The sequence below is a fragment of the Peribacillus kribbensis DSM 17871 genome, from assembly GCF_000430765.1.
Lineage (GTDB): Bacteria > Bacillota > Bacilli > Bacillales > DSM-1321 > Paraperibacillus > Paraperibacillus kribbensis.
In genome coordinates, this window is the sequence record NZ_AUMQ01000039.1 from 1 (window position 1) to 54339 (window position 54339).

Here is a 54339-nt window from a genome sequence, read left to right on the forward strand (position 1 = left end):
AAGCATGAAGCCCCCCTCAAGATGAGATTTCCCATAGCGTCAAGCTAGTAAGATCCCTGAAAGATGATCAGGTAGATAGGTCTGAGGTGGAAGCGTGGTGACACGTGGAGCTGACAGATACTAATCGATCGAGGACTTAACCTAGTTGGTTTATGAAACGTGTACTGCCTTCTGTTATCTAGTTTTGAAGGAACGAAGTTCTTTCATTTTGTCTGGTAGTTATGGCAAAGAGGCCACACCCGTTCCCATCCCGAACACGGAAGTTAAGCTCTTTTGCGCCGATGGTAGTTGGGGGCTCTCCCCCTGTGAGAGTAGGACGCTGCCAGGCACACCGAGATCAGCTGACATTGCTGGTCTTTTTTTGTGTTCTGATTTTGGTTTAAACGAGGGATAATGTAAAGGAGCGGCTGAGTTCTTTTGAGCCCAGAGGTAAAGTTGAATAACACCAAACCATCTAGTATAAAACACAACGGACAACCTCTCAGCCCATTCGGGCTAAACCAAAAAGAAAAAGCACCCGATAAGATCTTTCGCTAACATGAGCGGGTGAGGAGTGCGATATAATAGATATTATATACATATTTAAAGTGAGAGGATGTACGGATGATGAATGCTTATAAAAGCAGGCAGGATGTGCCAAGCGAGCATACATGGGACCTAAGGGATATTTTTGGAGACATGGAGGAATGGGAAGACCAATTTAAGAAGGTGGAAGCATCGATTGATGAGATTCGGGCTTTTCAGGGGAATATCCATTCCAGCGGGGATCTATTGGCTTATTTGAAGAAAGGTGAGGAAGTTTCATCGCTGTTCCAGCCGCTTTATGCGTATTGCAGGCTGCAGCTTGACTTGGATACGAGGGATTCTGAGGCTCAGTCACTATTGGACAGAGCGTCACGGCTGAGTGTGCAATTAAGTGAAGCCCGTTCCTTTTTTATGCCGTTTTTATTGAGTCTTGAAGAGGAGACGCTTAAGAGGTTTATTTCTGAGCAGGAGAGCCTTGGCTATTTTGAAGAGAGTCTTTTGGAATCTTACCGTTATAGACAGCATGTCCTGACAGGAGAGCAGGAGGAGCTCCTGTCTAAGCTTGGAGAAGCGCTGGCTGTGCCGGGCAAGACGTTCAATATGATGAATAATGCAGACATCAAGTTCGGAGATGTCACCGATCAAGATGGAAGGAAAGTGGAATTGACGAGAGGGATGTATTCTAAATTAATGGAGGATGAAAACCGAGGGGTGAGGAAGGAAGCATACCAGGCTTATTATCAGCCATACAAGCAATTGAAAAATTCCATTGCTTCCACGCTGGCCGGAAATATTAAAAATAATGCGGTTCTTTCAAAAATAAGGAAATATCCCACATCCCTGGAGAAGGCACTTTTTGGTGATAAGGTGCCAAAGATAGTGTATGAAAATTTGATCGAATCCACAAAGAACCATATAGCACCCCTTCATTCCTACAATGCGCTGCGTAAGGAGCTCCTTGGCTTGGATACTCTTGCACCGTATGATCAGAGTGTGGATCTTGTAAAGGGAGTAAAGCGGGAAATCTCCTTTGATGAAGCTTATGAAACGATGCTGAAAGCCCTCTCTCCTCTAGGAGATGATTATATTGAAAACCTTCGTTCGTTTAAAGAGAAAAGGTATATAGATGTCTGGGAGACTCCCGGAAAACGTTCTGGTGCCTATAACTTAGGATTATATGGAGTCCATCCGTTTGTCCTGCTTAACCATCGCAATGATTTGAACAGCCTGTTCACGCTTGCTCATGAGATGGGCCATGCGATGCACAGCTATTACAGCAGTAAGCAGCAGCCGAGAATATCGGCCGGATACAGCATCTTTGTTGCCGAGGTGGCTTCTACTGTCAATGAAGTGCTGCTGATCAGGCATCTATTGAGCGAATCAAAAGAAAAAGATCTCAAGAAGTATCTTCTGAATCATTTTATTGACCAGTTTAAGGGAACCTTTTTCACCCAGGTCATGTTCGCGGAGTTCGAGAAAATCACGCATGAACTGGCAGAAGAAGGTAAACCTTTAAATGCCGAAGTTTTTAATGATATTTATGAAAAATTGACGAAAGATTATAACGGGGAATCTCTAGAAATTTGTGAGGAAGTTAAATACGGGTGGACGAGAATTCCCCATTTTTACCGTCCATTTTATGTTTATAAATATGCCACAGGGTTTGCTTCAGCTCTATACATTGCTGATCATCTTTTACATGGCGGGGAAGGGTTCCAAAAGGACTACCTGACATTCCTTCAGAGCGGCAGCTCTGATTATCCTTTGGAACTACTGAAAAAAACTGGAGTCGATTTATCGGGTCCTGATCCCATCGATAATGCCTTGAAGCAATTTAAGGAATTGGTGGAGGAGTTCTTAAAATTAAATGAATGAATACCAAAATGGAAGGGTTGATTCCCTTCTCTTTTTTTTATGAATAATTGGGCTGTAAGGGAAGAAATCTTCATATGAATAGATATAAGTACGCCGGGATTGGAGGCTGTTATGTTTATTCATATTGTTAAAAAGGGAGATACGTTATATTCAATCAGCCGACGTTATAGGGCATCCCTGGAACAATTAAGAAATGTGAATGGCCTTGAGGGAGAAGTGGTTGTCCCAGGGCAGGCTTTGCTGCTGCCTCTCTATACATATGTCGTCCAGCCGGGTGACACACTTACCAGGATTGCGAAAAAGGCTTTTGTCACGATGGAACAGCTTCGCAGGGCCAATCCAGGAATTACGTCCCAGGTACTGCAGGCTGGAAGTTCCATTTCAATTCCAGATATATCGAATTACCTTGCTGCTACGTTGGGGTTTTATGTTATAAGAAGCCCGGAGCTTGATGTGCAATTGGTTAATGACTTTGCTCCTTATTCCTCTTTAATATCTATGTTTGAATATCACATAACAGGAGCAGGAGGCATTGCGAATAACCTGAACGATAAAGCAGCGATTGAAGCCACCTGGAAAAACAGGGTGACGCCGCTTGCAACTATCACCAACTTATCTTATGGTGGATTCAGTCCGGAATTGGCGGGCACGGTTCTGAATAACCCTGCTGCAAGGAGAAATTTGGTCGATAATATCTATAATTTACTAAAACGTAAAGGGTATGGAGGAGTAAACATTGATTTTGAACGGGTAAGGGCACAGGATCGGGATCTATTCACAGGCTTCTTAAGGCAGCTGAGGGATCGGTTGAATCCTGAAAAACTGGCTTTGACCATTGCTGTTCCAGCAAAGACGAGTGAGGAAATCTCCTGGCTCAGAGGGTATGATTATGGAGGAATAGGATCCGTTGTTAATTATATGTTTATCATGGCATATGACTGGCATCATTCGGGGAGTGAACCGGGTCCGGTAGCACCGATAACAGAGGTGAGGAGGACGATCGAGTTTGCCATCCGGACGGTTCCCAGAAGGAAGATCATTATAGGCGTCCCTCTCTATGGATACAACTGGTCCATTCCTTATCGGCCGGGAACCGTTGCTTCGGCCATCTCCAACCAGGGTGCGATTGAAACAGCATTGAGGCATGAAGCGCCTATTCAGTATTCAGAAGAATATCAGTCGCCTTTTTTCAGGTATACAGATCAAGCAGGACAGACCCATGAGGTATGGTTTGAGGATGTAAGGAGCATGAGTGAAAAAATCAGGATGGTCCGGGCATATGGCCTGCAGGGAATCGGAGCCTGGCAGCTTACCCTCGGGTTTCCCCAGGGAGTATGGCTGCTTCGTAAATTCTTTAGGATTAGGAAAGTGTAAAAAAAGAGGATTGTCTTTTGCGGACAGTCCTCTTATATCATTATAAAAGTTATATTTTGGGTTTATATGCTCCTGCAGGCGTCCATTTTAATGAGATTTAATCAAACTTTCGACTTTTTTAAGGATATTCACTCCACTGTATTTGAGGGTAGAGCGATGTGCAAGGACGGCTGAGGCAAAGAGCAGGACAGCCGTCAGAAGAAACACGATTTGAATCGTAAAGATGCCCCCGACAAATCCTCCAAGGATAGGTCCGAGCATGCCTCCCAGCTGATTTGCCGTCTGGTTTAAACCAAAGGCCCGCCCTCTTGCATCCGGATCCGTCCATTTTACAATCAAGCCATTCAATGCAGGGAACACAGCACAGAAAAAGAATCCGAATATAAACCGTGCAATGGAAAAGCCCCATACATCGTTAAAGAAAATCTGGGCCAGGGAGCCGAGTCCGCCGCCTATCAACCCAATCAGGAGAATTGTTCCAAAGCCGATCTTATCCGAAAGCTTCCCCCAATACGGACCAATCAGAATGCTGGAAATCCCGGGTATGGAAAAGATCAGTCCAGCCAAAAAGGATGTATTATGAGAAGTGCCATGCAAATTCATGATATGAAGAGGCAGCACCGGTTCCAGAATCATAATGGAGCAGGCGGCACCCATAGTCAGCATCAAAACCATCATGAGCGGTTTATTTCCAGCTGCCTCTTGTATGTTCTTTTTAACAGAGCCTCTCGTCTTGCTTGGTGTAAATTTTTCTTCCCTTACAAGGAACAGGACAAGCAGGGTGGAAATGAGCACCATGCAGCCTCCAGTGGCAAAAGATAAGCGGTTGCCAACCAATTCGGAGATTCCGCCTCCAAGCAGCGGACCAATGATTCCCCCGGAAGCGGTTCCTGTAGAAATCGCTGCTAACGCATATCCAACTTTCTTCTCCGGCGTATTCGTACCGATCAAGGCGACCGCCCCGGGAATAAAGCCGGTAAGCAGTCCCTGTGATATGCGAAGGATCAGCACTTCATAAGGATTAGTAACAAAAGACATCAGAGTATAGATGATAAAAAGAAAAAAGCCTGCTCTGACAATCATCGGTTTACGGCCATACTTATCCGCAATCGTTCCCCAAAAAGGTGCGGAAACAGCGCCAGCTAAAAACGCAGCACTAAAGGTTATGCCAGACCAGATTTCAGTGTGATGATGGACGCCGATCTGCAAAAGAAAAAGCGGCAAAAACGGTATGACCATTGAAAAACTAGCAGACGTTATAAAAACACCTATCCAAAGAACCCATAAATTTCTCTTCCAAGTTTCCATCCAAGATTCACTTCCTAATTAAATATGGTCTTTATGATTCCAATAAACTTTCGGGAAATAGGAAAAATAATGCCATTTTCAATTGTAAGACTTCCCAATCAAAAGGTAAAGATATATCACCATCCTGTTTTACGTTATGAATGTTCGCTTTAAGACCATTTTTATAACTGAGTGACTATTTTTACTAACAGAATATTCAGTATGTTATACTGTCAGGGAAGTTCAAAAACGGGACTTCCTATTAGTATAGAGAGCGGAGATGAGCGAAATGACAAAGAGCGTAGCTGAGAAAGGATTTTATGGGGAATTTGGCGGCAGTTTTGTAACTGATGAATTGAAGAAAGTTCTTGGTATTTTAGATGATAATTTTGAGAAATACAAGGATGACCCCGAATATAAAAAAGAATTTTCCTATTACATGCAGGAATATATCGGACGTGAAAATCCCCTGACATATGCAGAGAATCTTACAAAGCATGCCGGGGGTGCAAAAATATACCTAAAGCGTGAAGATTTGAACCACACAGGTGCACACAAGATCAATAATGCCATTGGGCAGATCCTCCTTGCGAAAAGAATGGGAGCCAAAAGGATTATAGCTGAGACCGGAGCTGGACAGCACGGAGTAGCAACTGCTACAGCATGTGCCATAGTAGGCGGCATGGAATGCATCATTTATATGGGGAAGGTAGATACTGAACGCCAGGCCCTGAATGTCTTTCGTATGGAGCTTTTGGGCGCAAAGGTGATAGCAGTCGAGAGCGGCCAGGGCCGCCTTAAAGATGCAGTGGATGCAGCCCTGAATGACCTGGTAGAAAATTACGAGTCCACGTTTTATTTGCTGGGTTCTGCAGTGGGACCCCATCCGTTCCCCAAAATGGTGAAACACTTCCAGGCAATTATCAGCGAAGAGTCAAAACGGCAGATTCTCGATAAAGAAGGCAGGCTTCCTGCTGCAGTCGTTGCGTGTACCGGTGGAGGAAGCAACGCAATTGGTGCGTTTGCACATTATATCGATGAAGAAGTAAGGCTGATTGGCGTGGAGCCTGCGGAAGCACCTACGCTTACCAAGGGTGTGCCTGCAGTCATCCATGGTTTTAAGTGCTTGACGCTTTTAGATGGAAATGGGCAACCTCAGCCAACCTATTCTATTGCAGCCGGCCTGGATTATCCTGGAGTAGGGCCCGAGCACAGCTATCTAAAGGAAACCAATCGGGCAGAATATGTCACCGTAAGCGGACAGGAAGCCCTTGATGCCTTCCTGCTCCTTTCCAAAGTGGAGGGAATCATTCCGGCACTCGAAAGCTCCCATGCTGTGGCTCATGCCCTCAAGCTTGCAAAGGATTTGAATAAAGAGGAAAGCATCATTATTAACCTGTCTGGCCGCGGAGATAAAGATGTAGAGCAGGTATTTAAAATGATCAGCAAATAAAAGCCAGCCGCTGCATTATCGGATGCAGCGGTTTTTTTGCAAAGAAATACCTTTTTTCTGGACTATTTTATTGAATTTATGATAATAGAATGGCATAGATAATTTTTTGTCGAACAGGAGATGCAGAGGATGAAAGCCACTTTTTTAGGGACAAGCGACGCACAGGGAGTTCCAAGACTTCTTTGTACCTGCAGGGGTTGTTCTGATGGGAAAATAAACAGAACGAGATCCAGCCTTCTGCTGGAATTGGATGGGAGCAAGGTGCTTATTGATGTTTCACCTGATTTTAGAAGCCAATTTTTGCGCGAGTTAAAGGATATCCCGGATGAAATATTAATTACTCATACCCATTACGATCATGTCGGGGGATTTGGGGATCTGATCGATTTGTGTTTCTGGAATAGAAAGCTGGTCACGGTGACTTCCCCTGGCGAGGTTGTAGAGGATCTATTAGTCAAGTTTCCCTATGCCGAAGGGAAACGCTATATGAAATTTAATCGGACAAAGGAACATAAAATCAAGGACTGGAATATAACTTTTTTTAAAGTAAACCATGGGGCCAATGGTTTCTCCTATGCAATAAAACTTTCCAAAGGCGGCAGGACAGCCGTATACATGCCTGACAGCTTTAATCTGGAGGACGAGCAGCTCCAACACTTATACGGAACCGATTATCTTATTATTGGAACTTCGTACTGGGACGAACAAACTGCAATAGAAACTAGATCCGTATATTCAACGGTTGAGGCGATGGAACTGGTTCAAAAGATAAAACCAAAACAAGTCTGGTTTACCCATCTGTCGCACGATCCAGCATTCCTGGCACATGATTTGCCGGACCATATGGCATTTGCGAGCGATGGACTGACGATTGAAATGGAAGTATAGAAAACGAAAAAAAAGTATCCAGCTGAAGCCGGATACAAAAGTATAGAGAAAAATCGATTACTAATAGATTAGCAGACTTAAAAGACAATTTAATGAAAAACAGATTAAAAATAGATGAAAATTTATAGTGCTGTAAATCCGCTATTTTATTGGAGTTCAAGGGAACTGCCTTCCTCATCTTGTTTTTTAAAGCCGGATATTTCATTGTAGAAAGCGGCCTGTGTTGTATTCATGTAAGGAATGAGCCAGAGCAGGCCGATAAAGAGGGTGAAAATGCTCAGAATCCCCCACCCGATAAAGCTGAGACAAAGAAGGAAGTACCGCCATTTTTGACCGTCCATCAACTTCCGGCTGAAAGTGATGGCCTGATTGGCGGAGTATTCAGGGTGGTCCTTCAGAATAAAACCGGTCTGTGAGTATGCTAGAGATTTAATGATTCCAGGTACGATAAGGAGCAGGGACCATAGAATGGTATAAAGCCCCATTAAAAAGCTGGCCAAAATTAATTTGCCTGATACCGCCGAGTTTGAAAAAGGCTTGCTGAATAAATCGGCAATCTCGGTATGTTCCCTCCGTACAATGTTTAAATACATCCAGCTCGCTCCAATTGTTATTGGAGTGAGAAGGAGGGACAGAAGCATTTGGGAAATCCCTTTGACAATATCTTTTGCATCGCCTTCAAAAAAGCTCGCTAATATAGCCCCTGCCAAATTTGGAACCGCACTCCCTACAAGTCCTGAAAGCACAATGATTCCAATAGCAAGGCCCCAGCGTCCCCTTAAACCAAAGAGCGCTTCCTGCTTAAATTGTCTGATCTTCATGTTTAACCTCCAAATGAAATTCTACCTCTTTATCTTATCGAAATAAGTAGAAAAATGTAACTAAAATTGTAAATATTAACATTTCCCGTCCGATTTGATTAGAGAGGCTTTATAATCTGATTATTGGGTATATATATGGCGGTTAACAGTTGTTTATTCTGGGAATATGATGATTTGGCTTGTATGATAGAAAGTAGGCGTTTTCTTTATGCCTGCTTCACGGAAGGAAGTACATAAAAATTCAAAACAGAGTAAAGAGAGGTATGGCATATGAAGGTTGAAAAACAGCAGTTTGGAGAATTGAAGGGTAGAGTCATTGAGTCTTTTACCTTAAAGAATCATAACGGCATGGAGGTAACCTGCATTAATTTAGGCTGCATCATTACCAGAATCATGGTCCCAGATAGAAACGGAAATGTGGAGAATGTAGTCTTGGGCTATGAAACTTTGAATGAATATGTGAATGATGCTTCTTTTTTTGGGGCAGTTGTAGGGAGAGTGGCAGGCAGGATAAGCAAGGGAAGATTTGAATTGGACGGAAAAGAATATACGCTTGCCAAAAATGAAAATGGCAATCATCTGCATGGCGGCATGGAAGGCTTCAACCAAAAAGTATGGGACGCGGAAGTAGTAGAGGATGAAAACACAGCTGGAGTGGCATTCACATATACGAGTCCTGATGGTGAAGAGGGATATCCAGGAACCGTCAAGTTGAGGGTAACTTATCTCTTAAATGATCAAAATCAACTGATTATCCACTATACAGGAATCTCCGACCAAAGGACTCCATTAAATGTAACCAACCATTCTTATTTTAATCTAACTGGAAATATCAAGAGTGATATTTTGAATCACCGGTTAAAGCTAAAGAGCCATCAATTTTTAGAATTGGATGAGGAAATGATTCCTACCGGAAAGATGCTGGAAGTAGAAGGTACAGAGTTTGATTTTAGAGATGAAAGGGCCATCAAGACAGGGGTGGGATCTTTGCACCCTCAAAATGTGTTGGTTGGTGGAGGATATGACCATCCATTCATCCTGGATGCGAACAATGATCATGAGATCGTTTTAAGCGATCCAGAAAGCGGGCGCACTCTTATAATTGAAACAGATGAAGCGGGAGTAGTCGTCTACTCAGGGAATCAGCTGATTACTGATGTAGAAAAGGATACTAGATCAAAGAAACATCTAGGGATCTGTCTTGAAACCCAGGGGCTCCCTGATGCAGTGAACCACTCCCATTTTCCTTCATGGATTTTAGAAAAAGACACGGAGTATGTGTCAAAAACAACTTATAAATTTGGGGTTTCAGAGTAACAACAGCAAAGCAATGTATATACGTGTATATTCAAGACTGCCATGCAGCCTGGATGCTTTGACTGGAAATAGTACGAGTCAGAGTCCGGCTAGGCTCACTAATACAACCGTTGTTAGGCTTAGTGATACAACCTGCGGCAAAGATTTGGCTCGCTTATATAATGACTTGATCGTTTAGCCGATCAGGTCTTTTTTATTTGTCTTAATCATATCACTTGGAACGTTTGTTCGCAACTGATAAGCTGCATAATAATTTCGACAAATCCCCCTATCCTTCAGCTTTTTATGCATGATTTAGGAAGAATAGAGATAGATAAACTGAAAGGGCCTTTCAAAATGATAACTGGAAAAAGACCGACTGGAAAAAGTTATATCCGAATATTAAAATACACCCTGAAATAAGCGTTGAGTTTACCCAGCATGGCGTCATTAAGTTAAAAAAATTTTAAGATTAATGTTTAGAAGGAGACACAGCGGGAATAAAACCTTTAAAAAAATAAAAATGGAGGGGTAAGTATGGGTACAGCAATCGTAGAAAACACCAAATTATTTGAGTTACAATCAGATACTCCACTTCCTAAGGGTTTTTCTTTTCGAGTTAGGGACGATAGGGACGATGTGTATTGGGAAGTAGTGGAACAAATCGGGGAAACAAAATATGAATGCCAGATTGCAGGCGTTAATGGATATGGTGTAAATATTTAAAAAAGGTGTTTCTTTTTTTTTGGATATTGCTACTTATAAATGAAACATAAACCTGGAGGCCTTGAGATGGCCGCCGGGTTTTTTAGTTGTAAATCATCGGATTTTTAAATAAAAGAAAGAATGCAAGGGAGCGGGAATGGGTAGAGGAGAAAGCAGTGCAAATTTTTACAAAAAGGAGTGGAATATGTGTCTAAAGATTTTTTATCAGCCATAAAGAACAGGCGGTCTTATTATGCATTGAGCAATGAATCTCCTGTGCCGGACGATCACATTCAGGAAATCATCGAACAGGCTGTGAAGTATACTCCGTCAGCCTTTAATTCCCAGAGTGCAAGGGTGCTGTTATTGCTGGGTGAGAATCACCAAAAACTATGGAATATTACAAAGGATGTGCTGAAAGCAGTTGTACCTGATGATTCATTCGGAAAGACGGAACAAAAAATAAATGAATCCTTTAAAAGCGGATATGGCACTATTTTGTTTTTTGAGGACAAACACACGGTAAGGGAGCTTCAGGAGAAATTCGAGCTTTATGCCGAGAAATTCCCGCTCTGGTCTGAGCAGTCTTCGGGGATGCTGCAGTTCGTCATTTGGACAGCCTTGGAGCTTGAAGGTTTTGGAGCCTCGCTTCAGCATTATAATCCGTTGATCGATGAGAGGGTGAAAAAGGAGTGGGCCGTGCCGGAAGAGTGGGAGCTTGTTGCCCAGATGCCGTTTGGAAAGCCTGTTTCACAGCCAGGAGAAAAGGAATTTAAACCTATTGAAGAGAGAGTCAAGATTTTCAAATAGTTCAGCATAGTAAGGAATTAATGAGGCCGGTTGTTTCCGGCCTTTAGGGGTGAGGTGAAAGAGAATGGGGATAAAAGAAAGAATCTGGACGAACATGACAATCCCTCAGTGGGAGAGACTATTAGAGGAAGAAGAGTAAAAAACTCTTCTTCCAGCTTCTTAGATATTTGGAATGATGCATGCGGGCCTGTCGGGATATCCACAGCCGGTGATCCTTTTGTAATATCCCCATATTGAATGCTGCTTCTAAAAAAATCCTCCTTTTACACTCATAAACTGATTAAGAAAGGCAGATAAATGCCGGCCATATAAATTCTCTTGACAGAGAACAGAATGGATACATTATAAATTGTATTATCAAACGTTTAGTATATAATTATATCGACATAAAGAAAGTTGGTGTTTGTAAAGATGCCTGATGTATTAGCAGCGATGAATACATATGAAGTATTGGATAAAATAGATGAGAATATTTTTATAGCTGATTCCGAATTCCAGCTGGTATGGGTGAACAAAAAAGCGAAGAGCCTGCTGGAAGTGGTGGGCCCTTATGTCCAGATATCAGATCCGGAACACTTTATTGGGATGAATATCACTCATTTTCATTCTGAAAGGCAGAATCGGATACTGGAGGAAGGTCCCTTCCCCCATCGAGCTCAGGTTACGCTGTTTAACCGATTCAAGGCCAATATACAAGTGGACCTCATACAAAACGGGGAGGACAAGCGGGCAGGTTTTATTCTTACCTGGAATGACGTCACCGAATATGAAGAGGCCATTCAAGAAGGAAAGGAACTGCTGGATGAAATTGATACTCCAATCATAAAAACGGTGCTTGATTCTGTATCCCTTGTACCGATCATGGGGAAAATGACAGAAGAACGCATGGAAAGCATGCAAAAGAAAATCCTTTTCTATTGTCCGGAGAACCAGATTACAACCATGATCTTTGATTTCAGTTCATTTCAGCATTCTCTTGATCCATTTGAGGTAACCGGACTTGCAAATCTTGTAAGAGCATTAAAGCTGATGGGTGTGGATCCTATTTTTGTCGGGATCAATGCACGTATGGCACAATCGATGACTCAAAAGCAGCTTTGTTTTGGTGTGCCCACTTTTAATTCCTTCCGGCAGGGCATGGGGTACCTTATGGACAAGAACGGCTACAAGATTGTGAAGCTGTAAGGAAACTTAAGAGAAATAACAACTAACTGCGAATCGGCTCTTCCAGGAGCCGGTTTTTGTGAAAGCGAAGAGAAGGGAATGGTCGCGCATTGATTTATCTTGCAGCTGCCTGCGCAGTAATTCTGTTTATCATGATCTTTTATTCTGTTATTCCTACCCTTGTCATAAGAAAGCTTGAAATGGGTATTAAAAAAAGTCTTCCTGGAAGCAAAGGAATTGCCTTGACCTTTGATGATGGCCCCCATCCTGAATATACCGTGAAATTGCTGGATCTGTTAAAAAAATATAAAGTAAAAGCATCCTTTTTTGTGGTAGGAAGCAAAGCGCAAAGATATCCCAATATCATCAAAAGAATGCATGCTGAAGGGCACACGGTCGGAATCCATCATTTTAACCATATTTCAGGCTGGCTGCTTCCTCCCATCAGTCTGAAGATGCAGCTGGATATGACTGAAAAAGCCATTGAAAGAATCACGAAATCCCAGGTACGGTTTTACAGGCCGCCATGGGGGCATTTTAATCTTTTTACTTTGGTGTTAAGCAGGAAGTACTCGACGGTAATGTGGTCGGGGATTTTTGGAGATTGGAAAGTAAAGAACCACAAAACCCTGCTTCAAGAAATGAGAAAAGCGACGAAAGATGGCGCCATTTTCCTGCTTCATGATTGCGGAGAAACTTTTGGTGCCGACAGAGAAGCACCAGGATATATGCTTGAAAGCCTGGAGGTATATCTGGAGGAACAAATTGTGGCAGGTGTTCATTTTGTCACTTTGAAAGATGCCATACCAACCCAAGAGAGGATTTTATGAGTATAGATACAGTCCTTCATTATTTAAGTGCTTATGGATATCCCATCATTTTTTTATTTTTATTTTGCGGTATTGTGGGAATTCCCGCGCCGGAGGAATCCCTGCTATTCTTGATTGGGGTTTTGGTCGGCAGACATCAGCTTTCCTTCGAGATGGCCGCATTGGCCGCAAGTTCGGGGGCATTTTCTGGAATGCTGGCTGCTTATTTACTGGGAGCGTTTATCGGTCTGCCGTTTGTAAAAAAATACGGCAGGTTCGCCGGGGTTACAGCAAAACGGTGGGAGAAGGTTCAGGCCAGATATGAAAAAGGTAAAGGGAAGACCATCCTGCTCGGTTTTTATATGCCTGGAATCAGGCAAATCAGTCCGTACTTTGCGGGGATATCCAGGGTTCCTATAATAAAATTCACAGTCCTTTCACTGGCGGGGACACTGATCTGGACCCTCCCGTTTATAGCTGGCGGCTATTATTTGGGAAGAGTATTTAATATTGATCCTAAGTATGCCCCTTATTTAGGTCTCCTATTTTTAATCCTTTTTCTCTTGTATTTACTTTTTCGTTATGTGAAAAAGAAGAGAAAACATAAATGATGGAGTGTATGCCCCTTCCTGAATAACTTCTAAAAAATAGATTAAAAAATGATTAAAAGAGGAGTAAATTTAAAATTTAGTGATAAAATTGTAAGAGGGAATAATCATGAATGTTATTTCCATGAAAGTCATCCACGATTGGCATTTTGATAGAATAGGAGATGACATGAATGAAAAAAATCTTATTTTTACCCCTCTTACAAATGCAATCGGGGCATCATCATGCCGCTGATGCGATTATAGATATATTACAAAAACAGGACCAAGTCCTTATAAAAAAAATCGACATCCTGAGCTATACGAGTGCAAAATTAGAAAAGATCGTAGCAGGCGGATATTTAAAATGGATCCGGTATGCTCCCCAAACCTATAACTTCACCTATAAAACATTCTTCTGCCGCCAGCCGGGCAAAGAGCAGGGAGTAAAATGGTATCAGCATCTCTTTTTAAAGTCGATGATGCAGCTGCTGGATGAAGAAAAGCCGGATGCGATCGTCTGCACCCATGGTTTCCCGTCCTTTTTATTAAGCCAGCTGAAAATAAAAGGGAAGTGCCAGATCCCTGTGATTAATGTATATACGGATTTCTTTATCAATAAATTCTGGGGCATGGAAGGGATTGATCTTCACTTTCTTCCTACCCAGGAGGAAAAACAAAAACTGGCGAACTGCAAGATTCCTCAGAAAAAAATGATTGTAACGGGTATTCCTGTGCATGGGGATATAAAAGGATCAAAAAGAAGAAAACGTACGGTCAAGCCTAAAATCCTTGTAGCAGGAGGCAGCAGCGGTCTTGGAGGAATTTTGGCATTGTCTGATGAGTTAAAGAAATCCCGGGATACCATATACTATGTACTTTGCGGCAAGAACCGAAAACTGTACAATAAAATCCTTTCCTGGAAGCTGGACCATATAAAACCTCTGTCATACATTTCCGACAAGCAGGAAATGGACAAGCTCTACAATGAGGTGGATGCCATTATTACGAAGCCCGGCGGTGTGACCGTAAGTGAAGCCCTGCACAAAAAACTGCCTATTTTTGTCCATGCGGCCCTTCCTGGACAGGAGGAAATCAACTTAACGTATTTGCACAAAAAGGGTCTCGTCTTTCCAATTGATGCAGGCACCTCTCTAGAGTTACAGGTCCTTGGCCGCCTTAAGGATGCTGACGCAATGGACCAATGGCAGCAGGCCTTAAACACCTATCATAATGGAATGGAAATCGATCAGCGAAAACTGGCTAAACTGATCAGCCAGACCATCATGGAAACCCCGCTCAGCATTTCCAGCCTGCAGGCGGTGAAGCCGAAGGTGCTGGATGTGGCAAGAGCTTAGGTATCATTTGCAGCCTTAGAAATGAGGAAATAAGTTCCTTGCTGTTCTTAACATCGTGAAATGATGGCCGGATTAGCATGGTTATTGATACTCGCCTTAGTAATTAGCGAGTATGTTTAAGTACAAATGGTTCGGTCAACGTCCCGCAAAATGGAATCAGGCCAGTTTTATGCAGAGCCCAACACTTTGATGTGGAGGGCTCTTTTTTATGGAACAGCCGTTGAAATTTGAAGAAAGGGACTCTCTAGAGAAGAAGAATAAATTTTCTGAAAAACAATTGACAATTCCAATATCAAAGGGTATGTTTGTTTACATATAACAACTATGCATTGTTACGATTATTTTTCGTCATATAATTATTTATATAAGACGGGAGGGGAGAAAGTGATACTTCATGAATATGAGACGAGGAGCCGTGAGTTTATAGAGGCCGACCAGCTCCGGAAATTAACGGGAACCGTCAGGAGGGTATATCAACATGTGCCCTTTTACAGAGAGAGGCTGGAGTCGGGTAGTGTATGCCCGGAGGAATTTGAAAGACGCCCAGAAATGGAAGCGCTTCCTTTTACCACGAAGGAAGATTTGCGGAGTGCGTATCCGTTTGGGATGCTCGCTGTACCTCGTGAAGAGCTCATAAGGATTCATGCCTCCTCCGGGACAAGCGGAAAGCCGACAGTTGTGGGCTATACGAGAAAGGATATCGACTTATGGGCCGAAATCACGGCAAGGGCCATTGCTCTCGGAGGAGGGAAGCCGGGCAGAGTGCTGCATAATGCCTATGGGTATGGGTTGTTTACTGGCGGTCTCGGGCTTCACTATGGAAGTGAAAAACTCGGGATGGGCACGGTGCCCATTTCTGGTGGAAACACAGAAAGACAGGTCATGCTCATTGAAGATTTTAAGCCTGAGGTGATCTGTGCGACTCCTTCTTACGCCTTGAATATTGCGGAATGCATGGAGGGGATGGGAAAGGATCCCCGCGAAACTTCGCTCAAATACGGCATTTTTGGAGCGGAACCATGGTCAGAGGAAATGCGGAGAACTCTGGAGGATAAGCTTGGGATCAAGGCGTGTGATATATATGGATTGAGTGAGGTGATCGGTCCGGGGGTAGCTTCTGAATGCCATGAAGCAAGGAACGGCCTGCATATTGCTGAAGATCATTTCTTTGTGGAAGTGATCGACCCTAAGACCTTGAGGCTTGTACCAGAAGGACAGGAAGGAGAGCTGGTTTTTACAAGTCTGACCAAGGAAGCATTTCCTGTGATAAGGTACAGGACCGGAGATATTGCTTCCATAACGCGGGAAATATGCAGCTGCGGCAGGACCACCCTGAGAATGTCGAGAGTAAAGGGCAGGATCGATGACATGATCAATATGAACGGAGTTAATGTTTTTCCCTCGCAGATTGAGCACTGCCTGCTGGGAGTCCCCGAGCTCGCTCCTTATTATCAAATCCAGGTCTCCCATAAAGGAGCATTAAAATCTCTGGAGCTGCACGTGGAGCTGAATGAAGCTTTTTATTTCGAACAAGACGATGAACCTTCGCTGATACATAAAATACAATCAAGATTAAAAAGCCATTGTCTGATTACAGTGAATGTAAAAGTACACCCGCCCAAAACGATCGCCAGGTCTGAGGGTAAGGCGGTACGGTTGATTCATAAAAATAAAGAACCATTGATCACCTAGTACCAAGTTAAAGGAGGATGTCAGCATGGCAGAAACAAGCTCATTCGACTTGCTCCCTGATGAACAGAGACTAGCCCGCTTTATGGAACGAATCGAGACGGGGGAGAAGATTGAAGCCGATGACTGGATGCCTGAGGATTACAGAATGACACTGATCAAGCTGATTTCCATGCATGGAATCAGCGAAATCATGGGGGCGCTTCCGGAAAAAGAGTGGGTGCCCAAAGCCCCTTCTCTGAAAAGGAAGCTGGCCATCATGGCAAAGGTGCAGGATGAAATGGGGCACGGACAGCTGCTTCTAAGGGTAGCCGAAGACTTAATGGAGCCTCTTCTAAAGTCAAGGGAGCATATTATTCAAGATCTTTTATCAGGGAAATTGAAGTTTCATAACGTTTTCCATATGGAAGCTAAAACATGGGGAGACGCCGGGCTTATCGGCTGGCTGGTCGACGGTGCGGCCATCATTACGCAGACCAATATGCTGAATGCCTCGTACGGTCCTTATGCAAGGGCATTAAAGAGGATCTGTGCCGAAGAGGTATTCCATGCACAGCACGGTGAAGCCATCATCATGGCACTGGCCGAAGGGACAGGGAAGCAGAAGGCGATGATCCAGGATTCCATTGACCGCTGGTGGGATGCCCTCCTGATGTTCTTCGGGCCGGGAGATGCGTCGACAACCGGAACCTCCAAGCAGGACATCACTATGAAATACAAAATCAGGACCAAAACAAACGAAGAACTCCGCCAGGATTTTTTTTCAAAATACATCCCGAGGGTCCTGTCGCTGGGTTTGAAGCTGCCTGACGAAACGATGCACTTTGATAAAACAGAAGGACTGTGGAAATACCGGCAGCCTGACTGGAGCCAGTTTAAACAAATCATCAAAAATAACGGGCCAAAGTCCAGGGAAAGGTTAAGGCTGAGAGAGATTTCCTATACCTCGAATAAATGGGTGTTAGAGGCTCTTAGTGTGAGAGTTTAGCAGAAAGGGCTGGTTTTGCCAGATGGGCGGTGCGCCTTAAACTAGGTCTGGCATCAAGGAGGAAGGGGGCCGGAAAAACATGCCGGACAAGGGCTTTTATCAGGAATTTGAAGTATTCAGCAAGCGCAGTGACGCGTCGCCTTTGCAGCATCAATTTTCCCTGCTTGCACCGAATCATGAGCTTGCACTCGTCATGGCGCAGGAGAATTTTATGAGGCGTGAGCCGGTGAGTGATATCTGGGTCGTAAAACGGGAGGATATCCGGAAAATGGACCTGGAGGAGAAACAGTCGCTGAAGAGGCTGGATAATAAAGATTACCGGAATACAAAGGGATATGGCTATCTGAAAAAGAAATGGCGCGTGTATGAGCAGGAGATTCTGGATGAAAGGGAAATTCTGTCCTGGGGAGGGGAGCCGGAAAAGTGAAATACACAAAAGAAGAAGCCTTGATCCACAAAGAGTATCATTCGGCTCTCTGTGAGCTCTTGTTTCAGCTGGCAGATGATGATTTTATACTGGCTTACCGTGGTTCCGAGTGGCTTGGACTGGCACCGCATATAGAGGAAGACGTTGCGTTCTCTTCCATCAGCCAGGATATGATGGGCCACGCGGTCATCTTTTATGGGATGCTCGAAGACCTTGGGATTGGAAAGGCGAATGACCTTGCTCATGACCGTCCTGCTGAAGAAAGAAAAAATGCCATTCTTCTTGAGAGGGTGAACGGACCGGGGACGTATCTTCATGAACCGCATTACGATTGGGCATTTGCTGTAGTACGCAGCTACTTTTATACCGGCATAAAAAAAATAAAAATAGCATCCCTGAAGAATTCTTCCTATATTCCGCTGTCGCAGGCAGCAGTCAAGATTGAGATGGAGCTTTATTATCATCTGCTCCACTGGAAAACCTGGTTTACACAGCTTTTGGGGGCAGGAGGAGAAGCAAAAAAGAGGATCGAGGATGCCATGGCAGCAGTCTTTCCGGACCTTGATGGAGTTTTCTCTTTTGGAGCTGCCCGGACGATGTTTATAAGACTTGCTCTGATCACTTCAGAGGAAGAGATAAGACAAGAGTGGATTCAGATGATGAGACCCATCTTTGAGAGTCTTGGAATCAACATGCCGAATTCTTTTGGATTAGAGTCCGGCAATGGAAGGGACGGCGTTCACACGGAAGACCTTGAGGCTGCCCTGAAGACATTGACGGAAGTCTATCGGATCGATCAAACAGCAAGCTGGTGAAGGGCGGATGGAAATGAATCTGAAAGAAAAGATATTCGACGCACTTCACAAAGTGAAGGATCCGGAGATTAACACAGTCTCCATCCTGGAGCTTGGGATGCTTGAGGAAATAGAAATCTCTGAGGAAGCAGTTTCTATTAAACTCCTTCCCACCTTCATGGGCTGCCCTGCACTAGAAGTCATAGAAAGAAATGTGGCAGAGGCCGTTTTGGGGACAGCCGGGACCAGGCGGGTGGAAGTGAAGTTTATCCATCATCCCCCCTGGACCTCTGACAGGATCACAGAAAACGGCCGGCAGCGTTTAAAGGAATTCGGCATTTCCCCGCCGCCTAATCATATCAGTGAAACAGGAGAATGGGAGGCAGAATGTCCCTTTTGCGGATCCATTTATACGACGATGGAGAACCTTTTCGGCCCTGCCGCCTGCCGCAGCATCTTATACTGCAGGTCCTGCCGGAATCCCTTTGAGGCGTTGAAACCATATCCACGATGATGTAATCGATGGAAAGCCGGCACAGCCGCTGGCTTTACATACAATCTTATTTTAAAAAAGGAGGCAGTATCATGGTGAAATTGATTGCGCTTTATAAGCATCCGCAAAACAAAGAGGAATTTGATCAGCATTATTTTGAAACACATGCACCGATGACGTCAAAGATTCCCGGTCTGCGCAAAATGGTGGTTACCCGGATAACAGGAAGTCCAATGGGAGGCGAAGGGAAATATTACTTGATGTGTGAAATGTATTATGACAGCCATGATGCCTTAAAGGCAGCCATGAAATCGGATGAAGGCCGTGCTTCCGGAAAGGATGCCATGAGTTTTGCGGGAGACCTGATCACCATGATGATTGGTGAAGAGCTGAATCAGGAATAGTTTTCTTAAGGCAGACTTTTCGAAAAACAGAGGCAGACGATGTCCGCTTGAAATAGAAGGGATGGAATGGCCGATCCTGCGGTGCCGGCTGCTGAAGCATTCCATCAAGTAAAATCAGGCGGGGCAGACAGGCCCGCCCTTACAGCTCTTTGAACAGCGGATACTGATTTCTGGAAACATCCGAGAGAGGAAGAAGCAGGTATACAGGGGCATGCCAATCTAGATTAAGGGGGGGACATAACTTGTTTGAAACGGTAATCTATGAAGTGCGCCAGGGATCAGCCCATATTACAATGAACCGTCCGGAAAAACTGAATGCCTTCAATGAACAATTAAACAGGGAGCTCACGGATGCATTGCGGATGGCTTCAGGGGATAAAGCGGTGAGGACGGTTGTAATAACAGGAGCAGGAAGGGCTTTCTGCTCGGGAGAGGATCTTGAGGGAATTGGGGAGAAGATAGACCATGGCGATGTATTGCGCAGGCGCTATAATCCTATGCTTCTTGAATTGGACCGCTGTGAGAAACCAGTACTGGGTGCCATTAATGGAACAGCAGCCGGAGCCGGGATGAGTCTGGCACTCGCCTGTGATTTCCGTATAGCATCAGAAAAGGCAAGCTTTTTCGAGGCGTTCATTCATGTCGGCCTCATCCCGGATGCCGGAAATTTATATCATCTGCCCCGCATCCTCGGCCACGCTAAGGCAATGGAACTCGCAGTGCTCGGTGAAAAGGTCACTGCTTCTCAAGCGAAAGAACTCGGCCTCGTTACAGAAGTATACCCGGCAGAAAACTGGCAGCAAAAAGTGGATCTATTTGCAGGGAGGCTCGCTGCCCTGCCTACCAAGGCAGCCGGCATCATAAAAAAAAATCTGAAAGCAAGCTGGCATTCCAGCTTCGAAGAGTTTCTGGAGCTCGATGCAAAGGGACAGCGCTTGGCGGGCCTGACAGCGGACCACAAGGAAGGTGTCCAGGCATTTTTTGAAAAAAGAAAACCTCTGTTTATAGGGGAATGAAGGGCGGGCAAGGGGGTACCTTGAACGGTGAATATCAAATAAAGAAATTAGCTGCCCTATTAAAATTGCGAGCACTTCATTTACGGGTGCTCGTCTTTATGTATCGGAAGGAGGAAGGTCTAATGATGAAAGTAGTGGTCATCGGTTCGGGTGTGATGGGCAGGGGAATCGCCTATACGGCAGCTGCCGGGGGTTTTTCCACGGTCTTGGTGGATGTGGATGAAAAGCAGCTGAAAAGTGCCGAAAGGGAAATTGGCCTCCTCTTTGAAAAAGCGGCTGCAAGCGGCAGGATGGGCCATGAAGAAAGAGAAGAAGCAGGCAGGAGGCTCGTTTATTCCCATTTTCTTGTGGAGCACGTGCAGGATGCAGACCTGATCATTGAGGCAGTCCCGGAAGTGATGGAAATCAAAAGATCCATATTCGAAGTGATTGATCAGCATGCACATCATAACTGCCTTGTTGCGACAAATACCTCAACGATGAGCCCTACAGAAATAGGTTCCTTCACCAAGAGGCCGGATAAAGTGATTGCCATGCATTTTTTCAATCCAGTCCACAAAATGAAGCTGGTTGAAATTGTCCGCGGATTGGAAACCAGCGATGAAACAGCCGAAGCGGCCCAGGCGGCTGCTGTCCAGATGGGAAAGGAAACAGTCATTGTCAAGGAATTCCCGGGTTTTGTCACAAGCAGGATCAGCGCGCTTGTTGGAAATGAAGCCTTTTATATGCTCCAGGAAGGTATCGGCAGTCCGGCGGAGATTGACCGGGCCATCAAACTGGGTCTCAATTATCCGATGGGCCCCTTCGAGCTGGGTGACCTTGTCGGTCTTGATACAAGGCTCAATAACCTGAGATATCTCCATGAAAAGCTTGGGGAAAAATACAGGCCGGCCCCGCTCCTGGAGCAGTATGTAAAAGCAGGAAGGCTTGGGAGGAAAACGGGGCGGGGGGTTTATGACTACAGCCTGTCTGTTAAGAAATAATTAAAAAAGGGGGAGCACTTTTGAGGGAAGCAGTGATCATTGATGCAGTCCGAACTCCGATTGGCAGGTATAATGGCAGCCTGAAATCCATCAGGCCTGATGACCTGGGGGCAGTGGTCATTAAGGCTCTGATAGACAGGAATCCCATGGTGCCGCCGGCAGAGATAGAAGAAGTGGTGCTTGGGAACGCAAATGGGGCAGGGGAGGATAACCGGAATGTGGCCAGGATGTCTGCCCTTCTGGCCGGCCTGCCGGTAAGTACGGCTGGAACTACGATAAACAGGCTGTGCGGATCGGGGCTCGACGCAGTCAGCTATTGCGCCCGTGCCATCCTTGCGGGAGAAGGGGACATTTTTATTGCCGGTGGAACCGAAAGCATGACAAGGGCCCCTTTTGTCATGGCCAAACCAGAATCAGAATTCCCGCGGGGAAATATGGAGATGTATGATACCACGATCGGATGGCGGTTTATTAACAGCAGGCTCCAGGAAATGTACGGGACCCATTCCATGCCGGAAACAGCAGAGAATGTCACAAAAAAATATGGCATCACGAGGGAGGCCCAGGATGCATTTGCTGCTGAGAGCCAGGCAAGGGCGGAAGCGGCTGCTGCCTCTGGCCGGTTTAAGGAAGAGATGATTCCAGTATCCGTGAAGGACCGGAAAGGGAATGAATCGGTTGTGGACCGGGATGAACACCCCCGGCTGGGCACAACTGCCGAAAAGCTTGCCAGACTCAAGCCGCTCTTCAATGAAGGTACAGTCACCGCCGGAAATGCTTCTGGAGTAAATGACGGCGCGTCCGCCATTCTATTGATGAGCCGTGAAAAGGCCGAACAGCTGGGTGTGAAGCCGCTGGCGAAATATATTGTCTCAAGCGTGGCGGGTCTCGAGCCTTCCATTATGGGGATGGGGCCGGTTTATGCAGTAAGAAAAGCCATGCAGAGGGCAGGAGTTACTGTAAGCGATCTTGATTTAATCGAGCTGAATGAAGCTTTTGCAGCCCAGTGCATTGCCTGCATGAATGAGCTGGGTCTCGATTCCTCCAGAGTGAATGTCAATGGAGGTGCCATTGCCTTCGGACATCCACTGGGTGCCAGCGGGGCTAGAATCCTTACGACTCTCCTGCATGAAATGAAAAAGAGAAAAGCTAAAATCGGGCTTGCCGCAATGTGTGTAGGAGTTGGGCAGGGAATCGCTGCGATTATCGAAAACTTATCAAACTAAGGCAGCGTATGAATGGAGAACGATCAGTCCATGAAATCTATGAGTCTATGAGCTGAGAGTTCCAGACGAAAATCCACAGAAAATCCGTTTTTGCAATATAGTAACAATACTGATAATATACCTCTATAACGGTTTGAAACCGTCCGATAAAAAAGCTGAGGATGACGTGCGATTGAATACAAGATCGATGATTTTTACATTATACGGTGACTATATCTCACATTATGGAAGCAAGATTTGGATTGGCAGTTTGATTAAGCTGCTGAATGAATTCGGGCACAATGACCAGTCTGTAAGGGCGGCTATTTCCCGGATGAATAAGCAGGAATGGGTTCAGGCGGAGAAGATTGGCAACAAAAGCTATTATTCGCTGACGGAGCGGGGTCAAAAGAGAATAGAAGAAGCAGGGAAGCGGATCTTTAAGCTGAAGCCGGAGCAATGGGACGGCAAATGGAGGATTCTGATGTACAACATACCGGAAGAAATCCGAACAGTAAGAGATGAGCTTCGCAAGGAATTAATCTGGAGCGGTTTTGGCTCTATGTCCAATAGCTTTTGGATATCGGCTAACAATCTGGAAAAACAGGTCCATGATTTAATTGATAAATATGGCATACAGCCTTATGTGGACTTTTTTGTGGCCGAATATAAAGGACCCCATGAAAATAAACGGCTGGTTGAAAAAAGCTGGGATCTGGACGACATCAATGCAAGATACCAGGAATTCATCAGCCTGTACAGCCAGAAATATATCATCGATAAAAACAAGATTCAAAGAGGAAATATGTTAGATGCTGAATGCTTTGTAGAGCGGACAAAGCTGGTCCATGAATACAGGAAATTCTTGTTTGTGGATCCGGGGCTGCCGGAAGAACTGCTCCCGGAAAAATGGCTTGGGGGGCATGCAGCCTCCTTGTTCAGTGAATACTACAAAGAACTTGCTGAACCAGCCTCTCGTTTCTTTGAATCAGTTTTTAAAGAAGGCAATGAGTTGGCTGAAAAAGATGGAAACTATTGTTTTTTGGACCATCCATATATTCTATGAGCGGAAGAAGGCTGCTCCTTTTTCACATATAAGGTGTTTTTAATGAGACAGCCTTTCATTGCTCAAGGAGCTGGACTATTAGCCGGGAGCTCTTTTAGTTGTTCCTTATATTCCCTTCCTTTTTGCACATATGTATCAATGGATAGCTGAATGAGCTCAAGGTCCTTTTCTCCGAGTTCCCTTGCCGGTTTGCCTGGGGAGCCCACAACGAGGGAGCGCGGCGGGATCTTCTTTCCCGGCGGGATCAGCGTATTTGCCCCTATGATGCATTCCTCGCCGATTTCGGCACCGTCAAGTATGGTTGATCCCATTCCGATAATGCATCTTTTTCGAATGGTACAGCCATGAAGAATGGCATTATGGCCGACTGTCACTTCATCCTCAATGATTAAAGGCGATCCTTCATATAAATGGCAGGTCACATTATCCTGAATACTGCATCGCTCTCCGATCGAAATAGTATCCTCATCTCCGCGAAGAACGGCATTAAACCAGACAGAAGAATTCTTTCCGATTTTCACATCCCCTATAATATAGCAGCCAGGCGCCTGAAATACGGATTCATCCACTTCAGGCTTTTTTTCTAGAAAAGGTATGATCATGGGCCTTATCCTTTCTGAATTGTCACAATTTTAAAACTAGTATAACATTATTTCAACGAAGGGGGAATTTTTGTGAATAGGCTGTGTGAAATCCTTGGAATTAACTATCCCATCATCCAGGGAGGCATGGGGAATATCAGCAGCAGCATCCTTGCAGCAGCTGTGTCGGAAGCAGGGGGGCTCGGTACCATAGGGGCGGGCACCATGAGCATGGAGGAGGTTGAGGGACTCATTGTCCAGACAAAAGAAAGGACCAAGAAGCCATTCTCGCTGAATATTGCTTTGACTGTATCATCCTGCGCACCGGAACTCTTAAAGCTCGCGGTCAAATATAATCTGTCTGTTGTGACACTGAGTGCCGGCAATCCTTCCCCTTACATTCCCTTGCTGAAGGAAGCAGGAATAAAGGTGATTGCCGTGACAGCTTCTGTAAAGCAGGCGAAAAAGGCGGAGGAGGCAGGCGCGGATATATTGGCAGCGGAGGGATATGAAGCGGCAGGGATCAATTCAAACCTTGAGACAACTACTATGGCACTGATACCCCAAATCACATCGGCGGTGAAGGTTCCTGTTGCGGCGGCAGGAGGGGTAGCGGATGGCAGGGGGCTTGCCGCTGTTTTGGCATTAGGGGCATGCGGCGCTCAGATGGGTACCAGGTTCATAGCCACAAAGGAAGCTCCCTTCCATGAATCTTATAAGCAAAGGATTTTAGATGCTTCTGATCACGATACAATGATTGTAGGCAGATCCTTTGGCAGAATCAGAAGGCTGATGGTTTCCCCATATGCTGAACAACTGATGAGAGCAGAAAATCAGGGAGTCACCCATGAAGAGTTTTCAGATATGACATCAGAAGATCATCATAAGACAGGTGCATTGGAAGGGAATGTACAAAAAGGGTTTATGAATGGCGGGCAGATATCAGGTTTGATTTCTGACATACCAAGTGTCGCAGAGCTTCTGGATAGAATGATCACAGAAGCAAGGGAACAGCTTTTGAAGGCTCAGTTTCTGATATAGAAGGGCATAGAAATTTCCAGACAATTTGTTGACCATACGTTTAACGTGATGTTATGATTACGTTGAATAAACGGTATACATATTTTGGTGAGGAGGTTGGTTTGTTGCTTCCTGGCTTAACACCCGGTTTGTCACAGTCTATTGAGATAACAGTAACGAAAGAGATGTTTGCCGAGTTTGATGGAAAGCTTGTCCATCCTGTCTATTCCACCGCTTCCATGGTCTATCATATGGAGTGGGCGTCAAGAAAGATTCTGCTTCCTCACCTGGAGGGACACGAAGAAGGAATGGGAGGGACAGTGTCAGTCAAGCATCTTCATCCATGCCCTCTTGGGGCTGAGGTGCAGATTACTGCCGTTCTTTCTGAGGTTCAGGACAATAAGATTATTACCGAAGTCGAGGCAAGGAGCGGGGAAAAGATTTTAGGGATTGGAAGGATCGTTCAGATTGTTCTGCCGAAGGAAAGGATCCGGCAGCTGCTGTCCCGCTGAAAAATTTTTAAAACTAAATGTAAGCGCTAACATAATGCAGTGTGCTAAAGAGGGAGAGGGGCGTGTTTGAGAAAATCATAGAGCATGAGCAGGTGGTATTCTGCAATGATGAATGATCGAAGCAAGAAAAAAACGCAACAGTTTCTTTACTCATATGAAGCGGCCGAATGGGCGGTAAGAATATAATTCTATGAAAATAGAGGAAACCAGGAGGAGCCGATGGAAACTACTTTTCCGATTTTTCAAGTGCTGGACGCGAACGGAAATCTTGCTGATGAAAGCTGCAGGGAATACGTGGACGAAACACTAGTTAAGGAGTTTTACTCTGGAATGGCCAGGATCCGCATTTTTGACCGGAAGGCGGTGAGCCTTCAGCGCCAGGGAAGGATTGGGACGTACGCTCCGTTTGAAGGCCAGGAGGCTTCCCAGGTGGGAAGCGCCAAGGCGTTAAATCCTGATGACTGGATGTTTCCCACTTATAGGGACCATGGGGCTGCCATGACGTTCGGACATTCCTTGCTGAATATCCTGCTTTTCTGGAATGGAAGGAATGAAGGCTGTGTACCGCCGGAGGGAAAAAGGATTTTTCCGCCTGCTGTTCCAATTGCCACGCAGCTGCCTCATGCTGCAGGTGCGGGGTTTGCCGAAAAGAAAAAAGGAACGGAGAATGCCGTCATATGTTATTTTGGCGATGGAGCAACCTCAGAGGGAGATTTCCATGAGGGCTTGAATTTTGCTTCTGTCTTTAAATCTCCGGTTGTCTATTTCTGCCAAAATAATCAGTATGCCATTTCTGTCCCGATTCATAGACAGATGAATTCAGCCACCATTGCCCAAAAGTCGATTGCTTATGGGATGGAAGGAAAACGGGTGGACGGCAACGATGTATTTGCGGTTTACATAGAAACAAAAAAAGCTCTAGAGCGTGCAAGAAAAGGAGAGGGACCTACGCTAATCGAGGCGGTGACATGGAGATACGGTGCCCATACGACGGCGGATGATCCGTCTAAATACCGCGACCAGGAGGAAAGCACAATGAAAAGACGGGAAACAGATCCCATGCTCCGCCTTGAAAGGTGGCTGAAGAATGAAGGAATGTATGAGGAAGGCTGGGTCAGGGAAATCGAGGAAAAGGCCGCACAAGAGATAGATCGGGCCATCCTTGAAATGGAGGAATTTCCGGCCCCGGATCCCGCCGCGATCTTTGACTATGTGTTTGAAAGGCCGACATGGACCATTGAGAAGCAGAAGCAGGATTATTTTGAGCTGATCAGAGGTGGGGAATGATGAAGACCGTACAAAAATCAAAAGTCTTGACCCTTGTCGCTGCCATAAATGATGCACTGGATATTATGCTTGAAGACGATTCAGGGGTCCTTCTGCTTGGCGAGGACATCGGTAAAAACGGCGGCGTATTCAGAGCAACAGACAGCCTTCTAGAAAAGTACGGCCAGGACAGGGTGATAGATACTCCCTTGAGTGAAGCGGGATTTGTCGGAGCCGCGATCGGAATGGCGGTGAACGGCTTCCGCCCTGTCGTTGAGATTCAATTCTTAGGATTTATCTATCCGGCTTATGAACAAATCATGACCCATGCTTCAAGGCTCAGAATGAGAACAAGGGGGCATTTTACCGTCCCCATGGTGATCCGGGCCCCTTATGGAGCGGGCGTCCGGGCACCTGAAATCCATTGCGACAGTACGGAGTCACTTTTTACCCATATGCCGGGCATGAAGGTGGTCTGCCCTTCCAATCCGTATGACGCCAAAGGGCTGATGATAGCAGCCATCCAGGATCCCGATCCGGTTTTGTTCCTTGAACCGATGAGAAGCTACCGTTCACAAAGGGAAGAAGTTCCGGAAGGGAAGTATGAGGTGGAGATCGGAAGGGGGAAAAAGCTGGCAGAAGGCAAGGATGTTACCCTTATCGGCTGGGGGGCCATGATTCCGATTGTGATGAAGGCTGCAGAGGAAATGAAGGAAAAAGGGATATCGTGCGAAGTCCTGGATTTAAGGACCCTGTATCCCCTTGATAAGGACCTTGTCATGGAATCCGTTCAAAAAACGGGCCGGACCGTCATAGTCCATGAAGCACATGCAACCGGGGGGACAGGGGCAGATTTGATCTCCCTGATCAATGACGAGGCATTCCTTTATCAGAAAGCGCCGGCTGAAAGGGTGACAGGCTTTGATGCACCCGTTCCCTTTTTCGGGCTCGAAGACCATTATCTGCCTTCAACGAAACGGGTAGCAGCGGCCATTGAAAAAGTGATGAAGTTTTAGGAGGTGCAGCATGTTTGAGGTAAAACTGAATGATATCGGGGAAGGGATGACAGAAGCCGGCATCAGCTGCCTGTTTGTCAAGGCCGGGGATGAAGTCAAGGCGGATGAGCCGTTAGTGGAGATACAGACCGATAAAATGACTGCAGAAATCCCGGCCCCAAGGCCGGGAATAATAAAAAGCATCCTGATAAGCACAGGGGAGACCGTCAAAGTGGGCACCACCTTGTTCATCCTGGAGGAACAAATTCCATCGGAAAAGAGGGAGCCGCCTGAGAAAGGAGTCCCTTATCATCCTAGAATACTGGCTTCTCCCTATACAAGAAAAATAGCAAGAGACCACTCGGTGAACATTGAAGAAATCAGGGGAACAGGGCCTTCCGGCCGCATCACGGACGAGGATGTCCTGGCCTTTATTTCTTACAGTGATTCCGCAGACATTAAGTCCCTCTCAATAGGAACTATTCCGCAGGATACAGGCCAAAAACCTTTACCTGCAAGTGCTTTGCAGGAGTTGGGGCTGATTCCATTCCGCGGCCGCAGAAAACAGATTGCAAAGAATATGGTCCATTCTCTAACGGTCATTCCGCATTGTACCCATTTTGAGGAAATCGATGTAAGCGGCCTGTCAGACTTCCGTAATGAACTGAAAGCATCCGGCCAGTCCATTTCTGCCGCTAGCTTTTTCGTCAAAGCACTCTCTGTATGCCTTAAGGAATATCCAGTCTTCAATGCAATGCTTGATGAGAAACAGGAGGAAATCCGGCTGCTGAAGGAGCATCACATTGGAATCGCGGTGGATGCGCCGGAGGGCCTCATTGTGCCGGTTATCCGGAATGTGGAGCAGAAAAACATAAAAACCATACAAAAGGAAATGAAAAATCTCACAGAGCGTGCCCTATCTGAAAAATTGACCATAAAGGACATCTCAGGGGGTACCTTTACAGTAAGCAATGTAGGGCCGCTCGGCGGCAGTATCGGGGCGACACCGATCATCCAGCATCCCCAGGCTTCGCTCGTTTCGTTCCATAAAACAAAGAAGAGGCCGGTTGTTACAGATAACGATGAAATTGTGATCCGCTCTATTATGAATATGTCGATGTCCTTCGACCACAGGGTGGCAGACGGTGCAGCTGCCGTCCGCTTCACAAACCGATTTGCCGAGCTGATTGAAAATCCTAAAATGCTTCTCCTGGAGTTGATGTAATGGTAGTCGGAGAGATTGCTCACGAAAAGGAGCTTGTTATCATTGGCGGCGGCCCCGGCGGCTATCATGCTGCCATCAGGGCTTCCCAGCTGGGCATAAGGGCTGTGCTGATTGAAAAAAAGGAGCTTGGCGGGATCTGCCTGAATAAAGGCTGCATCCCCTCCAAGGTATTCTCCCATACAGGGGAACTCCTTACCTCCATAAAGACGAAAGAACAGTTTGGTATTAAAGCCGAAAAAATTGAATTTGATTTCCATAGTCTGATCCATTACAAGCAGGAAGCGGTCCAAAGGCTCCGAAGCGGAGTGGATGCCCTGTGCAGGGAAAATAAAGTAGAAATCATCAAAGGAAAGGGGTATTTCTTATCGGAGGACAGGATTGGCGTTGAACAAAAGGATTCTTATGAAGTCTTCCGTTTTAAGTCTGCCGTCATCGCCTCCGGCGGTGTCCCTGTTGAACCATCAGGCTGCCCTATCAATGATTCCCGAGTCCTGAGCCCCTGGACCATCACTAATTTGAAGACAGTGCCTGGACATCTCATAATTTTGGGCGGTGATTATATTGCCCTTGAAATGGCCATGGCCTATAAGGCGTTCGGTTCCAAAGTCAGCATGGTTTTACCTGAAGGGAAGAGGGATTTTTCCTTCGATCCAGCCATCAACCGGGAATTGACCCGTGTCTTCAAGAAAACCGGCATTTCCATTCTGAAAGGATACTCCATGCTGGGGATGGATGCAGGAAGTGAAACGATAACCATCCAGCTTAAGGGAGAAAATGAGAGCAAAAACGCAGAAGGAACTCACTTGTTTTATTCCCTTGGAACTAGGCCGAATGTAAAGAATCTGGGTTTGGAGCGCCTGGGCCTTGCATTGACGGAGGAAGGATGTATCCAGACAGATCCGGCTGGAAGGACCTCTATCCGGAATATTTATGCGGTGGGGGATGCCGTTTCGGGCCCTTCGCTGGCTGTAAAAGCCATGAAACAGGGAAAGATTGCAGCCGAAACGATTGCCGGCTTAAAGAGTGAAACTGATTTAAGGTTTATGCCTCGAATCGCCCGCACATACCCGCCGATCGCCTGTGCTGGCCTGACAGAGCCGGAAGCAATAGCGGAAGGCTACGACGCCGCAGCCGGCGAGTTTTCCCTCGCTGGAAACGGGTATGCAGAAATTCTTGGGTCAAAAGAAGGACTGGCCAAGCTAGTCTTTGACAAGAAAACAGATGTGCTTCTTGGCGTTCATCTCATCGGCCGCGGAGCCGCTGAATTGCTCTCCGGGGGCATCCAGGCACTTGAAATGGCCGCGCGCTTTGAGGATCTCCGATTCCCTCTGTATCCTCATCCCTCCCTTAATGAGGCAGTAATGGAGGCGGCTGAAGCTTTCAAGGGAGAAAGCATCCACAGCAGGCCAAAAAAATTAAAGCGTCTGTAAAAGAGGGCTCTTAGAGAGAAGAGGGAAAAATTAAATTCTTGCCATGATTAGACTGAATTGTATTGATACTTAGCTCTCATGAAGTTTTTGAGAGCTTTTTTAATGTTCTTTAATGGAAATTTTTAAAGGCATAAAACCCCTGCATCTGAAGCACAATAACTTTGTTCCACATTTCAATACAGGGGTGATTTTTAATGACCGTTATCCAAAACGTAAAAACAACAGTCGCTGGTTTAAAAAGTGCTCAGGCAAGTTTTGAAACTTTTGCGCTTTCCACTGACAATCAAGAGGCGAAAAAATTATATGAGGATGCAGCCCAGCAGACTCAGTCCATAATTGAAACAATCTCAAGCCGTGTAGAAGCAATCGAGCAGGAAGAGCCGCAATACACACAAGGGTAAATCAAAAGGAGGCTGGCATCAAGCCAGCCTCTCCATAAGGTAAAGAAGGAAGATGAAATTATGACGGTGGCATCTAATGTAAAACAGACACTGGCATCCCTAAAAGGAATTGAAGCCCAGCTTTCAGCCTTTGCGTTAAACTCAAAAGATTCAGAGGCCCAGCAGGTCTTTCATGAAGCCATGATCGAAATGGCGGAAATCAAGAATGAAATCCAAATGAGGGTATACGAAATTCAGCGGGAAGAAGAACAATATCAGTCATCATAAATGAGGTGAGGATTTGACGGTTTGGGATATCGCTCTTCGATCCGTAATATTCTTAATTGTCTTGTTTGCGGCAGCAAAATTATTAGGGAAAAAGCATATATCGCAATTATCCTTTTTCGAATATGTATCTGGGATTGTGCTTGGGGATATTGCTGGGGAAGTGATCCTGGGCGAAGATCAGTATATCATGCATGGAATCGTCGGCATTTTCATCTTTACTGCAGTTACATACCTTGCAGACTTCCTTTCCTTGAAGAGCCGAAGATTTAGGGAAATCATCGAAGGCAAATGCACCGTTTTTATAGAAAATGGAAAAATTTTAGAAGATCATTTAAAAAAAGAAAGATATTCCGTAGAAGACCTTGCCGCCCTGCTGCGTGAAAAGGATGTGTTCAATATCGCCGATGTTGAATTTGCCGTATTGGAGCCGAAGGGTAAATTAAGCGTTCTCCTTAAAAAAGAAAAACAGCCGCTTACTCCTAAGGACCTCAAGATTAAGACACCCAATGAGAAAGAACCCCAGGCGGTCATCATGGACGGGCAGGTCATTTATGAGGCACTCGGCAAAACAGGGAAAACGCTTGAATGGGTAAATAAAGAATTATCCAAACAAGGGGTGTCCCTCAACAATGTCTTTTATGCCCAGATCGACAGCTATGGAGAGATGACCATCGATCTTTATAATGATAAAACGAAAACATCCTCTCCAAATGCGAGACCCCTTCTCCTGGCAGAAATTAAAAAAACCCAGGCGGATCTGGAATCATTCTCCTTGCAGACTTCTAATAAAGCAGCAAAGAATATGTATGCTAAAAATGCGGAAAAAATGACTTCCATCCAAAAAAGACTGGAGCCCTTCCTGAAAGGATAGTGCGGGTTGAAAATAGGGAAGCAGCGCTTAAGGCTGCCCCTTATTTTATTTTCCGGCTCCGGAGCACGGTAATGAAGCCATCCAGGATTTCATGACTGACTGTAAATCCTTTCCGCTGATAAAATTCCAATGCGTTCGTGTTTCCATTGGAAACGAAGATGAAGTAATCTTCTGCTTCTTTGAAGGTCTGCAGCCATGTCATGGACAGATCAAAGAGCTTTGAACCGACTCCATACTTTCTATATCCTTCCTTAATATAGAACTGAGATAAGCAGCCGACCTGTTCCATTTTCACTGATGAGAGATCAAAAAAAGCAGCAAAATCATTGGAATAGGTTTCCTTTGGTGAAATATTGGAGTAGACATATCCGACAGGCTGATCACGGTCCTTTACTAAAACGATGTAATTATGAGAGGCAGAATCAATGGATGGAAGCATTCTTGTTTCAAAGTTCATGCTGTCAAACAGTTCGGGTCTTATCGCAGCCACAGATTTTTGAAAAGCCATAAGCTCATTGCACAGCTCCCTGCATGCTTCAGCTCTTTCGGCTGGTATAACCTCATATGTAAGGTTCATAGGTACATCTCCTTTTTGCCTTTCTTATACTTAATTCTACTAAAAAAATGAGAGTAAAGCATTTTTTTATAAGGAAACCAAATGCTGCTGCTTTAAATAAGTTTTAAATTTTTTGAAAAATGGTAAAAGGTATGTAAGAATATTAGATGTAGTTTTTATTCTAAAATAATATTTGGTAAGATTTCTGGATTTGAAGGGAGCAGGCTGCATTGGGAAACATGCATAGGAACATGGGGTATTTCTCTTTAACGATGACCGGTCTTGGATCGATTATTGGTTCAGGCTGGCTTTTTGGGGCTTGGAAGGCGGCGAAGATTGCCGGACCGGCTGCCATCTTTGCGTGGGTAATTGGGATGGTTGTCATCCTGACGATTGCCCTGACATACACAGAGCTTGGAGCCATGCTCCCGGAAGCAGGGGGGATGGTGAAGTATACACAGTATTCACACGGCTCTTTTGTCGGTTTCCTTGCTGCCTGGGCAAACTGGATTGCCATTGTTTCCGTTATCCCGGTTGAGGCGATCGCATCCGTACAGTATATGAGCTCCTGGCCCTGGGCATGGGCAGGGTGGGCGCATGGCATGGTTCATCAGGGAATCTTGACTCCTCCAGGTTTAGCGGCAGCCGCCATCTTGGTTATCATCTATTTCCTCTTAAACTTTTGGGCTGTCAGCTTATTCTCGAAAGCCAATTCACTGATTACGATTTTTAAAATTATTATTCCTGGTGCAACAATTGTGGCATTGATTACAGTGGGCTTCCACAGCGGCAATTTCTCCACTGGTTCGCATGGCATGGCGCCCTATGGGTGGTCAAGCGTTTTGACTGCGGTGGCAACCTCTGGAATTGTATTTGCCTTTAATGGGTTCCAGAGCCCGATCAATATGGCGGGAGAGGCGAAAAATCCGGGAAAATCCATCCCTATTGCCGTCATTGGTTCGGTGCTGGCTGCGACGGTCATATATGTCCTGCTGCAGATTGCCTTCATTGGGGCAGTCAGTCCAAGTGCCATCGCCAAGGGCTGGCACAGCTTGAATTTTGATTCTCCATTTGCTGATCTTGCACTGGCGCTCAATATTAACTGGCTGATGATTGTCTTATATCTAGACGCATTTGTATCTCCATCGGGGACAGGGACGACCTATACGGCAACAACCGCAAGGATGATTTTTGGGATGGAGAAGAATGGATACATGCCAAAGGCATTCGGCAGGCTTCACCCGATTTTTAAGGTCCCGCGGCCGGCCATGTTTTTCAACCTTGCCGTATGTTTCATATTTTTATTTGTGTTTAAAGGATGGGGAACACTGGCCGAGATCATTTCCGTTGCGACTCTGGTTTCCTATATCACCGGTCCGGTTACGGTCATGACCCTGAGGAAAACGGGCAGCCACTTCTACAGGCCGGCAAAGGTGAAGGGACTTCAAGTAATTGCGCCGCTTGGATTTATCTTTGCCTCCCTTGTCTTATATTGGGCAAGATGGCCGCTGACCGGACAGGTTTTATTCATCATCATCATCGGCCTTCCGATCTATTTCTATTACCAGCTAAAAAGCAAATTCAAAGGATTTATGCAAAGCTTCAAATCGGGAGTATGGATGGCTGCCTATCTTGTAACCATGATGCTGATTTCCTATCTTGGCAGCGAAAAATTCGGCGGCTTAAATTATATCCATTTCGGCTGGGATATGGTACTGATTACAGTTGTTTCCATTCTCTACTATATCTGGGCCCTGAAAAGCGGGTACAAGACTGAGTTCCTGAAAGAAGCGGAAGCGATTAACAATACGCTCCGTAAACAGGAAAAAAAGCTTAGGCACGACCAGACGGAAGTATTATAATCCAAAAAAAGGATCAGAAATCGCTTCTGATCCTTTTTTGATTATGAAACCTGTTTATCTGAAGCCCCAAGCTTAGAAGGCATGAGCCTCTCTTTTCCCATCAGGATGATGGCGATGAAGCCTAAAGAAATAGGAATTAACGTCCACGTAAAGGTCGCCGATACAGAGTCTGCCATGGCGCCGGATATTTTGTGCAGGATTCCGGCTGGGATCTTTGCTCTCATATCCGCAGAAAGCAGTGCCCTTGAATCAATATTTCCCGCGAATCCTTTTAAAGAGCCTAAAGCTTCCTTTAAATCATTCTGGAAAAGCTTGTTTTGGATACTGCCGAAGATGGTAACACCGATCGTCATGCCCAGTGTCCTGAAAAAAGTATTGGTGGATGTGGCAATTCCGCGTTTCTGCGGCTCCATTTTATGCTGGGTGGACATGCTTAAAAGGGAGAAGGAGCAGCCCATTCCAACGCCGGCAATAATCATGAATATTGTCAGGGTAGAGCGTCCCGTATCTGCATCAATGGTTCCCAGCAAACACATTCCTATGAAAAACAGAATGACCGAAACCAGCATGATGGCCCTATAGCTGAACCTCCGGACAGATAATCCTGAAAGCTGGCTTCCCGCTACGGAGCCTACCATCATCGGGATCAAAATTACTCCTGAGTTGGTTGCAGTCCCGCCATAAACCGATTGAACAAACAATGGAATGAGTACCGTCGCAATAATGAAGGCTGCTCCGTAAAAGAAGGCCACAGCCTGGGTAGCGGCAAAAAGCTGCCTTTTAAACAAACTCATGGAAATGATCGGTTCCTGTACTTTCCTCTCGATTACAAGAAAAGCAGCGAATAGAACCGCAAAAATAATAAAGAACGAAATAATCTGCGCAGAATCCCAGGCATATTTATTTCCTCCAAGCTCGAGTGCAAACATGAGGCTCACTACGGATCCTACCAATGTAACAGCCCCATACCAGTCAATCTTAAGCCTGCGGAGCTGCAGGGTTTCCTTATAAAACGGACCGATTAAAAACAGGGAGAGAATTCCCAGCGGCAGATTAATATAAAAAATCCAGCGCCAACTAATCTGATCAGTAATAAAGGCTCCCAGAAGCGGACCGATGACAGAGGAAAGGCCGAAAACTGCGCCGAACAGCCCCGTCATTTTCCCCCGTTTCTCTGGAGGGAAGATATCAAAAATAATGGTGAATGCAATTGGCATAAGAGAACCTCCGCCAATCCCCTGTATGGCTCTGTAAATGCTCAGCTGAACGATCGTCTGCGCGGTCCCGCAAAGGGCAGATCCTATCAAAAATACGGCAAGGCCCAATAAATAAAACCTCTTTCGGCCATACATATCCGACAGCTTCCCAAAAATGGGCATGCTGGCCATCGTAGCGACCAGGTAAGCCGAAGTGACCCAGATAAACTGCTCCAGGCCGCCAAGCTCCCCGACGATCGTAGGCATGGAGGCAGAAACAATGGTATTGTCCATGGCCGCCATCAGGATCCCCAGCAATAACCCGGCAACGACTAAGCCTGTTCTGCTTTCTTTTTTGCTCATAATATCCTCCTTCATAAGTGCTTTCATCAAAACAAGCGGTTAAGAGATGTCGGCTATATCTACTAATTCTTCTTTAATGTATGAGCTTACAAAGGAAGATAATCATTCTGCTGTCCTATAGCATAGATACTCAGAGCATCTTGTCTTAACTGCTAAGAAAATTATAAGGAGGGGATTGAGTGGAGTCAATTTATATTTGGTTTTTTATTCCTGATCCTGCAATATTTATAAGATAACCTAATAGAAAAATGCGAAAGCCTATAACAGCCTTCGCATTCATAATGGGGTGAATTCTCTCCTTAGCTTTTAAATCCATTTTTTGTTCTATCAGCATTTTTCTTCAATTGGTCTGCCTTTTGATACTCCCTGTGATCGACGCTGGTGTCCCAAATGCTGTATTCGATATCCCGGCTGGACTGCGGAGTGTTTTTAGAACTCATTCACATTACCTCCAAGCTAGTTGTAACGTCATTATCTGCGCTTTTATCATTTTTATTCTGGCTAATGCATAATAGAAAACAATCTCTTGTTTTTATTCCGGACAATTGTCTTAATATCAAAAAAATGTTTCATTTCCTATTAAAGAGAATGAAAAACAGGCCCTCCGCCATTTTTTTGCTAGTCACTTAATTTTTCCTCAATAGCGAGGTCTCTTAAGTAATCCAGTAAAGGACGGAGCTGTTCAGGAGCCGTAACATCGGTATAAACAAGGCAGGACGTCTCAGCCTCTCCGATTAGCTCAAGCTGATAGGTAAACGCATCATTGCCACCGAATGCTTTAGAAGTCAAGGAGGCAGCGAGGCTGTTTACATCAGCGTCTTCTAGTAACTGCTTCAGTTTCTCCGCCTTTTCCTCAGGAAGCTGTTCTAATTCCGTTTCGTATGCCAGATGAAGATTGGCAATCCCGCCGGAAGTCAAAAAACGAATCTTCATGTTCGCCATCCTCCGATTATTGTGAAATCCCGACGGCCTGGAACGCAGATTCCACAGATTTTGGTGCGGTTTCAGGAACCTCTCCTTTATCAGCCAATGACTGGGCAGCCTGCTGGATGGTGTGGAAAAAAGCGGAGAAATCTGCAGTGGCATATAGCTTCTGCATTCCCTGATACCAGACGGCAGCGGCCTTATCAGTTCCAATCTCCATAGAAACCAGATAAAACGCCTTGTTCAGGATACCTGAGTTAATGTGCACTCCATAATTATCATCCGAACCGCTGTAATAATTTTTCATATGATCCGGCTGCATATCCTTGCCCATCAGCTTGTTATCAAAGGCCGTTCCCGGCGCCTTCATGGAGCGGAGTGCCTGTCCCTTTAAGGAAGGGCCCATAATATCGGCACCGATCAGCCAATCTGCCTCCGAAGCAGTCTGCTTTAAATGGTGCTGTTTAATAACTGTTCCGAATACATCTGAGAGATGCTCATTGATTGCTCCGGACTGGCCTTCATACTCCAATCCGCTCGTATATTGAGTCACTCCGTGAGTCAATTCGTGGCCGATGACATCGAGGGAACTGGTAAAACCAATAAAGATCTTTCCATCTCCGTCTCCGAATACCATTTCTTCTCCATTCCAAAAAGCATTCAAAAAATTTCGTCCATAATGCACATTTAAAAGAAGATCCAATCCTCGATTATCAATGGAATTTCGGTTCAGTACTTCCTTAAAATAATCCCGGACGATCCCGGCAAAATCATAAGCCTGGTTAACCGCCTCATCCGAGCCCGAACGGTCTCCTTCCTTGCGGGCTTCCTGTACACGCAGCCTGGTATTGTGCCCGCAATCATAAACATGGCGCTCTGATCCGCCTTCTCCAATGGCTGTAGAGATTAAATCGAAATCCAGCAGGTTTCTCTGCCTATGGATCAAACGCAGTTTAGAAAGACTGGCCCGTGCAGCATCCACATCATTCTGGGCTAAACGTTCAAGAATATAGACAGGAACAACAAAATCAGGCATATGCTTCATCATGGCTTCACTCCTTTTTTCTAGTTTACGGCTTTTACAGACTGCGTTCAAATAATTCAGACTATTTAAGTTAAACTTAGGATAGGAAAGGGATCTTTAGGGAGGTCGAGCACAGAATGTCCGGGTGCTTCTAGTTTTCGGACAGGTTGAAGCAGCGGAAGGGGTAAGTCCATCAGCAGCAGCCTTATTTTTTGTTATGCTTCTATTTTAGGGGACTCTGGATCTGGCAATGCCAGCAAATCATTGGCTGCTTTTTTGTCTTTCCTTACATCCCGGAGGAAGAAGCTTAGGACAATGCCCGCGATACAAATTGCGGCTGCCCAATAGAATGCGTCATTAATACCGCTGACCGTGGCCTGCATATTGGCCTTTTTCGCCATGAGCTGGACCGCTGTCTGCTGGGCCTGGGCAGCCGGCAGATGCACCTCGGCAGAAAAATCAACCTGTTTCCACCTAAAAACAGTTCGGCAATACCACTCTTATTAGAAAACAGTCTTAACAAAAATAAATATTAACAATGTTTAGTATCACTGAAATACTTTAACAAAAAGTATCTTTGTTGTAAAGAAACTTTTGCGAAAAGGTATTGCGCTTTTCATTCTATTATGAATGAGGTAAAATATAACTAGAAAGTGGTTGTTGAAGGAGGAAACAAGTGGATAATTTGAACGAAGGGCATGTCAATATCATGGATGAGCTTGATAGTATTTCGGAAACGTTTTTCCGTTATAAAAACAAGCAGATGGAAAAAAAGTATGATGATATACCCTTGAAAATGAATGTAAATAAGTATCAGATTCTTAAATCCATTTATATGAACAAGGAATGCATCGTTGCAGATCTGGTTAAGAAACTTGAGCTTACATCAGGGGCTACTACTCTGATCTTAAATAAATTAGAAGAAGAGAATCTTATTGCGAGAAGCCGCTCTACAGCTGACCGAAGGCTTGTTTTCCTGGAATTGACGGACGAAGGCAGGAGAGTATACGATATTCTTTCTAAAAAGAGGGCAGAATTTCTGCTTAAGATATTAAACCCGTTGAGTGCCGGAGAAAAGGATGAATTCATCCGGCTCTTTAAAAAAATTGCAGATGGACTGGATCAATAAGCTGCGGCCGTGTGCTGCGGCTTTTTTTGCGGAGAAACTTGGCCGTTTTGATACTGCCTGGTTCCATTCAGGCATATATTTCATATATTGAGATAGAAAGATTGGAATATACTATGAATGTCTAGGCTCCGGACGGCTGAAGGAACTCTGAATGAAAGGTTGCAGATACTGATTATGGAACAGGTACAAGGAATTCCGTATTTTTTTCAAAATATCACCGAGAAAAATATGACATTTGACCATGTTTTTCAGCGTATTTCCGATTTTATCAAAAGAGATCCAAAGGGAAATTTCCGCCTTATCGTAGGGACGGACTCCCAGGTCCATAAAAGGCATACCCTTTTTATCTCTGCCATCATCATCCAAAGACAGGGCAAAGGGGCATGGCTGTGCATCCGAAAAGAACTAGTACCGAGAAAGATGCTGCACCTCCATGAGCGGATCTCACGGGAAACCTCCCTGACGGAAGAACTGGCTGCGCTGTTTACAGACGACCATAAAAATGCCCTTGTGGATCTAGTGCTTCCACACGTCTACGATGGGGCAAGCTTTACATTGGAAGGCCATATTGATATTGGCTCGGGTCAAAGAAATAAAACAAATGTATTTGTAAAAGAAATGGCTACAAGAATCCGTGCAATGGGGCTGGTACCTGTCATCAAGCCGGATTCATTCGGGGCTTCCTGTGTAGCCAATAAATATACGAAACGGAACAGCCTTACAGAAGGAAAAAAGATTATTTAACAGAATTGTGCGGATTTGTGCGAATGGTGTCCTGTTTTCCCATTATAAAAAGAGGTACATATACAGCGGTTTTCTGAATTTTTTCAGCTGTTCTTGTGGCAAGGCCCTGTGTGGTGAGGGTAGGGTTGGTCCCTCCCAGGCCGTTGGGCAGTACGCTGTTGTCTGCGATGAAAAGGGGGTTTACCTGGATTGCCTCACAGTTTTGGTCCACAACAAAGCCTATTTTCATGGTACTCATGATATGGATCATCATGCCGGGTGGCCATTTGGACTGGATGATGGTTTTTGCTCCGGAATATAGCAGGATATCAGCAGCCAGTTTTATGAGCTGCTTTTTCTTTTTGATCGTATTTTTAGTGGGAGAATATGTAATGGATGGAACAGGGCCGTGTGTATCCCCCATATCCGGGGAAGTGAGGACTGAGTTCCATGAAATTAAATATGGTGGCCTGGTTCCATTTTTGTGCCAAACGCTTTTCCCTCTTTTCTGCCTTTTTATCAAGAATATTGCAAATAGAGGATTATAGAAGTGAAAGTTCGAAGTATTTTTAAAGGAGAATAACTGCCTTCCATTTTGGATACCTTTGCAAGGGCTGTCTGATTATTTATGGAAGACAGAACATGAAAGGACTGCCTGTTTAGTTTCTTCTATATATATGAATGCAGAGTATGCAACCTGCTTACTGCATGCCGTATTTCATTTTCCGGATGCTTTATCAATCCCCGAGCCTCATCGTCAAAAAAACACTTCGATCTGTATAGAACTCATTATCCTTCACAAACCCCAGTTTTTCATAAAGATGAATGGCTCTCTGATTAAACTCAGCGACGGTAAGCCGGATGGGGATGTTTTTATACATTTCTTTGAGATGATCGAGGATGAGTGAACAGAAAAGAAAGCCATTTCCTTTGCCTGTCAGACCAGGCTTCATTCCCAATCCCATATCGATGAAGCCTTTCGGATAAACATCATACTGGTTTCCCATTGGAACCTGGGCGTTCGTTCCAATGCAGAAAAATCCGGCCAGTTCCTTTTTGTCACTCAGCAGGGCATAATAGGAGCCATCAAGCATCTCTTCCATAGCTTCGTCTGTCAGCTCATTGTTATAAAAATCGTATGGCTCTTCATATCTCCAATGGAGGATTTCCCTTGCCATTCGGGGAGTCATCTTTTCAATGAACAGCTTCATCTAACCACGCACCCTTCTTCACTGTTTATAGGTAAATTATACAATGAGCAGGGCAGGCAGCAAGCAGAAATTATTTCAGAAAAAGCAAAAAAACCTGAATGTCCAAACCATCAGGTTTTTCCACGATCATTATGGCTGTTTAGAGGGTTCTTCAGGTACGGCTTGTGGCTGCTTCTGTGAGTCAGCTGATTCATCTGTTTGGGCTGCAGCTTGATCTGAAGAATCTTTAGGAGATGTCGTCTCGCTGGCAGGTTCCTTCGCAGGGCTGTCAGGCTTCGGGTCTTCGGCAGGTTTTGGGTCCTTTGTATTCCCATCATTATGATCCGCAGGAGGAATGTCAGACTTAGGCAGCTGGGTGCCTTTTTCCTTTTCTCCATCTTTCTCACCGGAATCTTTATCTTTATCTTTATCTTTATCTTTATCTTTATCTTTATCTTTATCTTTATCTTTATCTTTATCTTGATTTTGATCTTCAGGCTTCGGAGCCTCAATCGTCGCCTTCACTTTTTCTGCATCGACCGGCACCGTATAGGTTTCGTCGACGAAGGAATTGAGGGCAGTGATTCTGTATTTAAACGAATCAAGGCTGCATGCAGAGTTGGCGGCCGATGGGCTGGCGGACAGTGATCCACCGCTTTCCAGACTCTGGGATGAGACAGATTGGAAGCCATCGCCGGAATCCAAATATACCTCTACATCCATGGGAATATCCGATTTGTTATGGATGCTTACTCCCTGGCTGAGGGCGCAATTCTTTCCATATTCAATATCTCCAAGCTGGATATCCAGCAGGTCGGAAGTGGTAGCGTTTTGCAATTCACCTGTGGCGCTTGTTTCCGAGGTGAATAAGGCAAAGGTTCCTTTGGATGAAATGGAGGCTGCACCAGTGTAACAAAGGGATAAGGTCAAAATCCCTGCAAGCCCCATGAATTTGGCTCTTTTTATAGGTTTATGACGGAAATATAGCAGCCTGCGTTTCATATGATCACCTTTCTAAAAGAAGGGACAGCCTTGAAATCGACTGCCCCGCTTTTTTTCTTATTCCTTGTCGAATTTCGCACCGGAGTCTGTCTGCTTGGCTTGAACAGTCAGATTAGCTGTATATTTTACTCCCTGATATTCATTGCCCGCTTTTGCAGCAAGCTTAACATCAAACGCGATATCTATGTACTGGTTATCCTTAAGAGTAAAGAACTTATCGTTGCCGATTTTATATTCCTTTGTTCCAGAATCATCTGTAGCAGCCATAGCCATCATCTGCTGAGCTGGAGCTGCTGCTTCAGGATCTACTTCGCCGACAAACGCTTCTACACCTGCAGGAAGCTTTGGAAGTGGCACTGCTTTTGAGCTTGCAATGGAAGGATTAGTAGCTCCATTGTAGAATCCTTTTTCCCAGGCCATTCTGTAATCTTTAAGGACGTCCCCGCTTGGTTTAGCAGCATATTTAAATGCCAGGTAATAAATTTTATAAGGGGCAGCGGAAACTCCTGCTTTATCAATTGAAGCTTTATATGTTAATTTCAGCACTTGATCCAGGCTTCCAGTGTTGTCCAGAGTAATGAAGTCTCCAGGAACAATCTGTGAAGGTGCGAAGTTTGAGTGGCTGAACAGCGGAGTTGTTACTGCCTTACCGTTATTGACAGATAATGTACCGTTTTGAATCGTTCCGGTTGCACTGCTGCTTGAAGTGAACCAAGAGTATGTACCATACCCAGCGCTTACTGCCAGTGCTCCTGCCAGTGTTGTTGCCATAAGTGCTTTTTTTACATTCTTCATGAATGAATACCTCCAGAATAATAGTTTTATATTTTAATTTCTTGAAACCGGATTAGTCCCGCTTTTGTTGAAAAAGCTAAGGGTCCTCTGATAAACCTCAATAAGGATAAGGAGGAGAAGAGGCAGAATGATAAATAGAAAAAATCCAAAAGGACTTGCTAAAAATTTTGCGATCAATCCTGCTTTTGGAAGGATGAATTTGACCTGTCCGAGCAAGCTCTCCGGCTTGATCACCCAGTCATCCTTCACATTGTTATTGTCTCCTTTAGTGACAAAACCTTCTTTTGTTACCTGATAGACCCTGTGGGTAATAAGTTTTTTGTCCGAGATTCGAAATGTAATAATATCCCCTTTTTTTACGTCTGAGCCTTCCTTTTCCTTTACCAATACCATATCTCCTGCGTTTATTCGTGGCTGCATGCTGTTCGTCAGCACTGTCAGCGGCTTGTATCCGAAATACGTCGGAATTTTATTAGGATTTTTGTTCGCCTGATGGGCAATAAACAACAAAGTTCCAATACAGCCGATGACAACAACTAATAGAACGTATGATATGGCCTTGGATAGTGTCCTGGCCACTCTAGCACCTCCTGTCAGATTTGGAATTATTCTGTTACATTGTCCAATTTACTAGACTTATTCTTTTGAGTCAACGTTATAACGAACGAAAATGTTCGTTAAAAAGTTACAACGTTCCATCTTAATCTCTGTTTTTCTCCAAAAAATTCAGGGCGGAAAATCAGGAAAAAAGAACTACTTCGTGCTCCGAAACACTTAGTTTAAAAGGTTTTATTTAGCACTATTTTTAGATGACAATAGATGAGTTTTTGTCGCATATTGCTGAATAACTCTTCTAGTATTCAGAAAATTTTTGAAATATCATGTGTTTATACCAATAAATTTTCCAAGGGGGGTATATCATTGAACAAATTTTTCAAAGCCGGCTTATCGTCTGTTGTGGTAGCCGGGACCTTATTCACAGGCTTTAACGGCCTGGCGAGTGCCGCCAGCCTGGACGCTGTCCAAAAATCAAAGCCATATGTCTCCTCAGCACAGAGCACGCTGGATCTCGCAATTGTGAATGATGAAAAGATCATTCAGTCTCTGATTAAACAGGGGAAAATCAAGGCAAACTCTTCCGATGCAAAAAAGCAGCAGGCATTAAAGGATTATATTGAGCTGAAGGGAAAAGATCCCGGGGTAAAACAGAAGGATCCTCTTGCTCCAAAGGTGAAAGCTGCACAGGCAGAAAAAATCCAAAAATTCAAGGCTGATACCAGCACAAATAGTGGAACGCTGCAGGGAAGCACTGCGCATCCTGATCCTGTAAAGGAATCCCCATCCCCTGGAATCCAGAAAAAAGGAAAACTGCTGACGATCATGGTCGAATTTTCCGATCTAACGCACAACCAGATCAAACCAGACCAAACAGATAACTATTATACGGACTACAATACAAAACACTATGAAGATATGATTTTCGGAGAAAATGGAGTGAAGGGGCCAAAGGGTGAAAATTTGGTGTCCCAAAAGCAATTTTATGAAGAGCAGTCTGGCGGTACCTATACGGTTGAAGGCCAGGCCTATGGCTGGCTGAAGGTTCCAGGGACTGCAGCATTCTATGGTGCTGACCGGACAGAAGGGCAGGGCGGCGGCCATGATAATGTTACGCCGGGCGGTGCCAAGCAGTTAGTTAAAGATACATATGCTGCTGCACAGGCTGCGGGCATTCCCCTTAAGGATTATGATTTAGAGGATCCGCATGATCTGGACGGCGACGGAAACTTCTGGGAGCCGGACGGACTTGTTGACCACCTTCAGATCATCCATTCAGGAATGGGGCAGGAAGCTGGAGGAGGAGCACAGGGCGACAATGCCATCTGGTCTCACCGCTCAGCCGTTTTCTATGATCCTGACGGACTTGGTGCCGGCGTTCCAGGATTCTATGATTATACGATGATGCCTGAAGATGGAGCATCCGGTGTATTCTCTCATGAATATGGCCACGATCTCGGCCTTCCGGATGAATATGACACGATTTACTCCGGAGCTGGTGAAGCAATTGAATACTGGTCCATCATGGCAGCCGGTTCCTGGGCCGGTAAAATTCCGGGAGCGGAGCCGACGGGATTCTCGCCTTGGGCCAAAGCCTACTTCCAGTCCACGCTTGGAGGGAAATGGACAAAACCTACGCAGGTAAATCTTGGAGATTTAAACAAGAAAGGCAAAACCTTCTTATTGGATCAAGCAAACTCACCTCTTGGGAAGAATAACCAGGCTATTCAAGTGAACCTGCCGCAGAAAAAGACTCCAGTAAATGTACCTGCTGCAGGCAGCTATGAATATTGGGGCGGTCAAAAGGATGAAATGGATAACAATATGGTTACAGATGTCGATCTGACCGGAAAAACATCAGCAGCCCTTACATTTGATGCGTGGTATGATATGGAAGAGAAATGGGATTTTGCTTTTGTCCAGGTGTCTACCGATAATGGCGCTACATGGAAGTCGTTAGGAAATGCCCATACACGCAGCGATGTCGTGGATGAAGGCTATCCGACCATCATCGATTCTATGCCAGGCTTTACAGGCAATTCAAACGGCTGGCAGGCACAGTCCTTTGACCTTTCACAGTACAAAGGGCAAAAGATCAAGCTCCGCCTTCGCTCAGCGACTGACTGGGGTTCTACAAATGTAGGCTTCTTTGCAGACAATATCAAGGTTGTAGCGGACGGACAGACAATCGTTAATGACGGAGCTGAAAATCCGGCTTCAAGCTTCACACTGAATGGATTCAAAAGATTTGATGGAAACAAGCTGACAGACCACTACTATCTATTAGAGTGGAGAAATCACAGCGGAGTTGACAAGGGTCTTGCGCATATCCATCGCGGCAGCTCTTTGATGAGCTATGAAAAAGGGCTTGTGGTCTGGTATGTGGATGACAGCTATACCGATAACTGGACTGGTGTGCATCCTGGTGAAGGCTTCCTTGGAGTTGTCGATGCCCATGATGACACAAATCTTGTGTGGAGCACAGGAGAACAGGCATCCAGCCGCTACCATATCTATGATGCGGCCTTCAATTTCATGCCGGTCTCCGCTCTGAATGTGGTTTATCCAACACAGACTTTGAGCTACCCAGCGCAAAGGGGAATTCCGCTGTTTAACGACAGCAATGACTATAACAATAAGTATCTGCCGGATGCTGGACGCGATATCCCGCATTACGGTTTGAAGGTACTTGTCAGCGACCAGGCGATGGATCAATCCGTTGGCCAAGTCGTCCTATCCAAGTAAGCAATAGGGTAATAGTTTGAATGAAAGAGCCCCGCCGTATGGCAGGGCTCTTCGTGTTCCAAAGGGCAGGCGGGGCTTCAGGATCTCTTTCATATACGGATTCACCATAGGTGCAAAGTAAATAGAGAAGCAAGAGTAAAATCATTACGAAAATGGTTTGTTCTAACGAAAAGAGGCTGCCGTAAAAAGGATCGATTCCTAATACGGCAGCCTTATAGATGTGTCATCCGTCCTGTACGGCAAACATTTCGTCCAAAATAAGGGAAACAGCCCCTAAAACTGTAGCGTCACCGCCAAGCTGGGACAGCTCGATTTCGGTTTCTTTGGCATGATTCGTCAAGGCTCTCTGACGGATGCTTTCCTTCATAGCGTTTAGGAGAAGGCCTCCGGCATTGGCGACTCCTCCTCCGATGATGATTCTTGACGGATTAATGGTATGAATTAAATTGGTGATCCCAATGCCGAGGTATCGGCCAGCCTGGCGGAGGGCAGACCTGCTTAATACATCACCATTTTCGGCCGCCCGGCAGATGGCTTCCCCGTCAATAGCGCTGAGGTTTCCAGAAAATTCTTCTGAAAGGCTGCTTTGGTTCCCCAGGATAATTTTTCGCTTTACGGCTTCTGCAAGGGATGGGCCGGAGGTGAACGATTGCAGGCAGCCATGACTGCCGCAGGTGCATTTTGGCCCTTTCAGGTCGATTGCCATGTGCCCGATTTCTCCGCTGATGAAGGAGGAGCCGCGATGCAGCTTACGGTCTACGATCACACCGGCACCCACGCCCCGGCCGACATTGATGCAGACAAAGGTGTCAAGGCCGGATCCATTACCGAACCAAAGTTCGCCCATAGCCTGGGCGCTCACATCGTTTTCAACTCTTACAGGCATCTGGAATTCCAGCTCTAGCTCTTCCTTCAGCGGGATATCACGAAGTCCCAGATTGGGGGCGAAAAGTGAGATGCCATTTTCCCAATCGACGACCCCATGCATTCCAATTCCTATGCCCATGATGGCTTCGTCCGTGAGATCGGAGGCTTCCTTTAAGTCGTGAACAGAATCTTTAATGAAGAGAATAAGCTGTTCCTTCTCAATATTTTGCGGTATTCTCCTTGTTATTTTTTTAAAGATGGAGCCATTAAGATCAGAGATGACGGCCTTTAATTGAAAGGAGCCAATATCCAGGCCAATGATGAAAAATTGCCTGCTGTTGATCATAAGCATAACCGGTTTCCGGCCGCCGCTCGAGACTCCCTGCTTACTTTCGCAGATAAGGCTGGAATCCAGCAGGCCAGAAACGATATTTCCTACAGCAGGAGGTGAAAGCCTTGTCTGCCGGGCAATTTCTGCCCGCGAGATGGGACCGTTCTGCCGGATAATATGTAGAATGAGAGACCTATTTAAAGATCTCATAGATTGAAAGCTTCCTTTAAGGCCAACCATTTTTGTTCCTCCTAGAAGTTTCTGCACGATATCTAGTATTAATTATAGCGCTTTCATCAGGCAGTTACAAAGAAAATTAAATTAATTAACAAAGATGTGGGGCATACCAAAAAGCAGGCCCATGAGCCTGCCTTCCTTATTATGCTATTCTTGATCCGACACAAACACCCTGTGCTCCCGGAAGAATTCACCGAGGTCCCTGCCGCTTTCCTTTTTCATGATTTCCATGAAGTCTCTGGTTGTCGTGATGCCAAATTTCTTTTCCTTAAAATAAGCTTTCATGGCTGAATAGAACACATCATCTCCGAGCTTCAGCCTAAGGTCATTCAAGGTTCTGGAGCCATAGCCATAAATCATTTGGTAATAGGCACCGACTCCTTCATCTCCATATGACGTGAAAGTGGAAATAGGAGAGGAAAGGTGGAAAGCCGTGTTTGGATTGGGATCGGCTGTCAGCCTGTCCAGCGTATTGTCGTGCAGGGCTGCCGCAAAAGTGGCGAAGGACTCATCCAGCCATGGCTCATCATATTCGTTGTCGCCGATGATGCCATAAAACCACTGATGCCCGATCTCATGGGCGGTAACCGACTGTACCCATCCCTGTGAACGTTTGCCGGCAATACTGATCATGGTGAGCTGAGGATATTCCATTCCGCCAAACCAGCCTTCCATCCCGACAATATCAAGCTCGGGCCAAGGATAGGTGCCGAAATGGCCGCTGAACAAGTCAATGCTTCTTAGGCCGGCCTTCAGCATGGAATCCGCATAAACGGCCTGTTCATCCGTGTAATACACATTGATTTTAACATTATTCACGGTTCCTTTTTTCACCTTATAGCCTGGGTCCATCTCCAAAGCGAAATCCCGGACATCCTGTGCTTTATAGCGGTGGATGGCGAGGTTTCCTGCCTTCTGTGGCTTTCCAATCTCGGTTCCTGTTGCAGCAATCACCTGCTCTTTATCTGTAGTCAATGTCACATCAAAGTCGCCTGTAAGAGAATAGAAGGATTCTCCGTAAGGAAAATAAGGATCCACATTCCAGCCTTCCTTATCATAGACTGAGAGAATCGGGAACCAGTTTCCAAGCGAGGTGGTCCCTTTATACCATCCGAACCGGTCCTGCTGGTTTGGGATTGTCACCTTGAAATCCATGGAAACCGTTGCCGGCTTATTCTTTTTAAGAGAAACAGAAGGAATGTGGAGTGCAGTCTTGTCCACATTGAAAACCGCTTTTTTGCCGTTAACCTTCAACTTGCTGACATCCATGCTGGCACCATTTCCCGTATGAGTATCGGCATTTCCCCACAGATTGAAATAAAGCTCCTTTAAATCCTGTTTAAGATTATTTTGGAAGGCTACCTCCAGATGTCCCGTTACGATATGCTTCGCGCTGTCATAGTAAACATTCATTTTGTATTTGGGGTCAGCTGGTCCAAGCACATCCTGACCAGAGCCCTTTTTACCCAGAGCCTGGAAGGGCGCCGGCTTGGCCAGCTGTCCTGCATTTGCCGGGTCATATCCTGTGTCCTGTGTATAAGGAATCGATTGGGCAGATGCTGCGGATGCACCGAGCATGCCGGCTGACAGGGCAGCGGCTGCCGTGAACTGCAAAGCTCTTTTAGCGGTATTCTTCATTTTCTTATTCCCTCCTTTGATAACCTACTATTTCTGCAGGAAAGGATTTGACTCCTTGCAACAAAAGAATCATTCATTCGACAACTATAAGGAAGAAAGTGGCAAAAATGATGCAGGTCTTTTGTCTGGTTACTCTAGGAACCAAAAAAACAGCTCATAGCCTTCTGCAGACTGATGGTCCATTCTGCGATGAAGCTCGGCAGGCACTTCTCTTTATAAAAGAATTTCTATTTAAATGGAAGATTTATATCTTGAACTCTTTAACGGTATGTACTATAATAAAATAGTAATTAGGTTACTTTTTGTTACCTTATTACTTTTTATTTAGATGCTAGTTAATGCAAACCATACATCGTATAATGCGGAGCAGGTTATTGTCCCTGCTCTTCTTTATGTGTTGAAAAATATAGATTAAGGAACGAATAGGAGGAAAATAAATGTACGAGGTTTTTGTTAGTGTTTCTATTAACGGAAGAATCTATCAGACTAACGTCCTTGCTGAAAAAGGCATGTCAGATAAGATGATTCAGCGAATTGCCAGAGAACAAGTGGCAAAGCAATGGCAAATTTAAGTCTTGCCATGATCATGCCGCCATTTAAGACACTTCATTCAATAAGGCGAATCTGCCAGAAAAACAAGAGGCTTTCTACCCCGGATACATTCCTAAGGAGAAACCTCTTTTTTAATGTACAGGGGAATGTTTGATATACTAAAGTACATGTAAGAATGCAGGAAGGAATGAATGTATGTATGGACAGCATCATCTTTGATTTAGACGGAACTCTGTGGGATTCAAGGGATACGGTATTGATAGCATGGAATGAGATTTTAAAACAGGATCCTGAAGTACATATGGAAGTAACGAAGGAGGACTTCCGGAAAACGATGGGTCTGCAGGTGCCGGAAATCGGGCGGATTCTCTTCCCTGATGTTGCCGAGGAAAAACGGGAGAAATTATTGACGGATTGCTGTGATCTTGAATGTGAATACTTGAAAAAGCAAGGCGGCAGCTTGTATGAAAATGTAGAGGAGGTACTTCAATCCTTGTCTGAAAAATACAAGCTTTTTATCGTCAGCAACTGCCAGGAAGGCTATATAGAGTCGTTTTATGAATATCATAAGCTGGGACGTTTTTTTCAGGATTTTGAAAATCCTGGCAGGACGGGACTGTCAAAGGGAGAGAATATTAGATTGATCATGGAGCGGAACAGGCTGTCTGCACCCGTTTATGTGGGGGATACGGAAGGGGACCAAAAGGCCGCAGCGTCTGCCGGGATCCCATTTGTTTTTGCCGGTTATGGATTCGGCCATGTAAAACAGTATGACTATAAGATTGATTCCATTAACCAATTAAAGGAGCTTTTTTAACTCAAACATATAAGACACTGCAGGAAGGCCATTGGCCATCCAGTTTTTCCATAGAAAACAGCCTGTATACCATGGGTATTCAGGCTGAAGCTTTCATGATTCATTCTTCCATCTTTTCGCTTTTTTGGCTGCATCCTTCAAGATGACTTCAATTTGGGCATTTACACTTCGTAGTTCGTCCTCCGCCCATTTTTCCAGTACCTCGTACAATTTAGGGTCGATGCGAAGCGGGAACGCTTTTCTTTTGCTCATTTACAGCACAACCTTAATAGATGCTTCCTGTGTTGATGATAGGCTGGGTCCCTTTCTCGGAAACGATGGCGACCATCAGATTATTGACCATCTGGGCTTTTTTCTCTTCGTCGAGATCCACGATTTCCTGCTCCGTCAGCTGGTCGATCGCTGCTTTGACAAGTCCGACCGCACCATCCACGATGACTCTTCGTGCGGATAACACAGCCTGTGCCTGCTGCCTTTGGAGCATGGCCGATGCAATTTCCTGCGAGTAGGCAAGATGCATGATGCGCGCTTCAATCACATCCACACCGGCCACATCAAGCCTTCTCTGAAGATCATGCATAAGTACCTCAGCCACTTCATCACTATTCTGGCGAAGCGTCAGGGTATGTTCATCGCTTTCAATGGAATCATAGGCATAGCGGCTCGCTATATGGCGGATGCCTGTTTCGCTTTGAATCTGGATGAATTTTTCATAGTTTTCTACATCATAGAATGCTTTAGCCGAATCGCTTACCTTATAAACCACGACCGCTGCAATTTCAATCGGATTTCCCTCAAGATCGTTTACCTTCAGTCGTTCGCTGTTAAAGTTTGTCACTCTTAAGGAAACGCTGCGCTTGAAGGTGAAAGGAATCGTAGCCCAAAGGCCCTGTTCACGGATGACGCCGATATATGTACCAAAAAACGTTAAAACCTTCGCTTCATTCGGCTGCACCACCGTCAGGCTCGTACCGATGATCAATCCTAAAATCAGGATCAGCACGCCGCCGGCTTTTGCCGGGATGGCAGCTCCATTAATAATCAGCAGAACCCCGAAAAGAATACAAAGAACGGCTATGATCAGCGCGGCAAAGCCATTCATCTTAAAGATGGATTTTTCTTTCATGCTTCATCCTCCTGCGATCAAAATGATATAAAAGTGATATCACATTTATATCATAACCCGATTGAAAATTTAAGTAAATACATTTTCCTGATTCTGCTAAAAAATAGAATTCCCAAGATTTTTCAGGGGAATTCTATTTTTATAGAGTGAGAGATTTTATTTTTTTACTAGCAGATACATAATGTAGGGGGCACCGCTCAATGCGGCCATAATGCCAGCAGGCAATCCATTTGACCCTGCCAGATTACGCCCAAGGGTATCAGCCAAGAGCAGGAGCCATCCGTCGATCAAAATGGCCAAAGGTATAAATAATTGATTGAGGGGTCCCACTAAAGCTTTTGCGAGATGCGGTGCCATTAATCCGATAAAGGAAATCCCGCCAGTAACTGAAACAGCGGATGCAGCAAGGGCTGCCACCGTTAAAAGAAGGGCAATTCTTTCCTTTTATCGAAAGGCCGACCCCGTTTTAACTTTCCTAGGAATGACTTTTTAAAGAAACCCAATTGCTTATCCAGGGTGACAGGATCGCTGAAGGATGCGCCCTGCCGTTCATTTCGAATACATGATAATTCTTTACGGCAGGAATATTTTTGTGCGTTTCCGTCTGCTGGAACGCTGTATCCGAATCGGAATACTTGCTTAGAATCATATTATCACCGGCATACTGGGGGAGGACCTCAGCTGAAATGCTGTAGTAGCCTGGCTTTAATGCGGTTACTTTAACTTTATCAGGCATTTTCATGGTTTCTCCCCATAATGAAGCATTCAAACAGCGTAATCGTGATCTCGTCAGGAAGCTGGTCAATTAACCTTCCATGCAAGTAACGGAATTTCCCGGACATTCGTCTAATGGATAAAGGGGCGGTGTCGATGAAAAAGATGGGAATGATCTTATTGGCAGTATGGCTGCTTACTGGCTGCTCTTCCAATCTGCACACAGGGATATCTATCGACTGGGTAGATTTTATTGTGTGGGATGGAGAAGAGTACGATGGAATGTTCACAGGTGCCCTAGCGGATCCAGCTTATGTTGGCAGGGAATTAGGAAAAGTGAAATTTAAGGTGGCTGAAAAAGTGTACGACCCAGAATACAAGACAAAAAACGGCGATGCCGCTTTCCTGGAAAAAGGAACGAGGCTGTATTCTGTGAAGGGAAGGCCGGACCTGATAGCAGTCCCATCTCAGGACTCTATTAAAGGCTACAAGCTGTATGGTTCTAGTGACACTCCGTACAAATTGAATTTCAAGGATATACCAATTGATAAAGTAAGGAAAATAGAAATCTATAAAACCAGCATGACGGAGAGGGCTGAGCTGCTCTCGACCATGGAAAACCGAAATAAAATGAATCAGCTATACCAGCTGTTAAGCAGCAGCAAAGAAGATTCTTCCTTCCAGCCTGATTCCGCAGAAAAGGATTCTGTACAATACAAGCTGATCTTTTATACAGGGGACCCAGTGGCCATTCAATTCGATCTTGATTTTGATGGGAAAACCTATTATTGGTTTCCTGAAGATATAAGCATTGTTCCTCAGGAGATAGACGGCTTTATTCGGGCGAAATAAGAAAAGACAGCAGATCCTTGAACTGTGCCCCAGTTTACGGACAGTTTAAAAAAGCACCTAAGCTGCTAGTAAATGGCCCCGGTATTGTACCGGGGTCATTTTATTTAACCCCCACTGATAACGGGAATGATTATACTCCTCGATTACACGGTCTACTTCATTCTTTACATCTTCTAAGCAATTCAATGATTTATACTCTGCCCAATCCTTAAAATGGCCAAAGAAACTTTCCATGGATGCATTGTCCCAGCAGTTACCCCTTCGTGACATTGATTGAGTCAGCCCAAGCTTTCTCACCTTGTTTTGGAAGAGGGGATGAGTATAATGGACCCCTTGGTCAGAATGTAAGATAGCTTCTGGATGAAAAGGATGGCCGACAGCCTGTTTTAACTTTTTTAACGTTTTATACACAATGTCCATTTCTAAGGAAGTAGACAGATGATACGCCACAATTTCCCTCGTAGCTCCATCCTTTACGCAAGATAAATATGCCTTTTGGCCCTTTCCGTAATAAAGATAGGTGATGTCTGTAAGCAGGACTTTTCCCGGTACTTCC

Annotated in this window: 56 protein-coding genes, 2 rRNA genes and 2 pseudogenes; 39 read left to right on the forward strand and 21 right to left on the reverse strand. The window is 45.1% G+C overall.

Annotated features, from left to right (window positions below):
• From H539_RS0108375 to H539_RS0108390, 4 genes are all read left to right on the forward strand, one after another.
• A 23S ribosomal RNA gene (locus H539_RS0108375) occupies positions 1-144 on the forward strand; the annotation flags it as partial.
• A gap of 67 nt (positions 145-211) precedes the next feature.
• Positions 212-328 (forward strand): 5S ribosomal RNA (gene rrf, locus H539_RS0108380).
• Between the two features lie 278 nt (positions 329-606).
• On the forward strand, positions 607-2400 hold the full coding sequence (gene pepF / locus H539_RS0108385; RefSeq protein ID WP_026693137.1) for an oligoendopeptidase F: 1794 nt from the start codon (positions 607-609) through the stop codon (positions 2398-2400).
• A 111-nt stretch (positions 2401-2511) separates the two neighbouring features.
• Positions 2512-3774, forward strand: a complete 1263-nt coding sequence (locus H539_RS0108390) for a glycoside hydrolase family 18 protein (RefSeq protein WP_026693138.1) — start codon at positions 2512-2514, stop codon at positions 3772-3774.
• 87 nt (positions 3775-3861) lie between these two features.
• Here the strand turns inward: H539_RS0108390 and H539_RS0108395 are convergent, their stop codons facing one another.
• Positions 3862-5082, reverse strand: a complete 1221-nt coding sequence (locus H539_RS0108395) for an MFS transporter (protein WP_026693139.1) — start codon at positions 5080-5082, stop codon at positions 3862-3864.
• 268 nt (positions 5083-5350) lie between these two features.
• On the opposite strand from H539_RS0108395, the gene trpB reads away from it, so the two are divergent.
• A complete protein-coding gene (gene trpB, locus H539_RS0108400) occupies positions 5351-6514 on the forward strand; it encodes a tryptophan synthase subunit beta (RefSeq protein ID WP_026693140.1) in 1164 nt (387 codons plus the stop codon).
• 129 nt (positions 6515-6643) lie between these two features.
• Positions 6644-7402, forward strand: coding sequence for an MBL fold metallo-hydrolase (locus tag H539_RS0108405; protein ID WP_035322212.1), 759 nt, complete (start codon positions 6644-6646; stop codon positions 7400-7402).
• A 146-nt stretch (positions 7403-7548) separates the two neighbouring features.
• On the opposite strand, the gene H539_RS0108410 is transcribed toward H539_RS0108405, so the two are convergent.
• On the reverse strand, positions 7549-8223 hold the full coding sequence (locus H539_RS0108410) for a DUF975 family protein (RefSeq protein ID WP_026693142.1): 675 nt from the start codon (positions 8221-8223) through the stop codon (positions 7549-7551).
• 270 nt (positions 8224-8493) lie between these two features.
• Here H539_RS0108410 and H539_RS0108415 point away from each other — a divergent pair, with 270 nt between their 5' ends.
• The 17 genes from H539_RS0108415 to paaX all read left to right on the forward strand — a co-directional run bounded on the left by H539_RS0108415 (position 8494) and on the right by paaX (position 24017).
• Positions 8494-9540, forward strand: a complete 1047-nt coding sequence (locus H539_RS0108415) for an aldose epimerase family protein (RefSeq protein WP_026693143.1) — start codon at positions 8494-8496, stop codon at positions 9538-9540.
• Positions 9541-10056: 516 nt separating this feature from the next.
• Positions 10057-10245, forward strand: coding sequence for a hypothetical protein (locus tag H539_RS0108420; protein ID WP_026693144.1), 189 nt, complete (start codon positions 10057-10059; stop codon positions 10243-10245).
• 186 nt (positions 10246-10431) lie between these two features.
• Complete coding sequence (locus H539_RS0108425) at positions 10432-11034, forward strand: nitroreductase family protein (protein ID WP_026693145.1); 603 nt, start codon at positions 10432-10434, stop codon at positions 11032-11034.
• A 411-nt stretch (positions 11035-11445) separates the two neighbouring features.
• The gene (locus H539_RS0108435) at positions 11446-12219 is read left to right on the forward strand and encodes an STAS domain-containing protein (protein WP_026693147.1); all 774 of its coding nucleotides are present in this window, start codon (positions 11446-11448) and stop codon (positions 12217-12219) included.
• A gap of 89 nt (positions 12220-12308) precedes the next feature.
• A complete protein-coding gene (locus tag H539_RS0108440; protein ID WP_026693148.1) occupies positions 12309-13028 on the forward strand; it encodes a polysaccharide deacetylase family protein in 720 nt (239 codons plus the stop codon).
• The gene (locus H539_RS0108445; RefSeq protein ID WP_026693149.1) at positions 13025-13618 is read left to right on the forward strand and encodes a DedA family protein; all 594 of its coding nucleotides are present in this window, start codon (positions 13025-13027) and stop codon (positions 13616-13618) included. The genes H539_RS0108440 and H539_RS0108445 overlap by 4 nt, the downstream gene beginning before the upstream one ends.
• 170 nt (positions 13619-13788) lie before the next feature.
• The gene (locus H539_RS0108450; RefSeq protein WP_026693150.1) at positions 13789-14952 is read left to right on the forward strand and encodes an MGDG synthase family glycosyltransferase; all 1164 of its coding nucleotides are present in this window, start codon (positions 13789-13791) and stop codon (positions 14950-14952) included.
• Positions 14953-15336: 384 nt separating this feature from the next.
• The gene (locus H539_RS0108460) at positions 15337-16644 is read left to right on the forward strand and encodes a phenylacetate--CoA ligase family protein (RefSeq protein ID WP_026693151.1); all 1308 of its coding nucleotides are present in this window, start codon (positions 15337-15339) and stop codon (positions 16642-16644) included.
• Between the two features lie 25 nt (positions 16645-16669).
• Positions 16670-17629, forward strand: a complete 960-nt coding sequence (paaA, locus tag H539_RS0108465) for a 1,2-phenylacetyl-CoA epoxidase subunit PaaA (RefSeq protein WP_026693152.1) — start codon at positions 16670-16672, stop codon at positions 17627-17629.
• 79 nt (positions 17630-17708) lie between these two features.
• The gene (gene paaB / locus H539_RS0108470; protein ID WP_026693153.1) at positions 17709-18056 is read left to right on the forward strand and encodes a 1,2-phenylacetyl-CoA epoxidase subunit PaaB; all 348 of its coding nucleotides are present in this window, start codon (positions 17709-17711) and stop codon (positions 18054-18056) included.
• On the forward strand, positions 18053-18871 hold the full coding sequence (gene paaC, locus H539_RS0108475; RefSeq protein WP_051348512.1) for a 1,2-phenylacetyl-CoA epoxidase subunit PaaC: 819 nt from the start codon (positions 18053-18055) through the stop codon (positions 18869-18871). Before paaB ends, paaC begins: the two co-directional genes overlap by 4 nt.
• A 13-nt stretch (positions 18872-18884) precedes the next feature.
• Positions 18885-19364, forward strand: a complete 480-nt coding sequence (paaD, locus tag H539_RS0108480; protein WP_425414702.1) for a 1,2-phenylacetyl-CoA epoxidase subunit PaaD — start codon at positions 18885-18887, stop codon at positions 19362-19364.
• Between the two features lie 71 nt (positions 19365-19435).
• Entirely contained in the window at positions 19436-19747 is a 312-nt protein-coding gene (locus H539_RS0108485) for an EthD family reductase (RefSeq protein WP_026693156.1), read from the forward strand.
• A gap of 242 nt (positions 19748-19989) precedes the next feature.
• Entirely contained in the window at positions 19990-20763 is a 774-nt protein-coding gene (locus H539_RS0108495) for an enoyl-CoA hydratase-related protein (protein WP_026693157.1), read from the forward strand.
• Positions 20764-20885: 122 nt separating this feature from the next.
• Positions 20886-21746, forward strand: coding sequence for a 3-hydroxyacyl-CoA dehydrogenase (locus H539_RS0108500; protein WP_026693158.1), 861 nt, complete (start codon positions 20886-20888; stop codon positions 21744-21746).
• Positions 21747-21766: 20 nt separating this feature from the next.
• The gene (locus H539_RS0108505) at positions 21767-22972 is read left to right on the forward strand and encodes an acetyl-CoA C-acyltransferase (RefSeq protein ID WP_026693159.1); all 1206 of its coding nucleotides are present in this window, start codon (positions 21767-21769) and stop codon (positions 22970-22972) included.
• 172 nt (positions 22973-23144) lie between these two features.
• A complete protein-coding gene (gene paaX / locus H539_RS0108510) occupies positions 23145-24017 on the forward strand; it encodes a phenylacetic acid degradation operon negative regulatory protein PaaX (RefSeq protein WP_026693160.1) in 873 nt (290 codons plus the stop codon).
• A 62-nt stretch (positions 24018-24079) separates the two neighbouring features.
• Here the strand turns inward: paaX and H539_RS0108515 are convergent, their stop codons facing one another.
• Positions 24080-24619 (reverse strand): gamma carbonic anhydrase family protein, encoded by a 540-nt coding sequence (locus H539_RS0108515; RefSeq protein WP_026693161.1) that lies wholly within the window; start codon positions 24617-24619, stop codon positions 24080-24082.
• A 72-nt stretch (positions 24620-24691) separates the two neighbouring features.
• On the opposite strand from H539_RS0108515, the gene H539_RS0108520 reads away from it, so the two are divergent.
• From H539_RS0108520 to H539_RS0108565, 9 genes are all read left to right on the forward strand, one after another.
• Positions 24692-25639 carry an NAD(P)H-dependent flavin oxidoreductase gene (locus tag H539_RS0108520; RefSeq protein ID WP_026693162.1) on the forward strand — a complete coding sequence of 316 codons (948 nt, stop codon included), beginning with the start codon at positions 24692-24694 and terminating at the stop codon, positions 25637-25639.
• A 104-nt stretch (positions 25640-25743) separates the two neighbouring features.
• Positions 25744-26130 carry a thioesterase family protein gene (locus H539_RS0108525; RefSeq protein WP_026693163.1) on the forward strand — a complete coding sequence of 129 codons (387 nt, stop codon included), beginning with the start codon at positions 25744-25746 and terminating at the stop codon, positions 26128-26130.
• Between the two features lie 219 nt (positions 26131-26349).
• Complete coding sequence (gene pdhA, locus H539_RS0108535; RefSeq protein ID WP_026693164.1) at positions 26350-27417, forward strand: pyruvate dehydrogenase (acetyl-transferring) E1 component subunit alpha; 1068 nt, start codon at positions 26350-26352, stop codon at positions 27415-27417.
• On the forward strand, positions 27417-28412 hold the full coding sequence (locus H539_RS0108540; RefSeq protein WP_026693165.1) for an alpha-ketoacid dehydrogenase subunit beta: 996 nt from the start codon (positions 27417-27419) through the stop codon (positions 28410-28412). Before pdhA ends, H539_RS0108540 begins: the two co-directional genes overlap by 1 nt.
• A 10-nt stretch (positions 28413-28422) precedes the next feature.
• A complete protein-coding gene (locus H539_RS0108545) occupies positions 28423-29616 on the forward strand; it encodes a dihydrolipoamide acetyltransferase family protein (RefSeq protein WP_026693166.1) in 1194 nt (397 codons plus the stop codon).
• Positions 29616-31046 carry a dihydrolipoyl dehydrogenase gene (lpdA, locus tag H539_RS0108550; RefSeq protein ID WP_026693167.1) on the forward strand — a complete coding sequence of 477 codons (1431 nt, stop codon included), beginning with the start codon at positions 29616-29618 and terminating at the stop codon, positions 31044-31046. The genes H539_RS0108545 and lpdA overlap by 1 nt, the downstream gene beginning before the upstream one ends.
• Before the next feature lie 194 nt (positions 31047-31240).
• On the forward strand, positions 31241-31447 hold the full coding sequence (locus tag H539_RS0108555) for a DUF1657 domain-containing protein (RefSeq protein WP_026693168.1): 207 nt from the start codon (positions 31241-31243) through the stop codon (positions 31445-31447).
• Between the two features lie 60 nt (positions 31448-31507).
• Positions 31508-31714 (forward strand): DUF1657 domain-containing protein, encoded by a 207-nt coding sequence (locus tag H539_RS0108560; protein WP_026693169.1) that lies wholly within the window; start codon positions 31508-31510, stop codon positions 31712-31714.
• A gap of 13 nt (positions 31715-31727) precedes the next feature.
• Positions 31728-32585, forward strand: a complete 858-nt coding sequence (locus tag H539_RS0108565) for a DUF421 domain-containing protein (RefSeq protein WP_026693170.1) — start codon at positions 31728-31730, stop codon at positions 32583-32585.
• Positions 32586-32625: 40 nt separating this feature from the next.
• Here H539_RS0108565 and H539_RS0108570 read toward each other — a convergent pair whose 3' ends face one another.
• Positions 32626-33162: a GNAT family N-acetyltransferase gene (locus H539_RS0108570; protein WP_026693171.1), complete on the reverse strand. Its 537-nt coding sequence runs from the start codon at positions 33160-33162 to the stop codon at positions 32626-32628.
• Positions 33163-33380: 218 nt separating this feature from the next.
• Here H539_RS0108570 and H539_RS0108575 point away from each other — a divergent pair, with 218 nt between their 5' ends.
• The gene (locus H539_RS0108575) at positions 33381-35003 is read left to right on the forward strand and encodes a glutamate/serine transporter AimA (protein ID WP_035322219.1); all 1623 of its coding nucleotides are present in this window, start codon (positions 33381-33383) and stop codon (positions 35001-35003) included.
• 41 nt (positions 35004-35044) lie between these two features.
• On the opposite strand, the gene H539_RS0108580 is transcribed toward H539_RS0108575, so the two are convergent.
• The 5 genes from H539_RS0108580 to H539_RS0108600 form a co-directional block, all read right to left on the reverse strand.
• Entirely contained in the window at positions 35045-36577 is a 1533-nt protein-coding gene (locus H539_RS0108580; RefSeq protein ID WP_026693173.1) for an MDR family MFS transporter, read from the reverse strand.
• Between the two features lie 284 nt (positions 36578-36861).
• Positions 36862-37002 carry a hypothetical protein gene (locus H539_RS31420; protein ID WP_155889982.1) on the reverse strand — a complete coding sequence of 47 codons (141 nt, stop codon included), beginning with the start codon at positions 37000-37002 and terminating at the stop codon, positions 36862-36864.
• Between the two features lie 178 nt (positions 37003-37180).
• Positions 37181-37495 carry a protealysin inhibitor emfourin gene (locus H539_RS0108590; protein ID WP_026693174.1) on the reverse strand — a complete coding sequence of 105 codons (315 nt, stop codon included), beginning with the start codon at positions 37493-37495 and terminating at the stop codon, positions 37181-37183.
• A 16-nt stretch (positions 37496-37511) separates the two neighbouring features.
• A complete protein-coding gene (locus tag H539_RS0108595; RefSeq protein WP_051348513.1) occupies positions 37512-38534 on the reverse strand; it encodes a M4 family metallopeptidase in 1023 nt (340 codons plus the stop codon).
• A 191-nt stretch (positions 38535-38725) separates the two neighbouring features.
• The gene (locus H539_RS0108600; protein ID WP_026693176.1) at positions 38726-38956 is read right to left on the reverse strand and encodes a hypothetical protein; all 231 of its coding nucleotides are present in this window, start codon (positions 38954-38956) and stop codon (positions 38726-38728) included.
• A 230-nt stretch (positions 38957-39186) separates the two neighbouring features.
• On the opposite strand from H539_RS0108600, the gene H539_RS0108605 reads away from it, so the two are divergent.
• Together H539_RS0108605 and H539_RS28170 are read left to right on the forward strand one after the other, a co-directional pair.
• Positions 39187-39639: a MarR family winged helix-turn-helix transcriptional regulator gene (locus H539_RS0108605; RefSeq protein ID WP_051348514.1), complete on the forward strand. Its 453-nt coding sequence runs from the start codon at positions 39187-39189 to the stop codon at positions 39637-39639.
• A gap of 174 nt (positions 39640-39813) precedes the next feature.
• Positions 39814-40383 (forward strand): ribonuclease H-like YkuK family protein, encoded by a 570-nt coding sequence (locus tag H539_RS28170; RefSeq protein ID WP_051348517.1) that lies wholly within the window; start codon positions 39814-39816, stop codon positions 40381-40383.
• Here H539_RS28170 and H539_RS0108620 read toward each other — a convergent pair.
• The 5 genes from H539_RS0108620 to H539_RS28175 all read right to left on the reverse strand — a co-directional run bounded on the left by H539_RS0108620 (position 40376) and on the right by H539_RS28175 (position 43928).
• A complete protein-coding gene (locus tag H539_RS0108620) occupies positions 40376-40786 on the reverse strand; it encodes a GMC oxidoreductase (protein WP_026693178.1) in 411 nt (136 codons plus the stop codon). The two genes, H539_RS28170 and H539_RS0108620, sit on opposite strands and share 8 nt — an antisense overlap.
• 313 nt (positions 40787-41099) lie before the next feature.
• Positions 41100-41573, reverse strand: coding sequence for a GNAT family N-acetyltransferase (locus tag H539_RS0108625; RefSeq protein WP_026693179.1), 474 nt, complete (start codon positions 41571-41573; stop codon positions 41100-41102).
• A gap of 129 nt (positions 41574-41702) precedes the next feature.
• Positions 41703-42554, reverse strand: a complete 852-nt coding sequence (locus H539_RS0108630; RefSeq protein ID WP_026693180.1) for a hypothetical protein — start codon at positions 42552-42554, stop codon at positions 41703-41705.
• A 57-nt stretch (positions 42555-42611) separates the two neighbouring features.
• On the reverse strand, positions 42612-43349 hold the full coding sequence (locus tag H539_RS0108635) for a TasA family protein (RefSeq protein WP_026693181.1): 738 nt from the start codon (positions 43347-43349) through the stop codon (positions 42612-42614).
• Between the two features lie 33 nt (positions 43350-43382).
• Complete coding sequence (locus tag H539_RS28175; protein ID WP_051348515.1) at positions 43383-43928, reverse strand: signal peptidase I; 546 nt, start codon at positions 43926-43928, stop codon at positions 43383-43385.
• A gap of 342 nt (positions 43929-44270) precedes the next feature.
• Here H539_RS28175 and H539_RS0108645 point away from each other — a divergent pair, with 342 nt between their 5' ends.
• Positions 44271-46649 (forward strand): immune inhibitor A domain-containing protein, encoded by a 2379-nt coding sequence (locus tag H539_RS0108645; protein WP_026693182.1) that lies wholly within the window; start codon positions 44271-44273, stop codon positions 46647-46649.
• A gap of 223 nt (positions 46650-46872) precedes the next feature.
• On the opposite strand, the gene H539_RS0108650 is transcribed toward H539_RS0108645, so the two are convergent.
• Together H539_RS0108650 and H539_RS0108655 are read right to left on the reverse strand one after the other, a co-directional pair.
• Complete coding sequence (locus tag H539_RS0108650) at positions 46873-48087, reverse strand: ROK family transcriptional regulator (protein ID WP_026693183.1); 1215 nt, start codon at positions 48085-48087, stop codon at positions 46873-46875.
• 144 nt (positions 48088-48231) lie between these two features.
• A complete protein-coding gene (locus H539_RS0108655) occupies positions 48232-49722 on the reverse strand; it encodes a M1 family metallopeptidase (RefSeq protein WP_026693184.1) in 1491 nt (496 codons plus the stop codon).
• A gap of 437 nt (positions 49723-50159) precedes the next feature.
• Here H539_RS0108655 and H539_RS0108665 point away from each other — a divergent pair, with 437 nt between their 5' ends.
• Together H539_RS0108665 and H539_RS0108670 are read left to right on the forward strand one after the other, a co-directional pair.
• Positions 50160-50294, forward strand: a complete 135-nt coding sequence (locus H539_RS0108665) for a BA3454 family stress response protein (RefSeq protein WP_026693186.1) — start codon at positions 50160-50162, stop codon at positions 50292-50294.
• Between the two features lie 167 nt (positions 50295-50461).
• Positions 50462-51091, forward strand: coding sequence for an HAD family hydrolase (locus tag H539_RS0108670; protein ID WP_035322225.1), 630 nt, complete (start codon positions 50462-50464; stop codon positions 51089-51091).
• 93 nt (positions 51092-51184) lie between these two features.
• Here H539_RS0108670 and H539_RS32395 read toward each other — a convergent pair whose 3' ends face one another.
• The 4 genes and pseudogenes from H539_RS32395 to H539_RS0108690 all read right to left on the reverse strand — a co-directional run.
• Positions 51185-51343, reverse strand: coding sequence for a type II toxin-antitoxin system antitoxin (locus H539_RS32395; protein ID WP_169816027.1), 159 nt, complete (start codon positions 51341-51343; stop codon positions 51185-51187).
• A gap of 13 nt (positions 51344-51356) precedes the next feature.
• On the reverse strand, positions 51357-52217 hold the full coding sequence (locus tag H539_RS0108680) for an SPFH domain-containing protein (RefSeq protein ID WP_026693188.1): 861 nt from the start codon (positions 52215-52217) through the stop codon (positions 51357-51359).
• 156 nt (positions 52218-52373) lie between these two features.
• Positions 52374-52680, reverse strand: a pseudogene (locus H539_RS0108685) (iron chelate uptake ABC transporter family permease subunit); the annotation flags it as partial.
• A gap of 7 nt (positions 52681-52687) precedes the next feature.
• A pseudogene (locus H539_RS0108690) lies at positions 52688-52959 on the reverse strand (ABC transporter substrate-binding protein); the annotation flags it as partial.
• Between the two features lie 128 nt (positions 52960-53087).
• On the opposite strand from H539_RS0108690, the gene H539_RS0108695 reads away from it, so the two are divergent.
• Positions 53088-53783 (forward strand): putative periplasmic lipoprotein, encoded by a 696-nt coding sequence (locus tag H539_RS0108695; RefSeq protein WP_026693191.1) that lies wholly within the window; start codon positions 53088-53090, stop codon positions 53781-53783.
• A 57-nt stretch (positions 53784-53840) separates the two neighbouring features.
• Here H539_RS0108695 and H539_RS0108700 read toward each other — a convergent pair.
• The coding region (locus tag H539_RS0108700) for an IS3 family transposase (RefSeq protein WP_026693192.1) at positions 53841-54339 on the reverse strand (499 nt) is incomplete at its 5' end.

What these genes read in the sequence shown, in the direction of transcription:
- pepF (WP_026693137.1), top strand. Translation starts at nt 607, where the DNA reads ATGAATGCTTATAAAAGCAGGCAGGATGTGCCAAGCGAGCATACATGG.
- H539_RS0108390 (WP_026693138.1), top strand. Translation starts at nt 2,512, where the DNA reads ATGTTTATTCATATTGTTAAAAAGGGAGATACGTTATATTCAATCAGC.
- H539_RS0108395 (WP_026693139.1), bottom strand. Translation starts at nt 5,082, where the DNA reads ATGGAAACTTGGAAGAGAAATTTATGGGTTCTTTGGATAGGTGTTTTT.
- trpB (WP_026693140.1), top strand. Translation starts at nt 5,351, where the DNA reads ATGACAAAGAGCGTAGCTGAGAAAGGATTTTATGGGGAATTTGGCGGC.
- H539_RS0108405 (WP_035322212.1), top strand. Translation starts at nt 6,644, where the DNA reads ATGAAAGCCACTTTTTTAGGGACAAGCGACGCACAGGGAGTTCCAAGA.
- H539_RS0108410 (WP_026693142.1), bottom strand. Translation starts at nt 8,223, where the DNA reads ATGAAGATCAGACAATTTAAGCAGGAAGCGCTCTTTGGTTTAAGGGGA.
- H539_RS0108415 (WP_026693143.1), top strand. Translation starts at nt 8,494, where the DNA reads ATGAAGGTTGAAAAACAGCAGTTTGGAGAATTGAAGGGTAGAGTCATT.
- H539_RS0108420 (WP_026693144.1), top strand. Translation starts at nt 10,057, where the DNA reads ATGGGTACAGCAATCGTAGAAAACACCAAATTATTTGAGTTACAATCA.
- H539_RS0108435 (WP_026693147.1), top strand. Translation starts at nt 11,446, where the DNA reads ATGCCTGATGTATTAGCAGCGATGAATACATATGAAGTATTGGATAAA.
- H539_RS0108445 (WP_026693149.1), top strand. Translation starts at nt 13,025, where the DNA reads ATGAGTATAGATACAGTCCTTCATTATTTAAGTGCTTATGGATATCCC.
- H539_RS0108450 (WP_026693150.1), top strand. Translation starts at nt 13,789, where the DNA reads ATGAAAAAAATCTTATTTTTACCCCTCTTACAAATGCAATCGGGGCAT.
- paaA (WP_026693152.1), top strand. Translation starts at nt 16,670, where the DNA reads ATGGCAGAAACAAGCTCATTCGACTTGCTCCCTGATGAACAGAGACTA.
- paaB (WP_026693153.1), top strand. Translation starts at nt 17,709, where the DNA reads ATGCCGGACAAGGGCTTTTATCAGGAATTTGAAGTATTCAGCAAGCGC.
- paaD (WP_425414702.1), top strand. Translation starts at nt 18,885, where the DNA reads ATGAATCTGAAAGAAAAGATATTCGACGCACTTCACAAAGTGAAGGAT.
- H539_RS0108485 (WP_026693156.1), top strand. Translation starts at nt 19,436, where the DNA reads ATGGTGAAATTGATTGCGCTTTATAAGCATCCGCAAAACAAAGAGGAA.
- H539_RS0108500 (WP_026693158.1), top strand. Translation starts at nt 20,886, where the DNA reads ATGATGAAAGTAGTGGTCATCGGTTCGGGTGTGATGGGCAGGGGAATC.
- H539_RS0108515 (WP_026693161.1), bottom strand. Translation starts at nt 24,619, where the DNA reads ATGATCATACCTTTTCTAGAAAAAAAGCCTGAAGTGGATGAATCCGTA.
- pdhA (WP_026693164.1), top strand. Translation starts at nt 26,350, where the DNA reads ATGGAAACTACTTTTCCGATTTTTCAAGTGCTGGACGCGAACGGAAAT.
- H539_RS0108540 (WP_026693165.1), top strand. Translation starts at nt 27,417, where the DNA reads ATGAAGACCGTACAAAAATCAAAAGTCTTGACCCTTGTCGCTGCCATA.
- H539_RS0108545 (WP_026693166.1), top strand. Translation starts at nt 28,423, where the DNA reads ATGTTTGAGGTAAAACTGAATGATATCGGGGAAGGGATGACAGAAGCC.
- lpdA (WP_026693167.1), top strand. Translation starts at nt 29,616, where the DNA reads ATGGTAGTCGGAGAGATTGCTCACGAAAAGGAGCTTGTTATCATTGGC.
- H539_RS0108555 (WP_026693168.1), top strand. Translation starts at nt 31,241, where the DNA reads ATGACCGTTATCCAAAACGTAAAAACAACAGTCGCTGGTTTAAAAAGT.
- H539_RS0108560 (WP_026693169.1), top strand. Translation starts at nt 31,508, where the DNA reads ATGACGGTGGCATCTAATGTAAAACAGACACTGGCATCCCTAAAAGGA.
- H539_RS0108570 (WP_026693171.1), bottom strand. Translation starts at nt 33,162, where the DNA reads ATGAACCTTACATATGAGGTTATACCAGCCGAAAGAGCTGAAGCATGC.
- H539_RS0108575 (WP_035322219.1), top strand. Translation starts at nt 33,381, where the DNA reads ATGCATAGGAACATGGGGTATTTCTCTTTAACGATGACCGGTCTTGGA.
- H539_RS0108580 (WP_026693173.1), bottom strand. Translation starts at nt 36,577, where the DNA reads ATGAAGGAGGATATTATGAGCAAAAAAGAAAGCAGAACAGGCTTAGTC.
- H539_RS31420 (WP_155889982.1), bottom strand. Translation starts at nt 37,002, where the DNA reads ATGAGTTCTAAAAACACTCCGCAGTCCAGCCGGGATATCGAATACAGC.
- H539_RS0108590 (WP_026693174.1), bottom strand. Translation starts at nt 37,495, where the DNA reads ATGAAGATTCGTTTTTTGACTTCCGGCGGGATTGCCAATCTTCATCTG.
- H539_RS0108595 (WP_051348513.1), bottom strand. Translation starts at nt 38,534, where the DNA reads ATGATGAAGCATATGCCTGATTTTGTTGTTCCTGTCTATATTCTTGAA.
- H539_RS28170 (WP_051348517.1), top strand. Translation starts at nt 39,814, where the DNA reads ATGGAACAGGTACAAGGAATTCCGTATTTTTTTCAAAATATCACCGAG.
- H539_RS0108620 (WP_026693178.1), bottom strand. Translation starts at nt 40,786, where the DNA reads ATGGGGGATACACACGGCCCTGTTCCATCCATTACATATTCTCCCACT.
- H539_RS0108625 (WP_026693179.1), bottom strand. Translation starts at nt 41,573, where the DNA reads ATGAAGCTGTTCATTGAAAAGATGACTCCCCGAATGGCAAGGGAAATC.
- H539_RS0108630 (WP_026693180.1), bottom strand. Translation starts at nt 42,554, where the DNA reads ATGAAACGCAGGCTGCTATATTTCCGTCATAAACCTATAAAAAGAGCC.
- H539_RS0108635 (WP_026693181.1), bottom strand. Translation starts at nt 43,349, where the DNA reads ATGAAGAATGTAAAAAAAGCACTTATGGCAACAACACTGGCAGGAGCA.
- H539_RS0108650 (WP_026693183.1), bottom strand. Translation starts at nt 48,087, where the DNA reads ATGGTTGGCCTTAAAGGAAGCTTTCAATCTATGAGATCTTTAAATAGG.
- H539_RS0108655 (WP_026693184.1), bottom strand. Translation starts at nt 49,722, where the DNA reads ATGAAGAATACCGCTAAAAGAGCTTTGCAGTTCACGGCAGCCGCTGCC.
- H539_RS0108665 (WP_026693186.1), top strand. Translation starts at nt 50,160, where the DNA reads ATGTACGAGGTTTTTGTTAGTGTTTCTATTAACGGAAGAATCTATCAG.
- H539_RS0108670 (WP_035322225.1), top strand. Translation starts at nt 50,462, where the DNA reads ATGAATGTATGTATGGACAGCATCATCTTTGATTTAGACGGAACTCTG.
- H539_RS32395 (WP_169816027.1), bottom strand. Translation starts at nt 51,343, where the DNA reads ATGAGCAAAAGAAAAGCGTTCCCGCTTCGCATCGACCCTAAATTGTAC.
- H539_RS0108680 (WP_026693188.1), bottom strand. Translation starts at nt 52,217, where the DNA reads ATGAAAGAAAAATCCATCTTTAAGATGAATGGCTTTGCCGCGCTGATC.
- H539_RS0108695 (WP_026693191.1), top strand. Translation starts at nt 53,088, where the DNA reads ATGAAAAAGATGGGAATGATCTTATTGGCAGTATGGCTGCTTACTGGC.